Origin of the sequence: Dictyobacter vulcani (assembly GCF_008974265.1) — a bacterium.
GTDB lineage: Bacteria > Chloroflexota > Ktedonobacteria > Ktedonobacterales > Ktedonobacteraceae > Dictyobacter > Dictyobacter vulcani.
This window is the reverse complement of sequence record NZ_BKZW01000004.1, coordinates 403,700-461,370: the sequence shown is the minus strand read 5'-3', so window position 1 is coordinate 461,370 and position 57,671 is coordinate 403,700. Positions and strand designations below refer to the sequence as shown.

The 57,671-nt window shown below is 53.2% G+C and carries 56 protein-coding genes and 2 pseudogenes (1 of these 58 cut by a window edge); 37 read left to right on the top strand and 21 right to left on the bottom strand.

Features of this window, described 5'->3' with window-relative positions; genetic code table 11:
- Positions 1 to 70, bottom strand: partial view of a hypothetical protein gene (locus KDW_RS29380; RefSeq protein ID WP_151759453.1) — the beginning only. It extends 509 nt beyond the left edge of the window; only the first 70 of its 579 coding nucleotides appear in the window; the start codon lies at positions 68 to 70; the stop codon falls past the left edge of the window.
- A 603-nt stretch (positions 71 to 673) separates the two neighbouring features.
- Between KDW_RS29380 and KDW_RS33375 the strand changes: the two genes are divergently transcribed.
- The gene (locus KDW_RS33375) at positions 674 to 1,201 is read left to right on the top strand and encodes a hypothetical protein (RefSeq protein ID WP_198925678.1); all 528 of its coding nucleotides are present in this window, start codon (positions 674 to 676) and stop codon (positions 1,199 to 1,201) included.
- A gap of 271 nt (positions 1,202 to 1,472) precedes the next feature.
- Here KDW_RS33375 and KDW_RS29370 read toward each other — a convergent pair whose 3' ends face one another.
- The 3 genes from KDW_RS29370 to KDW_RS29360 form a co-directional block, all read right to left on the bottom strand.
- Positions 1,473 to 1,721 (bottom strand): DUF2795 domain-containing protein, encoded by a 249-nt coding sequence (locus tag KDW_RS29370; protein ID WP_162005728.1) that lies wholly within the window; start codon positions 1,719 to 1,721, stop codon positions 1,473 to 1,475.
- A 127-nt stretch (positions 1,722 to 1,848) separates the two neighbouring features.
- On the bottom strand, positions 1,849 to 2,397 hold the full coding sequence (locus KDW_RS29365) for a DUF4188 domain-containing protein (protein ID WP_151759451.1): 549 nt from the start codon (positions 2,395 to 2,397) through the stop codon (positions 1,849 to 1,851).
- A gap of 548 nt (positions 2,398 to 2,945) precedes the next feature.
- Entirely contained in the window at positions 2,946 to 4,166 is a 1,221-nt protein-coding gene (locus tag KDW_RS29360; RefSeq protein ID WP_151758169.1) for an IS110 family RNA-guided transposase, read from the bottom strand.
- A 1,107-nt stretch (positions 4,167 to 5,273) separates the two neighbouring features.
- Between KDW_RS29360 and KDW_RS29350 the strand changes: the two genes are divergently transcribed.
- A complete protein-coding gene (locus KDW_RS29350) occupies positions 5,274 to 6,350 on the top strand; it encodes a DUF6585 family protein (protein WP_151759449.1) in 1,077 nt (358 codons plus the stop codon).
- Between the two features lie 160 nt (positions 6,351 to 6,510).
- Here KDW_RS29350 and KDW_RS29345 read toward each other — a convergent pair whose 3' ends face one another.
- The gene (locus tag KDW_RS29345; protein ID WP_151759448.1) at positions 6,511 to 6,987 is read right to left on the bottom strand and encodes a hypothetical protein; all 477 of its coding nucleotides are present in this window, start codon (positions 6,985 to 6,987) and stop codon (positions 6,511 to 6,513) included.
- 346 nt (positions 6,988 to 7,333) lie between these two features.
- Positions 7,334 to 7,747: an IS200/IS605 family transposase gene (gene tnpA / locus KDW_RS29340; RefSeq protein WP_151759447.1), complete on the bottom strand. Its 414-nt coding sequence runs from the start codon at positions 7,745 to 7,747 to the stop codon at positions 7,334 to 7,336.
- Positions 7,748 to 7,761: 14 nt separating this feature from the next.
- Here tnpA and KDW_RS36290 point away from each other — a divergent pair, with 14 nt between their 5' ends.
- Together KDW_RS36290 and KDW_RS29330 are read left to right on the top strand one after the other, a co-directional pair.
- Complete coding sequence (locus KDW_RS36290) at positions 7,762 to 8,919, top strand: RNA-guided endonuclease InsQ/TnpB family protein (protein WP_151759446.1); 1,158 nt, start codon at positions 7,762 to 7,764, stop codon at positions 8,917 to 8,919.
- Positions 8,920 to 9,467: 548 nt separating this feature from the next.
- A complete protein-coding gene (locus KDW_RS29330; protein ID WP_151759445.1) occupies positions 9,468 to 9,917 on the top strand; it encodes a hypothetical protein in 450 nt (149 codons plus the stop codon).
- 137 nt (positions 9,918 to 10,054) lie between these two features.
- On the opposite strand, the gene KDW_RS29325 is transcribed toward KDW_RS29330, so the two are convergent.
- On the bottom strand, positions 10,055 to 10,813 hold the full coding sequence (locus KDW_RS29325) for a response regulator (protein ID WP_151759444.1): 759 nt from the start codon (positions 10,811 to 10,813) through the stop codon (positions 10,055 to 10,057).
- A gap of 2 nt (positions 10,814 to 10,815) precedes the next feature.
- A complete protein-coding gene (locus KDW_RS29320; protein WP_162005726.1) occupies positions 10,816 to 13,569 on the bottom strand; it encodes a PAS domain-containing protein in 2,754 nt (917 codons plus the stop codon).
- A gap of 318 nt (positions 13,570 to 13,887) precedes the next feature.
- Here KDW_RS29320 and KDW_RS29315 point away from each other — a divergent pair, with 318 nt between their 5' ends.
- From KDW_RS29315 to KDW_RS33360, 7 genes are all read left to right on the top strand, one after another.
- Positions 13,888 to 14,217: a hypothetical protein gene (locus tag KDW_RS29315; protein WP_151759442.1), complete on the top strand. Its 330-nt coding sequence runs from the start codon at positions 13,888 to 13,890 to the stop codon at positions 14,215 to 14,217.
- The gene (locus KDW_RS29310) at positions 14,180 to 14,875 is read left to right on the top strand and encodes a Mur ligase family protein (protein ID WP_151759441.1); all 696 of its coding nucleotides are present in this window, start codon (positions 14,180 to 14,182) and stop codon (positions 14,873 to 14,875) included. The genes KDW_RS29315 and KDW_RS29310 overlap by 38 nt, the downstream gene beginning before the upstream one ends.
- Positions 14,779 to 15,243 (top strand): glutamate ligase domain-containing protein, encoded by a 465-nt coding sequence (locus tag KDW_RS29305; RefSeq protein WP_162005725.1) that lies wholly within the window; start codon positions 14,779 to 14,781, stop codon positions 15,241 to 15,243. The genes KDW_RS29310 and KDW_RS29305 overlap by 97 nt, the downstream gene beginning before the upstream one ends.
- A gap of 564 nt (positions 15,244 to 15,807) precedes the next feature.
- On the top strand, positions 15,808 to 17,391 hold the full coding sequence (gene pckA / locus KDW_RS29300) for a phosphoenolpyruvate carboxykinase (ATP) (RefSeq protein WP_151759439.1): 1,584 nt from the start codon (positions 15,808 to 15,810) through the stop codon (positions 17,389 to 17,391).
- A 56-nt stretch (positions 17,392 to 17,447) separates the two neighbouring features.
- Positions 17,448 to 18,092 carry a M20/M25/M40 family metallo-hydrolase gene (locus KDW_RS33370; RefSeq protein ID WP_198925676.1) on the top strand — a complete coding sequence of 215 codons (645 nt, stop codon included), beginning with the start codon at positions 17,448 to 17,450 and terminating at the stop codon, positions 18,090 to 18,092.
- Positions 18,047 to 18,334, top strand: coding sequence for a peptidase dimerization domain-containing protein (locus KDW_RS33365; RefSeq protein ID WP_198925674.1), 288 nt, complete (start codon positions 18,047 to 18,049; stop codon positions 18,332 to 18,334). Before KDW_RS33370 ends, KDW_RS33365 begins: the two co-directional genes overlap by 46 nt.
- Complete coding sequence (locus KDW_RS33360; RefSeq protein WP_198925672.1) at positions 18,286 to 18,912, top strand: peptidase dimerization domain-containing protein; 627 nt, start codon at positions 18,286 to 18,288, stop codon at positions 18,910 to 18,912. Before KDW_RS33365 ends, KDW_RS33360 begins: the two co-directional genes overlap by 49 nt.
- Before the next feature lie 37 nt (positions 18,913 to 18,949).
- Here KDW_RS33360 and KDW_RS29290 read toward each other — a convergent pair whose 3' ends face one another.
- Positions 18,950 to 19,396 (bottom strand): hypothetical protein, encoded by a 447-nt coding sequence (locus KDW_RS29290; protein ID WP_151759438.1) that lies wholly within the window; start codon positions 19,394 to 19,396, stop codon positions 18,950 to 18,952.
- Positions 19,397 to 19,767: 371 nt separating this feature from the next.
- On the opposite strand from KDW_RS29290, the gene fxsT reads away from it, so the two are divergent.
- Positions 19,768 to 22,323 carry an FxSxx-COOH system tetratricopeptide repeat protein gene (gene fxsT, locus KDW_RS29285; protein WP_151759437.1) on the top strand — a complete coding sequence of 852 codons (2,556 nt, stop codon included), beginning with the start codon at positions 19,768 to 19,770 and terminating at the stop codon, positions 22,321 to 22,323.
- A 72-nt stretch (positions 22,324 to 22,395) separates the two neighbouring features.
- Here the strand turns inward: fxsT and KDW_RS29280 are convergent, their stop codons facing one another.
- Complete coding sequence (locus KDW_RS29280) at positions 22,396 to 22,743, bottom strand: cupin domain-containing protein (RefSeq protein WP_151759436.1); 348 nt, start codon at positions 22,741 to 22,743, stop codon at positions 22,396 to 22,398.
- A gap of 153 nt (positions 22,744 to 22,896) precedes the next feature.
- Positions 22,897 to 23,130 carry a hypothetical protein gene (locus KDW_RS29275; RefSeq protein ID WP_151759435.1) on the bottom strand — a complete coding sequence of 78 codons (234 nt, stop codon included), beginning with the start codon at positions 23,128 to 23,130 and terminating at the stop codon, positions 22,897 to 22,899.
- A 446-nt stretch (positions 23,131 to 23,576) separates the two neighbouring features.
- Here KDW_RS29275 and KDW_RS29270 point away from each other — a divergent pair, with 446 nt between their 5' ends.
- A complete protein-coding gene (locus KDW_RS29270; RefSeq protein ID WP_151759434.1) occupies positions 23,577 to 24,374 on the top strand; it encodes a nucleotidyltransferase domain-containing protein in 798 nt (265 codons plus the stop codon).
- 153 nt (positions 24,375 to 24,527) lie between these two features.
- On the opposite strand, the gene KDW_RS29265 is transcribed toward KDW_RS29270, so the two are convergent.
- Positions 24,528 to 25,430, bottom strand: coding sequence for a LysR substrate-binding domain-containing protein (locus tag KDW_RS29265; RefSeq protein ID WP_151759433.1), 903 nt, complete (start codon positions 25,428 to 25,430; stop codon positions 24,528 to 24,530).
- 275 nt (positions 25,431 to 25,705) lie between these two features.
- On the opposite strand from KDW_RS29265, the pseudogene aceA reads away from it, so the two are divergent.
- From aceA to KDW_RS29240, 5 genes and pseudogenes are all read left to right on the top strand, one after another.
- Positions 25,706 to 26,979, top strand: a pseudogene (aceA, locus tag KDW_RS35490) (isocitrate lyase).
- A gap of 116 nt (positions 26,980 to 27,095) precedes the next feature.
- Complete coding sequence (gene aceB / locus KDW_RS29255; protein ID WP_151759432.1) at positions 27,096 to 28,685, top strand: malate synthase A; 1,590 nt, start codon at positions 27,096 to 27,098, stop codon at positions 28,683 to 28,685.
- A gap of 270 nt (positions 28,686 to 28,955) precedes the next feature.
- Positions 28,956 to 29,309 (top strand): hypothetical protein, encoded by a 354-nt coding sequence (locus KDW_RS29250; protein WP_151759431.1) that lies wholly within the window; start codon positions 28,956 to 28,958, stop codon positions 29,307 to 29,309.
- A 158-nt stretch (positions 29,310 to 29,467) separates the two neighbouring features.
- Complete coding sequence (locus tag KDW_RS29245) at positions 29,468 to 30,322, top strand: alpha/beta fold hydrolase (RefSeq protein ID WP_151759430.1); 855 nt, start codon at positions 29,468 to 29,470, stop codon at positions 30,320 to 30,322.
- A 226-nt stretch (positions 30,323 to 30,548) separates the two neighbouring features.
- Entirely contained in the window at positions 30,549 to 31,682 is a 1,134-nt protein-coding gene (locus KDW_RS29240) for a 1-aminocyclopropane-1-carboxylate deaminase/D-cysteine desulfhydrase (RefSeq protein ID WP_151759429.1), read from the top strand.
- Here KDW_RS29240 and KDW_RS29235 read toward each other — a convergent pair.
- Both KDW_RS29235 and KDW_RS29230 read right to left on the bottom strand, forming a co-directional pair.
- Positions 31,651 to 31,938: an antibiotic biosynthesis monooxygenase family protein gene (locus KDW_RS29235; RefSeq protein WP_151759428.1), complete on the bottom strand. Its 288-nt coding sequence runs from the start codon at positions 31,936 to 31,938 to the stop codon at positions 31,651 to 31,653. The genes KDW_RS29240 and KDW_RS29235 overlap by 32 nt on opposite strands.
- Positions 31,939 to 32,054: 116 nt before the next feature.
- On the bottom strand, positions 32,055 to 32,777 hold the full coding sequence (locus KDW_RS29230) for a helix-turn-helix domain-containing protein (protein ID WP_151759427.1): 723 nt from the start codon (positions 32,775 to 32,777) through the stop codon (positions 32,055 to 32,057).
- Positions 32,778 to 33,397: 620 nt separating this feature from the next.
- Here KDW_RS29230 and KDW_RS29225 point away from each other — a divergent pair.
- The 4 genes from KDW_RS29225 (at position 33,398) to KDW_RS29210 (ending at position 36,802) form a co-directional block, all read left to right on the top strand.
- On the top strand, positions 33,398 to 34,348 hold the full coding sequence (locus KDW_RS29225; RefSeq protein ID WP_198925670.1) for an ice-binding family protein: 951 nt from the start codon (positions 33,398 to 33,400) through the stop codon (positions 34,346 to 34,348).
- The gene (locus tag KDW_RS33355) at positions 34,324 to 35,013 is read left to right on the top strand and encodes a hypothetical protein (protein WP_198925668.1); all 690 of its coding nucleotides are present in this window, start codon (positions 34,324 to 34,326) and stop codon (positions 35,011 to 35,013) included. Before KDW_RS29225 ends, KDW_RS33355 begins: the two co-directional genes overlap by 25 nt.
- A gap of 36 nt (positions 35,014 to 35,049) precedes the next feature.
- Positions 35,050 to 36,414 carry a S53 family peptidase gene (locus KDW_RS29215; protein ID WP_151759426.1) on the top strand — a complete coding sequence of 455 codons (1,365 nt, stop codon included), beginning with the start codon at positions 35,050 to 35,052 and terminating at the stop codon, positions 36,412 to 36,414.
- A gap of 67 nt (positions 36,415 to 36,481) precedes the next feature.
- Positions 36,482 to 36,802, top strand: coding sequence for a hypothetical protein (locus KDW_RS29210; protein WP_151759425.1), 321 nt, complete (start codon positions 36,482 to 36,484; stop codon positions 36,800 to 36,802).
- A gap of 151 nt (positions 36,803 to 36,953) precedes the next feature.
- On the opposite strand, the gene KDW_RS29205 is transcribed toward KDW_RS29210, so the two are convergent.
- Entirely contained in the window at positions 36,954 to 37,286 is a 333-nt protein-coding gene (locus KDW_RS29205; RefSeq protein WP_151759424.1) for a YtxH domain-containing protein, read from the bottom strand.
- 416 nt (positions 37,287 to 37,702) lie between these two features.
- Here KDW_RS29205 and KDW_RS29200 point away from each other — a divergent pair, with 416 nt between their 5' ends.
- Together KDW_RS29200 and KDW_RS29195 are read left to right on the top strand one after the other, a co-directional pair.
- The gene (locus KDW_RS29200) at positions 37,703 to 38,188 is read left to right on the top strand and encodes a response regulator transcription factor (RefSeq protein ID WP_162005724.1); all 486 of its coding nucleotides are present in this window, start codon (positions 37,703 to 37,705) and stop codon (positions 38,186 to 38,188) included.
- 159 nt (positions 38,189 to 38,347) lie between these two features.
- Entirely contained in the window at positions 38,348 to 38,536 is a 189-nt protein-coding gene (locus tag KDW_RS29195; protein WP_151759422.1) for a hypothetical protein, read from the top strand.
- 77 nt (positions 38,537 to 38,613) lie between these two features.
- On the opposite strand, the gene KDW_RS29190 is transcribed toward KDW_RS29195, so the two are convergent.
- The gene (locus KDW_RS29190; protein WP_151759421.1) at positions 38,614 to 38,853 is read right to left on the bottom strand and encodes a hypothetical protein; all 240 of its coding nucleotides are present in this window, start codon (positions 38,851 to 38,853) and stop codon (positions 38,614 to 38,616) included.
- 521 nt (positions 38,854 to 39,374) lie between these two features.
- On the opposite strand from KDW_RS29190, the gene KDW_RS29185 reads away from it, so the two are divergent.
- Both KDW_RS29185 and KDW_RS32080 read left to right on the top strand, forming a co-directional pair.
- The gene (locus KDW_RS29185; RefSeq protein WP_198925666.1) at positions 39,375 to 40,412 is read left to right on the top strand and encodes an FTR1 family iron permease; all 1,038 of its coding nucleotides are present in this window, start codon (positions 39,375 to 39,377) and stop codon (positions 40,410 to 40,412) included.
- A gap of 207 nt (positions 40,413 to 40,619) precedes the next feature.
- The gene (locus tag KDW_RS32080) at positions 40,620 to 40,847 is read left to right on the top strand and encodes a hypothetical protein (RefSeq protein ID WP_162005723.1); all 228 of its coding nucleotides are present in this window, start codon (positions 40,620 to 40,622) and stop codon (positions 40,845 to 40,847) included.
- 39 nt (positions 40,848 to 40,886) lie between these two features.
- Here the strand turns inward: KDW_RS32080 and KDW_RS29175 are convergent, their stop codons facing one another.
- Positions 40,887 to 41,408 carry a DinB family protein gene (locus KDW_RS29175; protein ID WP_151759419.1) on the bottom strand — a complete coding sequence of 174 codons (522 nt, stop codon included), beginning with the start codon at positions 41,406 to 41,408 and terminating at the stop codon, positions 40,887 to 40,889.
- A 267-nt stretch (positions 41,409 to 41,675) separates the two neighbouring features.
- On the opposite strand from KDW_RS29175, the gene KDW_RS29170 reads away from it, so the two are divergent.
- The 4 genes from KDW_RS29170 to KDW_RS29155 all read left to right on the top strand — a co-directional run bounded on the left by KDW_RS29170 (position 41,676) and on the right by KDW_RS29155 (position 44,652).
- Complete coding sequence (locus KDW_RS29170; protein WP_151759418.1) at positions 41,676 to 42,644, top strand: MBL fold metallo-hydrolase; 969 nt, start codon at positions 41,676 to 41,678, stop codon at positions 42,642 to 42,644.
- An 81-nt stretch (positions 42,645 to 42,725) separates the two neighbouring features.
- Positions 42,726 to 43,454: a hypothetical protein gene (locus tag KDW_RS29165; protein WP_151759417.1), complete on the top strand. Its 729-nt coding sequence runs from the start codon at positions 42,726 to 42,728 to the stop codon at positions 43,452 to 43,454.
- Positions 43,455 to 43,831: 377 nt separating this feature from the next.
- A complete protein-coding gene (locus tag KDW_RS29160; protein WP_151759416.1) occupies positions 43,832 to 44,086 on the top strand; it encodes a hypothetical protein in 255 nt (84 codons plus the stop codon).
- 155 nt (positions 44,087 to 44,241) lie between these two features.
- Entirely contained in the window at positions 44,242 to 44,652 is a 411-nt protein-coding gene (locus tag KDW_RS29155) for a VOC family protein (RefSeq protein ID WP_151759415.1), read from the top strand.
- Positions 44,653 to 44,735: 83 nt separating this feature from the next.
- Here KDW_RS29155 and KDW_RS29150 read toward each other — a convergent pair whose 3' ends face one another.
- The 3 genes from KDW_RS29150 to KDW_RS29140 all read right to left on the bottom strand — a co-directional run bounded on the left by KDW_RS29150 (position 44,736) and on the right by KDW_RS29140 (position 48,127).
- Positions 44,736 to 46,739, bottom strand: coding sequence for an acetoin utilization protein AcuC (locus KDW_RS29150; protein ID WP_151759414.1), 2,004 nt, complete (start codon positions 46,737 to 46,739; stop codon positions 44,736 to 44,738).
- 21 nt (positions 46,740 to 46,760) lie between these two features.
- Positions 46,761 to 47,468, bottom strand: a complete 708-nt coding sequence (locus tag KDW_RS29145) for a CBS domain-containing protein (protein WP_151759532.1) — start codon at positions 47,466 to 47,468, stop codon at positions 46,761 to 46,763.
- A 119-nt stretch (positions 47,469 to 47,587) separates the two neighbouring features.
- On the bottom strand, positions 47,588 to 48,127 hold the full coding sequence (locus KDW_RS29140) for a nucleotidyltransferase domain-containing protein (protein ID WP_151759413.1): 540 nt from the start codon (positions 48,125 to 48,127) through the stop codon (positions 47,588 to 47,590).
- 233 nt (positions 48,128 to 48,360) lie between these two features.
- On the opposite strand from KDW_RS29140, the pseudogene KDW_RS35485 reads away from it, so the two are divergent.
- The 6 genes and pseudogenes from KDW_RS35485 to KDW_RS29110 all read left to right on the top strand — a co-directional run bounded on the left by KDW_RS35485 (position 48,361) and on the right by KDW_RS29110 (position 55,760).
- Positions 48,361 to 49,492 (top strand): annotated as a pseudogene (locus KDW_RS35485) (IS630 family transposase).
- A gap of 235 nt (positions 49,493 to 49,727) precedes the next feature.
- The gene (locus KDW_RS29130; protein WP_151759412.1) at positions 49,728 to 50,927 is read left to right on the top strand and encodes an RNA-guided endonuclease InsQ/TnpB family protein; all 1,200 of its coding nucleotides are present in this window, start codon (positions 49,728 to 49,730) and stop codon (positions 50,925 to 50,927) included.
- Between the two features lie 67 nt (positions 50,928 to 50,994).
- The gene (locus KDW_RS29125) at positions 50,995 to 53,340 is read left to right on the top strand and encodes a S9 family peptidase (protein ID WP_151759411.1); all 2,346 of its coding nucleotides are present in this window, start codon (positions 50,995 to 50,997) and stop codon (positions 53,338 to 53,340) included.
- 130 nt (positions 53,341 to 53,470) lie between these two features.
- Positions 53,471 to 54,013 (top strand): RNA polymerase sigma factor, encoded by a 543-nt coding sequence (locus KDW_RS29120; protein WP_151759410.1) that lies wholly within the window; start codon positions 53,471 to 53,473, stop codon positions 54,011 to 54,013.
- A gap of 3 nt (positions 54,014 to 54,016) precedes the next feature.
- Complete coding sequence (locus KDW_RS29115) at positions 54,017 to 55,468, top strand: PQQ-binding-like beta-propeller repeat protein (RefSeq protein ID WP_151759409.1); 1,452 nt, start codon at positions 54,017 to 54,019, stop codon at positions 55,466 to 55,468.
- A complete protein-coding gene (locus KDW_RS29110) occupies positions 55,359 to 55,760 on the top strand; it encodes an outer membrane protein assembly factor BamB family protein (protein WP_151759408.1) in 402 nt (133 codons plus the stop codon). Before KDW_RS29115 ends, KDW_RS29110 begins: the two co-directional genes overlap by 110 nt.
- Positions 55,761 to 55,852: 92 nt before the next feature.
- Here the strand turns inward: KDW_RS29110 and KDW_RS29105 are convergent, their stop codons facing one another.
- Complete coding sequence (locus KDW_RS29105) at positions 55,853 to 56,242, bottom strand: hypothetical protein (RefSeq protein WP_151759407.1); 390 nt, start codon at positions 56,240 to 56,242, stop codon at positions 55,853 to 55,855.
- Between the two features lie 365 nt (positions 56,243 to 56,607).
- Between KDW_RS29105 and KDW_RS29100 the strand changes: the two genes are divergently transcribed.
- Positions 56,608 to 57,630 (top strand): DNA-methyltransferase, encoded by a 1,023-nt coding sequence (locus KDW_RS29100; RefSeq protein WP_162005722.1) that lies wholly within the window; start codon positions 56,608 to 56,610, stop codon positions 57,628 to 57,630.
- The last annotated feature ends 41 nt before the right edge of the window (positions 57,631 to 57,671 follow it).

The window sequence follows — 57,671 nt, the reverse complement described above, 5'->3', positions numbered from 1 at the left end:
GAGTCGAGGTTTGTCCATAATAATTGTTTCCAGAATGAACAGGTGATGGGCGCCCTGGTTGATCTGACATATAATGGCTCCTTCCAGAGATACAATAATTATAAGCAAGAGAGAATATTCCTGATTTTTACATCTGCTATATCTTTATTGTAGAGTTGTCAATCAAGGTCTCAAGTGCATCTATATGCTGCCCCGAGGCACAATACGTTTCGGTGAAGAGATAATAAAGTACCGGCAGCGCTCGTCGCTGCGGCCTGTCGGCGTACGAGCATGTCCCTGGGAGCTAGGACCCCTTCTTCTTCTTTTCGTGTTACCTGCTCGGACGTGCACTAATCGCAGCGACGAGCGCTGCCGGTACGCCAGGTTGCTTGCAATCGCACTGTCCTTTCTGACGCTTCACCGAAAGTATTGGTCACCAGGCACGCCCCACCACAATCCAGCACCGTAGGTGCCACATAGCCATGCAGTAAAACGCGGCTAATCGATAAGATAGCGGTATTTTAGTACTATGCTGAATTGTGTGCATCAACATAAACTGCTATACTAATTCGAGCTATTGGGCATAGGGGTGCAAGCAACAGAATGTAGCTTAAAGCGCAGTATTGACATACTTATATTCTTTTATGCGTTTCCTATGATTTTTATTATTCATTTGCGGAGAGGAAAATAGCGCATGTATCGTTTAATTGTCTGGGGCCTTTATCGCATTGTTGGTCCAAAGTGGGGTCGGATTATTATTGGCGCACTCCTTGCATTCATGGGGTTACTGATCTGTTTTACAGAAAATGGTTTAATTCTCGGTATTATCCTGCTGCTCGGCGGACTCGCCCTGCTGGCGTACGGTATCTTTAAAACCAAGGGGCGAGCAACCAATATGAACGCATATGGCCAGGCCCAGACCCTGGGACAGCAGCAGCCTTATGGCCAACAGCCTCAGGCTCCTTATGGTCAGCAACAGCCTTATGGTCAATATGCGCCGCAACAGCCTCAGGCTCCTTATGGTCAACCAACACCATATGGTCAGCAACAGCCTTATGGTCAGCAGCCTCAAGCTCCTTATGGCCAGCAACAGCCTTATGGTCAGCCAGCACCATACGATCAGCCGTCGTCCCCATCAGGAGCGGGCTATGGACAGGCTCCTTATGGAGCACAGGGCAATAATCATTATGGACAATCCGGACCCAACTATCCTCAGCAATAACTAAGCTAACAACACAAATAGGAAAGAGCACGGCGATAAAGAAACAGTGTTTCCATCGTCGTGCTCTTTCCTATTTTCACTAACGCCCTTGTTCAGAAGCCGCATGGTATATGCATCAGACGAGATCATCACACCCCCATCTGACTGCCTCTGAGAATTTCAGGGATATGCTCCTGCACGTAGAAAAGCCAGCAGTAGCACAATTCTCAATGCTCAAGATAAGGTGCAAATCTGCACGCTGCCTTCCGATATCAGGCGCCTGTCAGGAAAACTAGTGCTGGTTACGTGAGCCAGCGCGGTCATTCTGGTTTGAACCCTGATTTGAACCCTGATTGGAGTTCAAAGCGCGAACGATCTCGTTGACCGAATTGAATGACTGCTCTGGAAGTCGGCGCATCTGGCTGACGATCTGATCGTCAGCGCCTTTGCGCTGAGCAAACGCGACAATTTCGTCACGCTGAGCAGGAAATTTCATGTCTTTAAGGTAGCCTTCGATATGTGTTGCTTCTACATTAGCCATGGGGAATCCTCCTTTTAATAAAGCCTGTCGATGCGTCATCACACCAGCAAGCAATCTTCATTTCCTCTTCACTATACGCCGACCCACAATAAGAGGATTTCCACCTAATGATGTGCATGTTGATAATTTAATTGAGCTCATTGACGACCTGGGATGGCGTGGCATTCCCGGATTGCGCTGGCGTAGCGACGGCAGGTTCTCCCTGGCCGCCCAGACGACGGCGAGCGGTCTCGCGTCGACCGATGGCCGGGACGTGGCGGGTAGCCGCCGCCAGTCCAAAGACCGGCATGTTACCATAGACCGCTTCATATTTGCCAGGCTCGATCATATAGGTCTCATGCCAGATCCCCACACTACCATCCGTACCAATCGCCCGATTAAAGCGCTTCCAGGCTGACAGATGTGGCTCATCCTTCGCACGAGCAAACCTCTCCAGATCCTCAAATGAGCGCCAGTACTGGATCATCACTGGTCCACGTAACCCGAAAAACGTTTCCGCACCCAGAAAACCAAGCTCGGGATGCTGATAGAGTGAGCGCAACATTGGACCCATAGCCAGGACCGTGGGAACCCATTTATGGACCGCGAAAAATTTATTGATACGCATACCAATCTGAAAAACAACAAATGGTTGATCAGCCTCAGCTGCAAAACGCCCTGGAACAACAGTAGCCATCGTAAAACCCTCTTCTCCAACGAACTGCTAACCGACAATTAATATATCTGCTAGATATATATCATAAAGATATATAAAAATCAAGGCTTTTGCCTTCGTACCGGCAACGCTGGTTGCTCAATACGTTTCGTTGAAGCGCTTTTGTGGCCATAAAAATAGGTGGAGAAAAGCAGCGGATCGTCCGTGGAGAGGGCGCCACACGCGAGACGCTCTCTGTCAAGGGGGGCCAAAAAAGACCTTTTCAGCTCATATCCCGAAGGCTTTTTGAGCACAGACTGACCCAGTGCCCTGATGCTGGGTGTGCAACCAGCACACCCAGATGATGAGACAGGGTACGGTCGTTCAATGGGTGAGGCTCGTTTCGCTTTTGACTCGCCGTGGTCTCAAGCCCGCTGCTCTTCCCCCTTGACTCCACGGGCGCCAGAGGCCCTCCCATTGAAGCAAAGAGTTGCTGTATCGGTTCCAATCGCGGATCTCTGGGTGCTCCGCTGTCGCGTGCTGCCGTGATCTGCACGGCATGCCGTGCAGATCACGGCAGCACGCACCGCTCAGGCGGCCGCTGGCGCATGGCGAGCCTGGGCTTGTACAAACGTGTCCTCCTGATAGGTCTCTTTCTTGCGCCGCATCGCCCAGATAATCCGAAGCCATGTATTGGCCAGCCCCCGAAAAATGGTCGCACTCTTTTTGCCTTGCTTCTTTTTCTGGTCATGATACGCTCGCGCCCAACTGATGTTCTTGCAACTCTCTGCCGCCAACAGATACACTGTAGCGCGAAGCGTTTTGCTACACGCTTGGCGTTGCACTACATAGCGACTGTTGCCGCTTTGTTTGGTGACTGGAGCGGTGCCTGCGAGTTGTTGCGCGACGGCGACAGTGGCTTCATGAGGGTCAATGACCGCCAACTCCGCCAGCAACCGCGGGCCCAATCGCTTGCCAGAATTGGGGAGGCTCGCGAAGACCTCATATTCATCTTGCTGCTGATAGAGCTCCTCAATGGCCAGATCATAGTCATGGATCTGCGCCATGAGGGTGTGCAGTTGGGCGACCAGCGTTTGCGCCAGTCGGGATTTGGCATGCACCACCGCCGCGCTCGCCTCCAGGTGCGGTTGTTGAAGCAGTGGCCAGACCCGTTGCGCACACGGTAGGGGATGAGGATGGCGTGCCTGTTTGAAGATCTGGGTCAGCTCCTCTACGCTTGCCTGATGTGCCTGCTCAGGAGTCGGATAGGCGACGATGAAAGCGAGCAAACTTTTCTGCAACGTGGTCCCTTTGTCAAAGGCGTCGAGGACCACCGGGTAGTACGCTTTCAAGCACGCGCGGAGTTGATTCGCCAGACGCGTCTGCGCTCCAATCAATCCCTGCTGATCACGCACCAACAGTTGCAGTTCCTGCAACCCCTGCTCTGGCAGATGCAGGGGCCTCAAATCACGCCAATCACTGCGGGCGATTTTGGCCAGGGTGTAGGCATCAAGCAGGTCGGATTTGGCGCCGGAGACGGGACGCCAGCGATCAACCGTTTTAGGATTGATAGGATACGGGACAAAATTGGCCTTCAGCAAAGCGGTCACGAGTAAATTGGTCTTGGTTTCCAGCACACAGATCATCTCATCTTGATGATCGGGGCCAGTAAGTGCGCGTAAGCGCGTAATCAAGGAGGCAACTCCTGCGGCAGTATGGTCAATCCGTAGGCGCAGGCACAGCGCTCCTTCATGGTCGAGGACGACCACATCATGATGGGTGTCAGCCCAATCGATACCAGTAAACCACATAGCAATGCTCCTTTGAAATGAAAGGGAACGCTCCAAGGCGGATCGAGCCTTCTACTGGCGCTCGAAGCGCAACGCTCTCGTGTGATTACGACCTTGGAAAGCACCTGGAAATACAGGTCTCGCGTTGGCAGTCTCTTCGCGAAGAAGAGCCGCGGGCCGGCAGGGTATTTTCCAGGTGGAGTCCCGTTGCTTCACTCTATCGCATCATCCTTTCTGCTGTCCAAGTGAAGCATTCAGTACTCATGCCAAAAGTATAACGTAGAAGGCCGGCATGCGGCGTGATGGTGGAGCGAGGTGCGCAACGAGCAGCGCATGCCTGTGGCGCCTCCACCGAGACGGATCCTGTTTCGTGATCCTCTCCGATAGGTACGGGAGGATCCACGTGCTCTTCTACCACGTTGCTGTGCGAGCAGGCAACGGCACGGCACCACGATCCTGTAGGCGCCACAGCACTGCGCAGTCGTTCTTGCACGCTGGCCTGCGCAAACGCAGCAGGGCGGCCTCCGCGTGTGGCGCCCTCTCCACGTACACCTGGCTTGCTGGTCACGTCGAACCATCTCTCAACATATCCCTAACCAAAAGTATTGACGCTTGCCGCTGCGACCTGTTTCGCGTATGATAGAGGCACCGTATACATATCAGCTAACGGGGCGCATGTAGAGCGCTGCTCACTTGGACGTGGACGGGGCGCAGCCATGAAGGCTAATACTTTTCACGTAAGCCTTTTTCTGGACGAGATTGACGAAAGCATCTAAGCCGATCAGAGGCCCAGTGACTTCAAAGGATCAAGAAAAGCGAACAGGTAGGTTCGACCCTTTGGGTCGATTCGTGCCTGCATGCTATCCTTGCTTGACCATGAGCAAGCCTCTTCACGCCTTGCTTCACCGCTTTTTCACTTGCGTGATCCTGCGGAGGTGAGGGTATCGTAGAGGCACCCGAATCGACCCAAAGGGTCGAACCTACACGTTTTTACCTCCCTTGATCCTTTGAGAAGGTATTCCTTCACCGTCATGCTATCATTTCAGCCATTCAATCCCTTAAGTGAAACGTATTAGCCATGAAGGCTGCCGCTACTATAAGCGCAATAATATATCTGGGAGGGATTCCGTGACCACGCAATTACAGCCCGATGGCAAGCTGCCATTGCATATTTACGAGAGCGCTGCCTATACAAATGTGGGCATACCACTGAAAAAACTAGTAAACTGGCCTGCACAAATAATATGCAGTCTGGGAGCCATAGTCTTTTTATGCCTGTTGGGTTGGCTCTGCTATAACATCTATGGCGCAATCGCCTTTATCTTTCTCTTACAAACCTATCCTACCAGTGACGCCGTGCCTATTGAGCAATTAGGGAATTACTTCTGGCTGCAATATTTGCACGACAATTTCTGGTACAATGCATTCGTTATCGCGAGTCCTTTGTTAGGTAGCCTGGGCTTATTTGGTCAGTTTTATCAGGGAGCACGGGCACAAATCTATCTCTGCAGCGAAGGCATGCTCACAATCTACAAGAAAAATGTAGAGGCCATACGCTGGGATGACGTCAAGGAATTTTATCTCTCAAACAGATCATCGGTAACGCAACTGGCAAGAGAAGATAAAACCAGGTTATTGCTACCTTTTAGCATCCTGGGCGCATCCAACACAGCTAGCGACCAGGCTATTGTAGCAGAACTGATGCAGCGCTTATTACCGGCGGCTCTGGCCAGCTATGAGCGTGGCGAGGTCGTGTCATTCAGAAAACTCCAGATCAGCCAACAAGGTATTTCTGTGCCAGGAGAACAGGTAAGTTGGGATAACCTGGGCGCGATCGCCCTGGACAGAGGGGAACTCTCGGCCTATTATGTCAAAGCAGAGCCGTTTGGCAGCATCCCAAAGCCATATATCAGACAATGGCACATCTGGCAGGAGCGACAAAATAACAGTAGCTATCTGCCATTGTCCTGGCCCAATCTTCCTGTCTTTGTAGAGCTCGTCAACCAGATTCTCGATCGCCTGGACAAACACGAAGAGCCATCAGGCTTGCGTTCACTGAAAGAAACAGCACTCAGCATCCGCACCCGCGATAAACGCTGGCGTAACATAACCTCAATCGGCACCTTTATCATCATTCTTGCCACACTTGCATACCGCATGGGAACATACATTTATCAGCACGTTATACATATAAGCACACCTTGATTATTAGATTCAAATAAAGCACAAGAATTGATAATCGTTAGTATTGAGAGAAATCATAAAAAAACGTAGCGGCAGCCCTGGTGGCTAATACTTTTCACTTAATAAGCACATTCTGGTCTCCGACATCTCAACCAAAAAGTATTAGCCACCAGGGCTGCCGCTACAAGAGAATTGTGCCTCTTTTGCTCTTTTCAGCGAGCAAAAGAGGGTACAAGTTTTTATTGTTTGTTGCTATCGCTGGAACTGGCGCCGCCAGTACTCGATCCCTGTTCACGCTGATCAAATGCAGAACCCTCACGCGTCGGGACACCACCCAGGTCAATCTTGCCACGCTGCTGCTCATCTGGCTGCTGGCGCTCGGCGCCTGTAAATCATCGCCGGCCGTATCCGTCACCGCCGGCGAGGACTGCTCGCTCTCAGCGCGATAGCGATGCTCGGACGCCTCACGATAGGCATCCTGATCCAGGTTAGCTGGCTCAACGATCCGATTATCGTCAAGTTCCTGTTGAGACCGCTCACCTTGTGGGCGCTCACCACGGTTTAAAGGATTACTCATACTCGTATTCTTCTTCAGCTCCTCCTCCACATACTTCCCCGTACGGATCTCCTCGTCCAGGCGTTTATTTAAGTCCGACATTGGCACCACACTTTCTAGCAATAACCTGAATATATCAAGTAGAAACTCGCTAATATTGTCCCTTTGATCACGCATAACAGCTCAAAAAAGTTTCCGCGTCCCTTGATCAGAACATGCCATTACAAGCATCTAGACAAATCATCAAGCATACAGTATAGTTTGGTTGGGGCAGGTCGATCAATACCTGTCCGACAAGACATTCATCTACGCCAGGTACCTGAATGCTTCAAAACGCTCTGGTCTTAAACAATCGGTGCGGGAAGTCCCTCCCCGTTTAGGGGGAGGGATGAAAGCACTGTTCCTTGTTTGGTAGATAGGGTGGTGGGGCACCCAGGAGGAAACGTTCTCACGTGCCCTGACACTCCTGGATGTACCGTTTGATGACTTCTGCCGACACGTTGCCTGCTGTGCCCACATAATAGTTGCTCGTCCAAAGATGTTCCTTTCCACACATCTTTTTGAGTTTGGGGAACTGCTCGCGCAAGGAGCGTGATGAGTACCCTTTGAGCACATTCGCTATCAATGCCGGGCTGAAACGTGGTGGAGCGCTCACAAACACATGAATGTGGTCTTCGTCCGTCTCCAATGCAAGCAACGTGAGTTCTTGCCGCTGGCAGCACTCCTCTATCAACCGTTTTGTCTCTTTTTGTATCTCCCCCGTGAGAATACGGCGTCGGTACTTGGGAAGCCATATCAGATGGTAAGCAATCGAGTAGCGGGCATATCTGGTTTTACCCACTTGTAAACTATTTTCATCCATGCTACAATTTTACCATGAAAACGGTGAAAATATATCAACTGAATCACCTATCGCCCAGACAATTCCAACACTGCAAAGCTGCCCAAATGGAAGCCGCGCAGGTCTGGGATGCGTGTATGGAGGCACACAAAGCGGCCCGTCTCACCCATGCACCATGGCCGGGTCGTGATGCGTTGCAGAAAACCACCAAAGGGCGTTTCGCCTTGCATAGCCAATCGGTTCAGATGATCGTCGCCGCCTTCCTCGCCAACATCGAGACGACCCACAAGCTTCGTCAAAGTCATCCCCATATGCAGATGAAATACCCATGGCGCACCAAACGCTTCTACCCAGTCAAATGGCCTGCGCAAGCTGTCTCCAAAGAGCATGGCCGGGTGGTGCTGCCGATGGGCAAGCATCGCCCTTCCCTCGTTCTGCTCATTGATCTGCCCGAAACCAGTGGTGCGTGTAGCCTCGTGTGGAATAACGGCTTCGAGCTGCATGTCTGCGTAGAGATAGCACAAGCGGAAAAGGCTCCCGGCACTGCTCAGGCCACAGTAGACCTCGGCGAGATCCATCTGGCAGCTGTCACCACCAATACCGGAGCGGCGATGATCGTCACCGGGCGCGGCATTCGTTCGCTCAAACATCTCAGAAGCAAGCAGCTCGGGAAAATCGCGAAGAAGCAATCCCGCTGCAAAAAGTATTCTCGTCGCTGGAAAAAGTTGCAGCGAGCCAAAAACAAACAGTGTCGTCGATCTGAGCGGCGTATTCGCGACGTGCGACACAAAGCGACTCGCCAGGTTATCGACTTCTGTGTTGAGCACCAGGTTGGGACCCTCTTCATCGGCAATCCTCATGGCGTTCGTGACAAAAACAATGGGAGACACCACAATCAGCGGATGGCTTTGTGGGAGTATGGCAAGGACATTGACTATCTCACGCACAAAAGCAAGGCTGCTCACATCATGAGCTTCAGCGGCTCCGAACGAGGAACATCGAGCCGCTGTCCTGTATGTGGGCATAGACACAAGCCCAAGGGAAGAAATTGGGCGTGCCGACACTGCCAGTTTTCCGGGCATCGGGACCTGGTGGGTTCGGTCAATATGCATCAACTCAGCTTTGGTTTTGCACGTGACGTTTCCTCGTTCCTTCACGTATCTACGTCCGCCTGGCTCGTCCAGGCGAAGTAGTAGGAGGGCAGACACGCCCCAACGTAGTCTAAAGCAAGAAACCGGCCCAACCACGTATCGCGGATACGCTCTCCTCGGAGACAGGCCAAACCGGTGACGTGGCTTAGAAGCCCGTCCCGTTTACGGGACGTGGAGTGTCACTTATCCAGCACAAGCTTATTTTTGCATGCCAAAAACGTCATCATATATGGTGAGACCTGAATAGAATTTATGGTAATTCTATAGGGAGAGAAAAAAAATTATGTCTACGCGCAAAACGCAATCTATACGCAACAGCCTATACTTTGGAGCTACCCTGTACGGTATCTTGTTCGTGTTCGCCTTAATCTTTATCGGCTACAGAATCTTTTCAGGCTCGCTAACTCCCAACCCCACGCCCCCCTGCCATAATTACACGGTCGGACAGAAAACACCTGAGCCATCACCATATGTGCTGAATTCCAAAACTAAACAGACCGTCATCTGCCACAACGGACACTAACACGGCGTACCGGCAGCGCTGGTCGCTAATACGTTTCGGTTAGCGAGACATTGAGAGATGGTTCGACGTGACCAGCAAGCACTGTGTACGTGGAGAGGGCGCCACACGCGGAGGCCGCACTGCTCCGTTTGCGCAGGCCAGCGTGCAAGCACGACTTCGCAGTGCTGTGGCGCCTCCAGGGATCGTGGGTGCCGTGGCCTGCTCGCGCAGCCACGTGGTGGGTGAGCGCGTGGATCCTCCCCGTACCTTCTCGAAGAGGATCACGACACAGGATCCGTCTCGGTGGAGGCGCCACAGGCATGCGCTGCTCGTTGAGCCCCTCGCTCCACGATCACGCCGCATGCTGGCCTCCGCGTGTGGCGCCCTCTCGACGTATGATCCGCTGCTTTTCTCCACCATGTTTTTTATGGTCACAAAAGGGCTCTTGCTCATGCGCGAAGAGGTCGCAGCGACCAGCGCTGCCGGTACGCCGGGATCCTTGCTCAGGCGGCCACTGGAGCAGGCATGCTTGCTATGAAAGTGCACGCTCGTGGCGTTTGGATACTACTTGAATAGCACCGTCCTGAATTATTTTTGTAGATACAAACAGAGAGCCAGCTGATAAAACATACTCTAGCTGGCTCTCTGTTTGTGCCTTTTTATAGCTGTTCCGGTTCAGCTCAGGCTTTTTTCGCTGTCGGGCGGGGGCACATAGTAGCCGACGCCGAGCTCGTTGCGCAGGAAGCGCGGCTGCGAGGGATCGGGTTCGAGTTTGCGGCGCAGGTGGCGCATGAAGGTGCGCAGGTAGGTGTTTTCACCACTATAGTCGGGACCCCAGACGCGCTGCAGCAGCTCGCGGTGCGTGAGGACCTTGCCGGCGTTGCGCGTAAGTTCACTGAGCAGGTCGTATTCAGTGGGAGTGAGATGAACCTCGTGGCCGCCGGAACTGACATGGCGGCGCGCGAAGTCCACCACGAGCCCTTTTTCACCACCACAGCGGTAGAGCGCACGCTGACCATCTTTACCGCTGGCACTATTTCTGAGCCGCTCGGTCTCGTCGGCACGGCGCAGGGCGACGCGCACACGGGCTAGCAGTTCGTTGATGCTGAAGGGCTTGGTCAGATAATCATCAGCCCCGACATCCAGAGCCTTGATCTTAACGGGCTCCTCGTCGTGCGCGGAAAGTACGATGACCGGCGCGCTACTCCACTCGCGGAAGCGACGCAGGAAGCTGAGTCCATCCAGGGAGGGCAGGGAGAGATCGAGCAGGACCAGCTGGGGCTGGAAGATGGCGGCCAGATCAACAGCCTGGGCACCATCACGCACGGCCTGGCTGTGGTAGCCACGGGCCTTGAGCTGGGCAAGGAGGAAGGTGCGCATCTGTGGATCATCTTCAACACAGAGGATGCGCGCTTTTTTTTCGCTGGTAGACATGGTTACGACTCCCCTCTACTAGAGGTGGCGGGTGCTGGCGCAATTGGACGCGTGAGCCGGCGCTTACCTTTAAACACTGGTAGCGTAAAGGCAAAGGTTGCGCCATGGCCAGGACGACTGTTGACCTCAAGCTGGCTACCATGGGCCTCGATAATACCACGGCTGATATAGAGTCCGAGCCCGGTAGCGGGACTCCAGCGCGTGGCTTTCTGACGTGGGTCGCGTTCCGGCTGGCCCGGTCGCTTGCTGGAAGGACGACTCAGGGCGGCAAAGGTACTGAAGCGCGTAAAGAGCGTGTGCCGCTGCTCCTGACTGATGCCGGGTCCATGGTCCGTGACAGAGATCCTGATGCTATGAGGCTGCAGGCGAGCCCCATAGGTGATCGCTTCAGCGCTCAGTTGCACGGCATCTCCGGCCGGCGCGTAACGGAAGGCGTTGCTGAGCAGATTGGTGAGGACGCTGACCAGCAGCTCATAATCTCCATAGACAGCCGGCAATGGATCGGGCACCTGGATCCGCAGGGTCGCGTTGGAGGAGCTGATCAGGGCTTCCAGGCGCTCCTGAATATCTTCGAACAGCTCGGGCAGCAGGATCGGCTCACGCGCCAGTCGCAACGCGCCGGCCTCGACACGCGAGGCATCCAGGAAATGATTGATCATCCCGACCAGTCGATCTACCTGCTGGTCGGCCGTCTGCAGGTAATCATATTGTTCCTCACTACTCCAATGCAGATCCGGGGCCAGTAGCGCACTCAGGTGGGCGCGGATATTGGCCAGCGGCGTCTTGAGCTCGTGGGCCATCGTGGTAAAGAAATCCTCACGTGTGCGCTCTAATAACTTGATATGCGTAATGTCCTGGAAGACCAGAATGGCGCTCTCGATACTACCGTCCACACCGCGCAAGGGAGCGGCATTAAAGAGCAGGTAGATAACCTGACCGTCGCTCTTCTGTAAGTGCAGCTCGGCCTCGCTGCTCTCCCCCTGCTTGAGCGCAATCGCCAGCGGCTGCTCTGCATAGGGCACTGGATTGCCGCTATGGTTATACATAGGCAGGAACTCCAGGAGCTGCTCGCAGTCTTGATGAATGGCCCGCAACAGAGCCTCGGCTGGATCATGTTCCGGCGAGAGCTGCACGCCGATATGCTGTAAGACCTCGACGGCCTGCCGATTGATGACCGAGATCGTGTTGTCTGCGGCCGCCACCAGCATGACCCCGATCGGCAGGCGTTCAAGCAGTACTGTCATACGCGTGCTAATAGTGGCCTGGGCCTCCTGAGCCTCTTGCAGCGCCTGGTTACGCTGCTTCAGCTCGGCAGTACGCGCCACCACCTCGGCCTCGACACGTTCACGGTCCGCCACCTGCACGGTCACATCATGATAAACGATAATAAAAGCAAAGATCTCACCCAGCTCATCCCGGATCGGTGTATAAGAGATCTGGATACTATAGGCGGCCCCATCGGCACCAATCAGCTTGACTACATCCTTATGGCCGCTCAGGGCGCGACGCTCCAGATCCTCGATCACGTTGGTCGTAGGCCAGGGCGTCTGCTGCCAGCGAGCCAGGCTCTGCCCGAAGGCCGTCAGCAAGCTCTCCCCAATCATGGACTCATTCCAACCCAGCAGGTCACGAGCCGCCTGGTTGACATCGGCCACCCGCCAGTGGGGATCCACCAGGATCACGCCATCGGGCATGGCCTGCATGATATTTTCCTTCTGCCGTACGTTCCGACTGGCTGTGCGCGCCAGCCGCTCAATGCGCCGGAAGAGCCGAGCATTCTGGATGGCCAGTCCGGCCTGCTGCGCGAACTGCTCCAGCAAGGCCACCTCTTCGGCCGGAAAACCACGGGCACGCAAATGATAGACCTCGATCGTCCCAAAGACCGTGCTCTGCTGACTACCATCCAGGACAAGTGAGACCGGATCATCGCTATGCGGCTCAAAAATCGGCACACACAGCACTGAGCCCGGCCGATGAGGCTCGCCCAGATGATTGAGAAAAGGGAAAGCATACTGCGGTGTCCTGCTGGTATCGGTGATAATGCGCGTCCGATGCTCACGTGCCACGCTCTGCAACAGGATCCGGTCATCGACAAGCGCTTCCCACTGCTGCGAGACCTCATGCAGACCGAGCTGTGCCACCACCCGAGCGCGCCGGGGCACCTCAGGACTCTCCAGGAGCGTCTCCTCCAGGTCTGCCAGGCGCGGCTCAATGGCCGGGACCGAGTTGTCGAGCAGCACGATGGCGCAGCGCTTGGAGCCAAAGGTTTCCTGCAACACATGCAGAATACGTTCCAGCACCAGCGGCAAGGACGCAGGACCAGCCAGGGCCGAGGAGATCGCGTGTACGGCCTGGATGTGCAACCGGGCACGCACGGCCTCGGTGATATCTTCAAGTGAGACCAGCAACTGCGCTGGTCGTTGCGACGACGGGCGGTACTCAATATTGATGCGCCAGTAGGTGCGCCCACGGATCTCCAGGAAACCCTCAAAGGGCACCTCGGCCAGCTCGATACGCTGACGCGTGTCGGCGACCTGTTGCAGGAGTGGCAGAATCGCCGTCTGCACCGACAGTGGCAAGACCTCCTCAGCGGTACGTCCGACAAGCTGCTGCCGTTGCCAGAGCGCCGCCAGCAAGCTCTGTAAATAGGGATTCACATAGCGGATCGCGAAATTCTGCGTATCCAGCAGCGCCATACCGATCGACATCGTACCGAGAAGATATTCAAGTTGTTCACCGTATCCAGAATCCATCATCGTACTATTTTCTAGATACCAGGAGTGGTACCATTTGTTATTATTTAAGACATTGATGTATGCTGGCTGCGCTATCATTTCTGCGTCATACTATAAAGAAAAAGAATACTCCTATAGGATCGTATTGTATTTCTAGAGTAAAATGGTAGAAGCCCCTTTACATTATATATTTTTAGCATGAGCAGTGGGCGTCTGGTTTTACGGCTTCAACATTATTATACCTTGTTTTTAGCGCAGTGTCCTGGCAGAATGTTTGTATCTGCGTAAAGATTCTGTTATGATGCAGGCTGAAATCTTTGGAAACTGAGGACATTTTTGATGGATTTGCGTGGCAAACGAGTTCTGGTGATGGGGTTAGGCTTACAGGGTTCGGGGATGGCGTCGGCGCGCTATGCGGCCCTGCAGGGTGCGCAGGTGCGCGTGACGGATATGAAGTCGCCCGAGGTCCTGGCCCCCAGCGTCGAGGCCCTGGCTGGCCTGCCGATCGAGTTTATTCTGGGACAACATCGCGACGAAGATTTTCGCTGGGCGGAGATCGTGATTCGTAATCCAGGCGTCCCTGGACATCCCCTATATTCGCCTGGCCCAGGAACATGGGGCCCGCATCGAGATGGAGATCGCGCTCTTCTTCCTGGACTGTCCTGGTAAAATCATTGGTATTACCGGCACCCGTGGCAAGACCACGACCGCCAGCCTGATCTACGAGATCCTGCGTGCCAGCGGTGCCCATACCCTGATCGGCGGCAATGTCGCTGGCGTCGAGACGCTTTCCCTGCTATCCCAGATCACCCCCGAGACGCTGGTCGTCTTAGAGCTATCCAGCTGGCAACTCGAAGGCCTGGCCCCGCACAAGATAAGTCCTCAGCTCGCGGTCATGACCAATGTCTATCCCGACCACCTCAACACCTATAACGGGATGGAAGATTATGCCGAAGCCAAAGCCAACATCTTCCGCCATCAGAAAGCTAGCGACCTGGCCGTTTTTAACTATGATAATCCCTGGACGCGCCGCTTTGGCAACGAAGCACCCGGCCAGACCACATTCACCAGCCTGGAACGCGGCGGCAGCTTTGTCCGTGGCTCCGAGCAGGTCGAGCCCTTCACCTTTACCGAGACCCCATGGCCGGTCGGCACAACCTGGAAAACATCCTGCTCGCCACCACCACCGCCCGCTTACTCGGTATCTCAGATCAGGTCATCGCGGACAGCGTGCGCCGCTTCAACGGCGTACCCCACCGCCTCGAACAGGTCCGTGAGCACAACGGCATCCGCTACATCAACGACAGCGCCAGCACCTCACCCGTAGCCGGCCAGGTCGCCCTCGAAGCCTTCAGCGGACCCATCGTGCTCGTCGCGGGAGGCAACACCAAGCACCTGCCCCTGGAACAATGGCCCCAACGCATCATCGAGCGTTGTCGGGACGTCATCCTGCTCGCTGGTAGTGGCACAGACGAACTGCTCCCGGCCATCCAGCAAGAAGCCGAACGTCAGGGCAGCAGCAACCCTGTCCGTGGCACCTACACAGATTACCAGCAAGCCCTCGCCGCCGCTCAGCAGCTCGCCCGACCCGGAGACACCTACCTCTTCTCCCCCAGCTTCACCAGCTTCGGCATGTTCCTCAACGAATTCGACCGCGGCGACAAATTCGTCGCCTACGTCCGCAACCTGCCGTAGGTTCGAGGCTTGCCTCGATTTCTCTCTGGCCAAACACGATTCCGTATCCCGTAGGTTCGAGGCTTGCCTCGATTTCTCTTCCCACCACAAACCCAGGCATTATCGGGGGCGAACATAATCGACCTCAAGGGTCGAACCTACGGCGTCGTTTTTGGCCGGCGGTTATCAAAGGCGTCGTTTTTGGATGGGGTTGATTTGCTTTTATGATTTGATCTGCTATATAATAAAAAGAGCTTTATGCTAATTGATAGGCTTTTTATTAATAATCCACGACGGCAAACATCTTATACACCTGCAGCGACCCGCTTCGTTGTGGGCTACAACCATGTGCGTCCATGTCTTCTTTTCGTGACGTTCAAAGTACTGAACAGAAGGCCTGGGACGATATATTCGAATGATCTACAATCAAATGTATTTTATAGTTTGGGTTGCACATATGGCGTATGTTTGTTAAACTAACGGTTGTTCGGGGTTGACGCGTTGGAAGAAGTTCATCGATAGAGCTTCGCACCATTGGAGTTGAGGACAGCGCGATTATAGAAAAACCCTAGAGGAGTATGTGTTATGACGATGATGATGAGCAGGAAGGCCCTGGAAGAGTACGGGTTGGTCAATTTAGGCACCATTAACTGGAATCTCTCCCCTGCTGTACTGATCGAGCATGCATTGACCCGGCAAGAGGGAAAGCTGGCTAGCAATGGAGCCTTGAGCGCAACAACGGGAGCTCACACAGGCCGCTCACCAAAAGATAAATTTATTGTTTCTAATGAAGAGTCCACGGAACGCATCTGGTGGGGCGAAAACAACCATCCGATGACACCTGAGACTTTTGAGATTATTCGTAGAAGTCTCGCCGATTATTTACAGGGTCGGGATGTGTATGTGCTGGATGCCGCCGCTGGCGCCGATCCACAGTACCGCATGCCGATTCAGGTGATTACTGAACTGGCCTGGCATAATCTGTTTGCTCGCCAGCTCTTCTTACGCGCCACAGAACACGATCAGACCAGTGATACACCCGGTTTCACGATTCTTTGTGTCCCGCATTTCCGCACCAATCCCAAAATCCATGGAACCAGATCCGATGCCGCTATTATAATCGATTTTAAAGAACGCCTGGTTCTGATTGCGGGTACCGAGTATGCGGGCGAGATGAAGAAATCCATCTTCACGGTCCTGAACTTTATCCTGCCAGCTAAGGGCGTTTTGCCTATGCACTGTTCCGCGAATATCGGCGCAGAAGGCGATGTGGCGCTCTTCTTTGGACTCTCTGGCACCGGCAAGACGAGTCTCTCGGCCGATAGTAGTCGCCAGTTGATCGGTGACGACGAGCATGGCTGGGGCGAGAACGGCGTCTTCAACTTCGAGGGTGGCTGCTACGCGAAATGTATCAACCTCTCCGAAAAATATGAGCCACAGATCTGGAATGCGGCCCGCTTCGGCTCCGTCTATGAGAACGTGGTCCTGGATGACAAGACACGTGTCCCGGATTACGCCGATTCCTCATTGACCGAGAATACGCGTGTGGCCTATCCTGTCGATTATATCGATAACGTGGTCATGTCAGGTATGGGCGGACATCCTAACGCCGTGATCTTCCTGTCGGCGGATTCCTTTGGCGTCCTGCCTCCGATCTCACGGCTAACAACCGAGCAGGCCATGTACTATTTCCTTTCCGGCTACACCAGCAAGCTGGCCGGCACCGAATCAGGAGTCACCACACCACAGGCGACCTTCAGCTCCTGCTTTGGCGCAGCCTTCCTGCCGCGCAGACCAGGAGAGTACGCCAACCTGTTGCGCGAGCGCATCGAGAAGCACCAGGTCCGCTGCTACCTGATCAACACCGGCTGGACCGGAGGACCCTATGGCATCGGATCGCGCATCAACATCAACTATACCCGTGCCATGGTCCGAGCAGCCATCAGTGGCGAGATCGACAAGGCAGAAATGGTTGCCGACCCTGTCTTCGGCTTCGAGGTCCCAACCTACTGTCCCGACGTTCCCGCGTCCGTCCTCTCGCCCCGCAACACCTGGGACGATCAGGAAGCCTACGACAAGCAGGCGCACAAACTGGCCAATCTGTTCAAAGAAAACTTCGAACAATTCGACCAGGTCAAAGACGCCCTCAAACACGCCGGCCCTCGTTAGGCCCGTACCGGCAATCATCCGCGGCTACGCCCCATTCACCTGAGGCGAGCCGCCTTTTGTTTTTTAGATTGATATTTTTCGATATCTCTGCTATAAAGAAAAGAAAAACAGCAGAAGGAATCACTATGCTCTCACATGACACAATCCGGCAGGCGGTCGCTCAGGCCATGCCAGCCACGCTCGAAGATCTGGCCAGACTGGTCGCGATTCCCTCGATCGCAACCGATGGCTTCCCGAAAGAACCTGTCGTCGAGGCCGCCCACATGACGATGGATATCTTGCAGCGCGCCGGCTTTCAGGCGCTCCGTCTGCTGGACCAGCCCACCGGCTATCCCGCCGTCTATGGCGAGATCCCTGGTCCGGCGGGAGCTCCAACGGTGCTGCTCTATGCCCACTATGATGTCCAGCCCGCGGGCAATGTCGAGGAGTGGCGGACACCACCGTTTACGCTGACCCCAGGAGAAAATGGACGCCTCTATGGTCGCGGCGCGGCAGATGATAAGTCGGGCATCGCCATCCATGTGGCGGCGATCCGCAGTCTGACGGGCCAGTTGCCGGTCAATATCAAGATTATTGTCGAGGGCGAAGAAGAGTTTGGCAGTAGCCTCGAAGCCTATGTGTCGGCGCACCCGACTTATTTCAAGCCGATGTGGTGGTGGTCGCCGATGGCGGCAACGATCGGGTCGGCGAGCCGATCCTGACCACCAGCCTGCGCGGCATGGCCTCGGTGGTCGTCGAGGTACGCAGCCTGAAAGGACAACTGCATAGCGGCGGCTTTGGCGGACCCACGCCCGACGCGCTGGTCGCCTTGATCCGCATCCTTTCCACCCTGCACGACGACAACGGCAGCATCGCCATCCTGGACTCCAGGGCCAGCCCTGGCATGGTAGTGAGGTGCCGGAAGAAGTGTTCCGCTATGTCGCTGGCGTCCTGCCAGGAGTAGATCTGGTCGGCACCGGCTCTATCGCCAGCCGCCTCTGGTCCAACTACGCCATCAACGTCACCGGACTTGACGCCCCCGCCGTCACCGGAGCCCGCAATATCCTGATCGACGCGGCCCGTGCGCGGATCAGCCTGCGCGTCCCACCCGGACACAGCGCCAAAGACGCCCTGGCCATCCTGACCCGTCATCTGGAGTCCGTCGCGCCATGGCACGTCCAGCTTAGCTTCTCGGAACAAGATACAGGTGAAGGACACGCCATGGCCACCGATGGTCCAGCCTATCAAGCGGCCCGCGCTGCTATGCTCACCGCCTATGGCAAAGAAGTCGGTGAGACCGGTAGCGGCGGCTCCATCCCCGTCATCAACACCTTCGCCCACGTCATGCCCAAAGCCGAAATACTCATCTGGGAGCCGAAGACGCCGCCGCCGACGTACACGCCCCCAACGAAAGCGTCGACCCCCAGGAAATCGAGCGCGCCGCCCTCGCCGAAGCCATCTTCCTGGCCTCGCTGGGTCAATCATAGCCACAGATATCTGCTCTCTTCGATTGTTGAAACACACAAACCGACCCTCTCCTGATAAAAGGAGAGGGTCGGTTTTTTAGACGTTTCCTGGTTTACAACGAGGGAACGAGTTTGACAGAATTGAGTGGAGTAAAGTCAGTCTGCGCTGAAGTACCGGCGGCGACATACCATGGGCAAGTTTTACCATAAGAATCGGTGCACAGCCAGAACGGCGCGCCACCAGTCTGGTTGTTGTAGATGTAATGGTTGCCATACTGATTATAGAGTTTGTAGGTGCCATAGTTGTAGTAGGTATTCGATGGATGATCGCCATTCCAGCCCGCATTCTGTGGATAAATACAGGCATATCCCACCGGACATCCATGAACCGTCCCGGCCGCTGGCCTTACGATATTATGTGTAGTAGCCTGCGAGGCTACCGAGGGAGCATGCGTAGCTGCATAAGCATGGCCGGTTCCACTATTGAACAGAACCATCGCACAGAGCATCAGCATCATAAGCGCGCTGATCGCCAGGTTTTTTCGTGAGAAGAAATGCATGTTTTTCCTCCTGCATAACTCACTAAATGGTACTAGAATGTAGTTAACGCGATGTACAAATGCTTCATATGAGAGACTTATATTTCTTCGTATTGATGCACATTTACTACTTTTCTTCAATCAAGATAGTAGTTTTATTGGCTTCAATTTAAGCATCTTACGATTTAGAACGATTCGTCCATCGCTTTCTTTATTATGCTCTAAAATGAGCTATTTCACCACGACAGAGACACGACAATCTAACGACACTTTAGTGTTTTAAGATATGATATCAGAGATGGTGAGATTTTTATAGCTACAAACGTATTTATACATGTACAGAAACAACAATCGGGAATTATCTGCTGGTTGCGAGCAGCTTTCCCTGGCTAATGGGAGTATTGAATGGAATCAACACCCAGGACAGATGCTATTTCTTTAGGCCAACGTTTGCTGGCGGCACGCTTGTATGCCAATCTTTCGCAGGAGGCACTGGCGGAGGCGATGGGTGTATCGCGAGGAGTATTCAGCGCTGGGAGCGCGATCGAGCCGTTCCACAGGGACAATCACGTGAATTGCTCTGCCAGGCATTGCACATCTCACCTGAAGACCTCTTTGGCAGTAGAAGCAGCATCCGCGTGCCGTCCGCTGAGATACCCTGGTGCGTACCATATCAGCGCAATCCTTTTTTTACCGGACGCGAAACTCTACTCAACCACTTGCATACGATCCTTTCCCGACAGAGAAACGCGACCCTTACCCGATCCTGCGCATTAAGTGGTCCGGGGGGCATCGGAAAAACACAGGTGGCCCTTGAATATGCCTACCGTTATGCGCAGGACTATACGGCGATGCTCTGGGTAGGAGCAGAAGAACAAGAAACGCTTATCTCCAGTTTTATCTCTATCGCGACATGCTTACAACTACCCGCCAGCCAGCAGTCAGATCAAAACAAGGTGGTAGCCGCCATGAAAAACTGGCTCGATACCCACTGCGATTGGCTTCTGGTGCTGGATAATGTTGAAGACCTTGAGATGCTGAAAGAGTTTTTGCCGACAGCCAATCGCGGTACCCTGCTGCTGACCACACGGCGCTACACGGTTGGTACGCTGGCGCTGAGCATAGAAGTACCGCAGATGTCGCTGGAGGAAAGTGTGCACTTCTTGCTGGGGCGCGCAAGACGCATCAATCCTCACGCACCATTCAACGCCCAACTTGATCATAGACCAGATGTAGCGACAGCACATCTGCTCGCGGAAGCTATGGGGGGATTGCCACTGGCACTTGATCAAGCTGGCAGTTATATAGAAGAGACTCAATGCAGCCTGGAAGATTTTCTGCACCTGTTCCAGGACTCACCGCTACAAATGCTCAGAGAACGCAATGTATATGCCGACCATCCCTTCTCTGTTGAGCGCACCATTCATCTCTCTCTTGAGAAAGTGCGTCCAGGCTCGCCCGGAGCTATCGATGTCCTGACAATCTGTAGCTTCCTTGCCCCGGATGCGATTCCAGAACGTTTACTCACCGAAGGATTTTCCTGCCTGGGGCCAACCTCACAAACAGTCTTGACCACACCCAGAAAATTCAATGCGGCGCTCAAAGAATTACTAACCTACTCGCTCATTCGCCGTCACGGTCAGACCAAAACGCTGACGATCCATCGCCTGGTACAAACCACACTCAAGGCAGGACTAGAGGAGAGCGTGCGTCAGCGCTGGGCTATGCACGTATTCGAGATGGTAAATCAGGCATTCCCTACCGATCAGACCTCTATGGAGGTCTGGCCGTGGTGCGAGCAACTGCTGCCGCATGCTCTGTTCCTGATCCGACAGAGTGACGAGGAAACGTGCGCTCCCGCGACACGTTACGCCTTACTCACGAAAACAGCCAGCTATCTTGCACAACGCGAACAGTATGCTAAGGCCGAAACACTCTATCAGCAGGCCCTGCTGCTCCTGGAACAGACACCTGAAGCTCTGGATGTAGATGTAGCTACGCTGTTGAACGATATCGCAGATATTAAACGCAAACAGGGAAATTACGCTGAAGCTGAAATGCATTATCAGCGTGCGTCAGAACTCTATCAACAGATGCCCCCGTCTGATAGCGTACAAGCTACCCGGCCCTTATGCGGTCTGGCCTGCCTCTTGACCGAGTTTGGTCGTTATGAAGAAGCCGAGCAACTCTTTCGACGTATTCTTCACGAACGAGAACAGGCCCTGGGCTCAGAGCATATTGATCTCGCCTTGCCGCTAGAAATGTTCGCAACGTTGTGTTTCAGAGCTGAAAAATATTCAGAGTCCCGCGAGCTTGCGCAGAGATCGCTCAGATTGCAAGAACAGGTAGTTGGACCTGACCATCCCTGCCTGTCTACGGTGTTGTGTACTCTAGCACTTAGTTCTTGCGCGCAAGGTCGACTCAATTCACAAGAAACCCAAGCGTTATTACTCAGAGCGATCGCCCTCCAGGAAAAGGCCCAGGGGGTAGAAACAGCTGAACTTGCAGCGCTCCTTAACAACCTTGCTGCTGCTTATATCGCAACAGGAAGATATAGCGAAGCCGAAACATTACTACAGCGCGCATTGCATATCCAGGAACATACATGTGGTACAGAAACGTTCCGCTTCGCTTTTTTTCTGGACACACTGGCAATGCTGTACTTCAAAATGGGAAAGTATAGCGAAGCTGAAACAAGCTATCTGCGCGTACTCCAACTATTCGAGCAGCTATCAGATGCAACTCATCCTGCCATGCGCTATCCCCTCACCGGACTGGCCAATCTCTATGTCAGACAGGGAAAATATCAGGAGGCGCATGAGCTCCTGCAACGCATTGCATCACTATCTGAGCAAAACAACAAAACAGAAGCCACAGTAGTTCTTTCCCCATTACCCGCTATAGATACGAAAACACTTAACCTCTTCGGCTTCACCTGGTCAGAATAACCAAAAAGAACGCCAGGTATATCCCTAACAACTAAACAATTGGGGATATACCTGGCGTAGAGAGCACGACCCTTAGTCGTTTTCAAGCCCCTCTTGAATGACCTCTTTATTGGGGTGGACCGAGAAGAGCAGCAACGGCTCATCACCGGTATTCTTAAACTTGTGCGGCGTATTGGCTGGCGCTACCACCACATGCCCGGCACTGACTTTTAGAGTCTCATCCCCCACCGTAAACGTCGCCTCACCTCTGTGCAAGACAAACACCTCTGGATATGGATGGACATGCAGACTGGGGCCACCGCCCGGCACCGAAGCTACCTGAAACACCGACACCGGTAGATCATCCCCATATGCCTGCCCCTGAAACAAACTGGCAGTCGCATTAAGCTTCAATGCTTCATTTGAAACAGTATACGCCATAATTGATTCCCTTCATGCAATTACATATCAATAAAGCGAGTATACCATTAGAGTGGAGACGTTAAAAGATCCATTTTCAACCACATTCAGGATACCATTATCCCAAAAAGGAGAGCCACTCCCCGTAGCGACAGCCTTCGCGGCCAATACGTTTCACTTAGCGATACGTTGAGAAATGGTTCGACGTGACCAGCAAGCAAGGTGTACGTGGACTGGGCGCCACACGCGGAGGCCGCACTGCTGCGTTTTGGCAGGCCAGCGTGCTCGAACCACGCGCAGTGCTGTGGCGCCTACACGGGTACGGATCGTGTGGGCCGTGGCCTGCTCGCGCAGCAACGTGGTGGGAGAGCGCGTGGATCCGACCAGTACCTTCTCGGAGAGGATCACGAAACAGGATCCGTCTCGGTGTAGGCGCCACAGGCATGCGATGCTCTTTGAGCACCTCGCTCCACCATCACGCCGCATGCCGGCCTCCGCGTGTGGCGCCTTCTCGACGTACGATCCGCTCCTTTTCTGCACCATGTCTTTTCTTGCCACATCATCGCTAAGTGAAACGTATTAGCCTTGAAGGCCGCAACCAGTTCCCCATCGAGCGTAGCCAGCCCCCCCTCGCTAACACCTCCCTCCACGCCTCGCTCCACCACAACCTCTGGTATTGAACTTGCTAAAGAGTTCATCATCTACCATAATTGAATAATCATGTAGAACAGGTATATATAAAAATCGACGATACCGCAGACGAACTGGCTGGAGGTGCCCACGAACGTATCGTCTGGCAAGGGAGCGCTGAAGGATAGATAAAATCAGCCTGAAAAGTTCGAAGGGAAATAATTATGATCGATCAAGTGGAACAACTCTATACCAGGGCCGTCCAGGCCTTTGCGGCCGAGCCAGAGGTGTCTGAAATTGGTCTGTTTGGCTCGTATGCAAAAGGGACGCATGATCGCTATTCTGATATCGATTTGCATGTTGTCTCACAGGACTTTGATACAACTATGAACCATCTGGCGGCTTGCCTCGCGCATATCGGACAGGTGCTGGTGGCTTTTCCGCTGACCGCTCGCGTAGGCTATGCCGCTTATGTGGTGCTATTTGAGGATTATTCCCCCTATACCAAACTGGACCTCAGCATAGCTGATACAGCCAATAACCTGCCTTTTGCCGATACCACCTGTGTATATCACACAGAAACAATATCACCAGCCACGGCCAGTACCTACCAGCCTGCTCGCTTTGCAGAGCCCCTCAATATATTGTATGACTCCTACCTCGGAGCGCTTCGCTACATAAAGTATCGCCAACGCTGGCAACATTTCAGCGCCTACAAGTTTTATCGAGCACAACTCGATCGCCTGCTGGTCATGTGCTATCACGATATAAGCAACGCTGATACAGTAGAACGTTTAGGTATCCTGGAATACCAACACCTGGATAAACATAGCGCCAGCACAAACATGCAGCGTTACCTGTATCCTGAAAATGCGCAAATGATGGATAGGCTCTACATCGATCTGCTAGAAATGCAGACACGCACACTGCAGCCAGCAGACCATCCAGACCACCAGAACATCTTTACCATGATCCTTGCATTTCTGGCATCGGAATCGCGATCAGGAACGGAAATGATTTAAAATATTGTAGCATGCTCATCAAAGGCAAAAATAGACACGACACGTAGGTTCGGAGCTTGCCTCCGATTTCTGCACCCCCAAGAGATCCTTCATGATATTCGTATTTCGGTTGGCTTTGATGGCGGCCGGACCAATCGGAGGCAAGCTCCACACCTATGTGGGGTCGACGGCGTGTTGTAATAAAAAGTGTTTGAAGACGCGGGCGGTGGCGGATAGGTTTTTGTCTTCGAGGTGGACCAGGAACCAGTGGCGCATGATGGGAAAACCTTCAACGCTGAGCATGACGAGCCGCCGGGTCTCCAGTTCCATGTCGATAGCCACACGGGAAATAAGGCCGATGCCGAGTCCGGCGGCTACGCTTTGTTTGATGGCACTATTGTTACCAACTTGCATGCTTACCTGGAGCGGTAGGCCGGCGGCCTGGAAGGCTCCTTCGAGCGCGGCCCGGGTGCCGGATCCGGTTTCGCGCAGCAGGAAGTGTTCACGGGCCAGGTCGGTCATGGGTACATTGACGCAGCCGGCCAGGCGATGGGTGGTGGGCGCAATCAGCACCAGTTCGTTGGGGGCGAAGGGCGCGGCATAGACGGGTGTCTCGGTAGGAATTTTGCCCATAATCACCAGGTCGACACGGTTGTGGAGCAGGTCGTCAAGCAGATAGCCACGGTTCACGACTTCCAGCGTAATCTCGACATGCGGATAAATCTGCCGAAATTTTCCGAGCAGGGCAGGAATCACATAGGTGCCGACCGTGGTGTCAGCTCCGACACTTAAACGGCCATACTGCGGACTGCGCAGAGACTCCATCGTCTCCATGGTTTCGTCGATTAAAGCTGAAATTTTCTGCGTGTAGCGATACAATTCCTGGCCCGCTTGCGTTAAATGCGTCTTGCGGCCAATCTTATCGAAAAGCTTGAGTCCCAGCGTCTCTTCGAGCTGACGGATCTGGGCCGAGACCGCCGGCTGACTGAAATGTAATTCTTCAGCGGCCCGCACATAGCTACAATGTTTCGCTACTACTTGAAAGGTTGCCAGTTGATGAAGATTCAGATTGCGCATTCCCCTTGCTCCTTTGCAAAGAAACGATAATCGTACAGTATAGCTTATTTACAGACTATTTTGCTAGCGTTTACTAAAATGTTAGCTGGCTACACATATAAGCGTTTACTTATGCTATACCTCAGTACTTGTGAACTCAAATCCTAGTTCTTTTGCTGCTTTTCCAGGTATCCTTTCTAGTAGGTAACACGTAGACACTGTGGTCTACAAAAAATGTACGCACGATCTTTTATGATCTGCGCTGGTTCATTGCCGGGAAAGGAACACACATCATGATGAAACGTCAACATGCCGTCGAATTGTCAAATGCCTGGGAGACAGAGGAGCGCTGGCACGGAGTCAAGCGTCCTTATAGCGCGGAAGATGTTTTGCGATTACAGGGCACACTCCAGATTGAGCATACACTGGCTCGCCGGGGTGCGGAACGGCTCTGGGAGCTCCTCCATAGTGAATCATATGTGGCGGCCCTGGGTGCGCTCACCGGCAATCAGGCGGTACAGCAGGTAAAGGCTGGCCTTAAAGCTATTTATCTTAGTGGCTGGCAGGTTGCCGCAGATGCCAACCTGGCCGGTCAGATGTATCCCGACCAGAGTTTGTATCCCGCTAATAGCGTGCCGCAGGTTGTGCGCAAGATCAATCAGGCCTTCCAGCGCGTCGATCAGATTTATCATTCAGAAGGCAAGGACGATATTGATTGGTTTGCCCCATTATCGCCGATGGCGAGGCCGGCTTTGGTGGTCCTCTGAACGTCTTTGAGATGATGAAGGCGATGATCGAGGCAGGCGCGGCCGGCGTCCATTTTGAGGATCAGCTGGCCTCCGAAAAGAAATGCGGCCACATGGGTGGCAAGGTCCTGATCCCAACGCAGACCGCGATCAAGCATCTGGTGGCCGCTCGCTTTGCCGCCGATGTCCTGAACGTCCCAACCCTCCTGTTTGCTCGCACGGATGCTAACGCCGCCACCCTGATCACCTCCGACATCGATCCAGTCGATCATCAATTTCTGACCGATGAGCGCACCCACGAAGGCTTCTACAAGATCCGCAACGGACTGGAGACCGCGATTGCTCGTGGGCTGGCCTATGCTCCCTACTGCGATTTGATCTGGTGTGAAACCTCTGAACCAAATATCGAAGAGGCCCAGCGCTTCGCCGACGCAATCCATGCACAGTATCCCGACCAGCTCCTCGCCTATAACTGTTCTCCATCCTTCAACTGGCGCAAAAAACTGGAGCCCGACGCCATCGCGGAATTCCAGCAGCGACTCTCAAAGATGGGCTATGTCTTCCAGTTTATTACGCTGGCCGGTTTCCATGCCCTGAACCAGAGTATGTTTAAACTGGCCCTCGACTATAAAGATCGTGGCATGAGCGCCTATTCAGAGTTGCAGCAAGAGGAGTTCGCATTAGAAGCTAAGGGCTATACCGCCACCAAACACCAGCGCGAGGTTGGTACCGGCTATTTCGATGAAGTAGCCAAAGTCATCTCCGGCGGACAATCCTCCACCACTGCCCTGACCGGCTCAACCGAAGAAGGCCAATTCCACTAATATATGTTGAGCGCGACTCGCGTTGCCTGCCAGCTTCTAGCATTGCTGGAGCTGGCAGGCAACGCGCATACACCATAAGCAGAAAGGATGGAGGGCACTATGACCACCCATCAACGATTAATTATGCACCGGGTATTGAGATCAAGGCCGCGATCTCCCCGGCCTTTGCGGAAATCCTGACTCCTGAGGCCATGACCTTTATCGCCAGCCTGGTCCGCGCCTTCGGCACGCGTCGCGAAGAACTCCTGGCGGCCCGCGCCCAACGCCAGCTTGAGCTCGATGCCGGAAAGCTACCTGATTTTCTCCCTGAGACCGAACAGATCAGAAACGGAGACTGGACCGTCGCGCCGATTCCGGCGGATCTCCAGGATCGCCGCGTCGAGATCACGGGTCCGGTTGAACGTAAGATGATTATTAACGCGCTGAACTCGGGCGCATACGGCTTCATGGCTGACTTCGAGGACTCCAATACCCCGACCTGGGAAAACACGATCCAGGGACAGATTAATCTGCGCGATGCTATCCGGCGCACGATCAGCTTTACTAATCCCGATGGTAAAACATATCAACTGAAGGACAAGACCGCGGTCCTGATGGTGCGTCCACGCGGCTGGCACCTGCTAGAAAAGCATGTGCTGATTGACGGCCAACCAATCTCAGCAGGCATCTTCGATTTTGGCCTGTATGTCTTCCATAACGCCCAGCAACTGCTGGACAATGGGAGCGGCCCCTACTTCTATCTCCCCAAAATGGAGAGCCATCTTGAGGCCCGACTCTGGAATGACATTTTCGTACTGGCCCAGCAGCTCCTCAGTATTCCACAGGGCACGATTAAAGCGACCGTGCTCATCGAGACTATTCTAGCAAGCTTCGAGATGCACGAGATCCTCTATGAGTTGCGTGAACACGCAGCCGGACTCAACTGCGGACGCTGGGATTATATCTTTAGTGTGATCAAGAAGTTCCACCATAATCCTGATTTCATCCTACCGGATCGTGCCGAGGTCACCATGACCACACACTTTATGCACTCCTACTCGCTCCTCACAATCCAGACCTGCCATCGGCGTAATGCCCATGCCATTGGTGGTATGGCGGCTCAGATCCCGATCAAAAATGATCCCACCGCCAACGAGACCGCCCTGGCGCGGGTACGAGCCGACAAAAAACGCGAGGCCAGCGACGGGCACGATGGTACCTGGGTCGCCCATCCAGGTCTGGTACCGATTGCACTCGAAGAATTCAATGCCCTGATGCCACAGGCCAACCAGGTACAGCGCAAACGGGAAGATGTCCACGTCAGCGCCGCCGACCTGCTCCAGATGCCCGCTGGTAGCATCACCGAAGCCGGACTGCGCAACAACATCAGCGTCAGCCTGCAATACCTGGAAGCCTGGCTGCGCGGCAACGGCTGTGTCCCCATCAACCACCTGATGGAAGACGCCGCCACCGTCGAAATCTCGCGTGCCCAGATCTGGCAATGGATCAACCATCCCGGCGGTATCCTCAACGATGGTCGCCGCATCACCATCGACATGTTCCGCCAGTTTCTCCAGGAAGAACAAATACGGCTCCAGGACAACATCGGCAGACAAGAATATGCCGCACGCCCATTCACCGCCGCCGGCACCATCCTTGACCAGATCATTAGCGACAAAAACTTCATCGAATTCCTGACCATCCCCGCCTACGCCTACATCGCCTGAACAAACAACCCATCCTAAGCGCTGCCGTAGCGGCAGCGCTTGTCGCTACAACCTGTCGGCGTACCGGCAGGTCTTGCACCCATAGGCACCAGGGCCAATACGTTTCGTTGAAGCACTTTTGTGGTTGCAAAAGCTGTTGTAAAAAAAAGCAGCGGATCGTCCGTCGAGTGGGCGCCACACGCGGAGGCCGGCATGCGGCGTTCTCGTGGAGCGAGGTGCTCAACGAGCAGCGCATGCCTGTGGCGCCTACACCGAGACGGATCCTGTTTCGTGATCCTTTCCGCACCGGTACGGGGAGGATCCACGCGCTCTCCCACCACGTTGCTGCGCGAGCAGGCCACAGCACACACGATCCCTGTAGGCGCCACAGCACTGCGCGTCGTTCTTGCACGCTGGCCTGCGCAAACGCAGCAGTGCGACCTCCGCGTGTGGCGCCCTCTCCACGTACACCTTGCTTGCTGGTCACGTCGAACCCTCTCTCAACGTCTCGCTAACCGAAACGTATTAGCGCTGGTCGCCAATGTCGATCAAGTCTGGCGTAACCTGTTCTTCCATTTATTGATGCCTTTCAAGTATATAAGTTTCACTGTAACAGCATTTACGGACGTGGGCAGCACACTCTAATACGTTCAACTTAAGCAACGGTTAGCGACCGATGCGACGTAGATTTTACGCTGAGGTTCTTCAGTTCCAGCTGCAAGCTAGCTATATAGGGTCGTTCTTAACCGCTTATGCTGTTATCATACTAAGAGTGTGAAAGATAAAGCGAAAGGAATAACACTATGGCAAATACAGAAAATGTGCAGACGGGCTTTGCCGATGTGAACAACACAAAACTATATTATGAAGTGGCCGGTACAGGGCATCCATTCATTCTCATACATGGACATCTGCTGGATAGAAGATCATGGGACGATCAGTTCGCCGTCTTCGCTCAACAATACAGGGTTATCCGCTATGATCAGCGCGGCTTTGGCGATTCTGGGTTGGTTACCGGGGAGAAGCCTTATTCCGCGCGCCAGGATCTCTACGAATTGATGAAATTCCTGGGCATCGAGAGCGCCTATCTGATGGGAGTCTCTGGAGGAGGCGCGCTGGCAATCGATTTTACACTTGAACATCCTGAGCTGGTAGATGCGCTAATCCCTGTCACAGCAGGAGTCAGCGGATTTCAGCCATCCGAAGAAATGATGAAAGATCATCCAGTTGTGGCGCGTATGTATACCAGCCTGAATGACGCATTTGAGCAACACGATATCGCACGAGCAGTTGATATCTCACTAGATTTATGGACGGATGGACCAGGCCGACTTCCGGCGCAAGCGGCTCCCGATGTGCGCGAACGGGTGCGCGCAATGACCACGCGCAACTGGGAACGTCCAGATGAGGAGATCCAGGATCAGATGCACCCAATCCCGTTAGAACCACCTGCCATTGAACGTCTATCAACGATTGCAGTACCAACGCTCATCATTCTAGGAGCGTTGGATGTACCCAATCCGCTTGAGCACCTAGCAGCCGAGATACCCGCTGCCAGAAAGATCATTATGGCAGACACAGCGCACCATCCCTTTATGGAGAAACCAAGCGAGTTCAACCAGATTGTACTGGATTTCCTGGGTTCGCTAAAACCATAGCCAACATCCAAGCCACCGTAGGTTCGGGGCTTGCCCGATTGGTTCCCCCAAATCAACCTCTCCGATCAAGATCACGTAGAACAAGGCATATAGCAGGTTGCTCATGGTTAAGGGAGGATAGAATAAAGGGAGTTAATCGACCGCAAGGGTCGAACCTACATTTTCGACTCCATTGTTATTTTGATGGTTGGCCGGGCTATATTATATATAAGGAGCGAGAAAAGAGATGCAGAAGTCACTTGAAGCTGCGCTGGAGGAGTATCCACGCGTCTCGCTGACTCGTTTGCCGACGCCGCTGCAGGCTTTGCCTACGCTGAGTGCAAGGCTCGGACCACAGCTCTGGATGAAACGCGATGATTTGACGGATCTGACGCTGGGTGGCGATAAGCCGCGTAAGTTGGAATATGAAGTGGCACGCGCACTGGCGCAAGGAGCTGATACGCTGGTGACCTGCGGCAGCGCCCAGAGCAATCACGCACGCCTGACCACAGCCGCTGCGCGCAAGGTTGGTATGGATTGCGTAGTTATTCTGAGCCGCGATCAATACCAGGCCATCCAGGGAAACCTGCTGACCGTGTACTTGATGGGGGCGCAGGTCCATCTCGTCGAGGCCGCCAGCCACTGGGATCTACAACCTGCCGTTGATGATGTCTGCCAGTCACTGCTGGCACAGGGAAAAAAGCCCTATGTGATTCCTGTTAGTGGCACCACTCCACACAGTTGTCTGGGCTATATTCGCTGCGGGCTGGAGATCGCACAGCAAGTTGAGGAACAGGGTATCCAGCTGGATGCGATCTATACACCGTTTGGTACGGGTGGCATCTTCACAGCATTGCTGCTGGCACTACGCGAAAAGGGCATCACCTGTCCTTTGATCGGTATCAGCGTCAATCAAAAAAAGGCCGCCTGCTATCAAAAGATGGAAATATGGTGGACCGAGCTCTGCCGTCTGCTTGAGCGCGATCCGCAGCGGGCGCGAGGCGTATTTGAGATACATGACGAGTTTGTTGGCCGTGAATATGGCGATCCAACTGAAGCATGCTTAGATGCCATTATGCTGATGGGGCAGACCGAAGGTATTCTGCTGGATCCTGTCTATTCGGGAAAAATGCTGTCGGGCTTCCTGGCCCACCAGGCCGCTGGACGCTGGTCACAGCAGCAGACGATCCTGCTACTCCACTCGGGTGGCGTACCGCCCTCTTTGCTTATACCGACGCCATCGCGGCTCATCTCAAGAAACGGGGCCTGGATATCCCCCGCTAATCATCAAAGACAGATCCGGGACAATGAGAATTGGCTCCGCTACAAACATAGCGGAGCCAATCTGCTCAGGAAAGCACCTGGCCGTTATAGTAGGTGACTGATCCGGGCTGGGAATCTTCGCGGCTGGCACCACCATGATGCTGCTTGAACAGATCATTTTTGGTGTACTCGTCAAGATCCTCTTTGCTTTCCCAGCGTGAGATCGCCAGGAGGCTGTTGTCGTCGGCAGTCCAGAGCTCAAGGCCCAGGAAGCCTTTGAATTGCTTCATGCCTGGCGCGGCATGCTCAAAACCTTTGATCACCATTGGCTGTTTGTCGGCAGGTACGTTAACTTTATTGACAGCAATAAACATGAATATATTTCTCCTTGATTTTTTTAGTCACAATTGACTACTCTTATTTAAGCATACCTGACAACATTTAGTCAACTTCGATTAAACGAAAATAATTAATCCTGCCGGCTCCCCCTTTAGAGCAATGGAAGCCCCATCACCAATGGTGGATCAGTGAGGCGCGGGGGCCGCAACGTGAGATCCGGGATACCAGAAATGTGGCCTTTGTGGATCATCAGTGGACTTGAGTTTTTGGCCACCAGCATTTTTTCGCCCGGAGAGAGATATTTCTGGGGATCATTGGCGAAGGGAAACGCGGCCGACAATAAATAATAGGCACCGTCTGGCACATTGGGGATCTGATAGAAACCGGGGGCATAGAGCTTGGTACACCTGATCGGTGCGCCCTGCGGCAGAGAACGGTGAAAGAGACCAATATAGATTTCGCCCTGAAAGCTGGCAGGTGCGGTGACATAGCCCTGCAAGGTCGATGGCGTACTGATCACATTCTGTTGTCGGTCAACCGGTGGTCTGGACACACGCATTTCTTTATCCAGCGGCTCCAAATCAAATTCATGGGCACGCTGGCGCAACTGGCGTGGAGACGCACCGACCGCCTGGGCGAAACGGGACGTAAACGAGCTGGTACTGGTATAGCCAACCTCAAAACAAATATCGGTAACGCTGAGCGGGGTCGTCAAAAGCAAGCGGCGAGCCGTCTGGAGGCGGAGCGCGGACAAAAATTCGCCGGGGGGAATACCAATCATCCGCCGAAAGACGCGGTTAAAATGATAAGGGCTCAAGCAGGCGACCGAGGCAAGATCTGCCAGCGTCAGTAGCTCGTGAAGATGGGTATGCATGACCTGGATAGCACCTGAACCGCCTGTGTATGTGCGGCAAAGGTCACATGGCTCTCTATGTCCTCAATGACAACAGGTGACATTGTTTGCATGATGGTCCTCTCCTCTACAATTAAGCTTCTACCCTCCTTATTCTTTTTGACCCCCACCATAAACGGTAATCCAGGACCACCAAATTGCTAGCTTTGTTTTCCAGTTGATAATCGACACAGCACGTTCCAGTGAATACCTGTTGAAGTGTTTGATAAACATATGTAGATCAATTAGCACGAATTATATTAATACATTTTCATTTGATAAATATACGTTACAAGTATACTTTATATAGAAAATGGAATTCAATACTCTATTTTCTCTTTACTGCGAGATACTCTTTTGATCTATTTCGTTCAATTAGCTAATATTACCTTAATTACTTGTTCTAAAGAAGTGTCACTTTCTTTAGCAGGAGAACTGTACTGATGAAAAGATTTTTCAGGTCAAAAATGGGCATCATTCTAACGAGTGTGATACTATTTTCACTAGGTTGTGCGCTTGTTTTCTCATCAGCTGCACGATTACAGGTTCATGCACATCCTTCTGCGACCCAACCTCCTCTTGGAACGGCTAGCAGTTTCGCTGTGCTTGGCGGAAGTACGGTCACCAATACTGGTCCGACCGTGGTAAATGGTGATCTTGGCGTGAGTCCAGGGAGTGCAGTGACGGGTTTTCCACCTGGAATCGTGAACGGGGCGGTACACGTTGCCGATGCGGTGGCAGGACAAGCGCAGAGTGATGCGACGATCGCATATGTGAATGGAGCTGGACAACACTGCGATGCGGATTTGACCGGCCAGGATCTCGGAGGCTTAACCCTCACGTCAGGAGTGTACTGTTTCTCATCCTCTGCTCAATTGACCGGCCAACTCACCCTCAACGGTCAAGGAAACCTTTCGAGTGTCTTTATCTTTCAGATAGGGAGTACCCTCAACACGGCGAGTAATGCGAGTGTGTTGCTGATCAATGGTGCTCAAGCATGTAATGTCTTCTGGCAAGTTGGTAGTTCTGCGACGATTGGAACGACCACGAGTTTTTCAGGAAACATTCTGGCACTCACCTCCATCTCCTTCGCGACACGTGCCGTAGAGCACGGCAGCCTCTATGCGCGCAATGGCGCTGTAACATTAGATACCAATGTAATCACTCGATCTTCATGTGCCACTCCAACTCCAACTCCAACTCCAACCTCAACTCCAACTCCAACCTCAACTCCAACTCCAACTCCAACTCCAACCTCAACTCCAACTCCGACACCAACGCCAACTCCGACACCAACTCCAACGCCGACACCAAAGCCGACACCAACTCCAACCTCAACCTCAACTCCAACTCCAACTCCAACTCCAACCTCAACTCCAACTCCAACTCCGACACCAACGCCAACTCCGACACCAACTCCAACGCGACACCAAAGCCGACACCAACTCCAACCTCAACGCCGACACCAACTCCAACTCCAACCTCAACTCCAACTCCAACTCCAACGTCAATGCCAACTCCAACGTCAATGCCAACTCCAACGCCGACTCTAACCAGCGTATCCGATCTGGTACTTACCAAGACGCACCAGAACAGTGAAAACGATAAAAATGGCGGTGACGATCATCTGTTTATGGTTGGTGACAAAGTCACGTATACACTGACAGCCACCAACGCTAAGACTGCTGGCCCTGTTGTTTCGCCAAACGCAATCATCGTTTCGGATATCATTCCGATTGGAGAAAAGAATCTGCAAGCCTTTGGATCTGGCTGGAGCTTTACCATCAGCTCGACGACGAGCCCGGCGGTAATCACGGCGACCTTTGTGGGACCATTTCCTGTGAAGGCAGGCGAGTCATTACCTCCAATAACCATTACAGCCATCCTGACCGAAGATGCCGTCCCCAGTATTACTGATACGGCAACCGTCGACACGCCGCGAAATATTGGGACGTATAGCACTGCAACCGATACTGTTTTCGTTGAGGAGCAGCAAAATCCCCAACATCATGATAGAGATAACGGCAACGATATTCACAACAACAATGGCAATACTAACAACAACAATGGCAATACTAATACTAACAACAGCAACAGCAACAGCAACAACATTCACCGCAGGACAAATTCCCATAGAAATTGGCTTCCAGGCTTGCCACTCACTGGGAGTGATCCAACACCACCAAAAACCGCCGCATCACATTATGAAGCCTCGTAACCAAAGGTGCAGTGTTTAATTCTCTTTGGAGGTAGCATGAAAAAAAAGACCGGGCAGCAAAAAGGATATCGCCCCCTCGCTGGTAAGTTCCTTGCCATTCTTCTTGTGTTTAGCACATCTCAAATTTTTTTTAGCGTCCCACCACTCTTTGCTGCAGCACGTACCGCAGGCAACCAGAGACATATACTGCCTGGTCACCTCATACCGCTGCTGCAACAGTATCCTTCCATTGGAGCGACGCCCAAAGAGACACCGCTTCATCTCTCTATTGGCCTGGCACTCCGTAATCAGCCAGCATTGAATAGGTTGCTTGCGGCACAGGCGAATCCAGCATCAGTGCTCTATCGTCACTATCTGACTCCTCAAGCATTCAAAGCTCAATTTGGCCCGACGCAAGCCGCCATCGATCATATCGTTGCTTACTTACACCAGCAAGGACTGCATGTCGAGTCGGTCGCGAGTAACAACTTGTTTATCTATGCTTCCGGCTCAGCGGGTCTCGTCGAAAAAGCCTTCAGCACCAAACTGAACAGTTATGACCTCAACGGGCGCCTGGTGTATGCTCCAGCGGTTGATCCAGCGGTTCCTGATACGATCGCTCCAGCGATACAAACGATTGCCGGGCTAGATAATGTCGCACATTACCATCCGCTCGTTCTGAAGAAAAAGATGTTCCAGCATGCAGATTCGGCTAGTGGATACACTCCAAGCCAGCTCCGTAGCGCTTATCATGTCAATCCCCTGCTCAAGGAAGGTGCAGACGGCACCGGACAAACAGTTGCACTATTTGAATTGGATGGCTATAATCCGTCCGATATCAATACGTATCGCAGTACCTACAATCTTGGTACAGTGAAGGCTGTCCCAGTCCTGGTCAATGGGGCGACAAATACGCCAGGAGTAAATGCGCTGGAAGTTGCCCTGGACATGGAAATTGTCTCGGGATTCGCTCCTGGCGCCACACAGAAGATCTATATTGGCCCCAATACGACGGCGGGTATCAATGCTACCTACAACCAGATCATCGCTGATAATGCCGCACCCATTGTCAGCACCAGTTGGGGTGAATGCGAAAAGGCATCTGGAAATGCAGAACTCCTTGCTCTTCGTAACATTTTTACTCAAGGGGCAGTGCAAGGACAGTCCTTCTTTGCTGCTAGTGGGGACACTGGTGCCTATGATTGCAATGATGCCGATCTCGCCGTTGACTCACCAGCAGATGATCCCTATGTGATTAGTGTTGGTGGGACTCACCTCAACCTCAAAGCTGATAACGCCTATCTTAGCGAATCAGCCTGGTCAAATCCCGCGTACTCCCCCTGTATCCTCGTGGCTTTGGTAGTGGTGGTGGGATCAGCGCCTACTTCGATCGCCCTGATTATCAATATGGTCCCAATGTGACCAATCCTCACCGTATGGTGCCTGACGTTTCGGCAAATGCTGATCCTGCTTCAGGCAACGCTGTCTATTGCACCATTTCCATCGCTGGTTGTTCAGGCTGGTTTGTTGCTGGTGGGACAAGTATTGCTGCACCGCTCTGGCTGGTATCGCGGTTGATATCAATCACTATCTGATCACACACAAGCAGACGACCCTGGGACATGCCAATCCGGCTCTTTATAGGCTCTACAATACTCCACAGCCCACTCTTGCCTATCACGATATCATCAGTGGAAATAATCTATATTATCCAGCAACAGAAGGCTATGATCTGGCTACGGGCCTTGGCTCCCCGGATGCCTGGAACATCGCACAGGATCTCGCAGGCATAGTTGGTCCACCCCACTAGCAAGCCTGTTGATCGTCGCGACGATACATTATGTGTGCTGGAACGCCTCCATGAAGCTCTGCGTCGCCGTGGATGAGAGTATTCGTTGGGGTAGTCACAACTATAAGAAAAGCAGTCAGGGATAACCCTGACTGCTTGACTGCCATAAAAACTAGCGGTTTGGTTGATTGAAGGGATCCGAGCGTGTCGTGTCGTCGGTCACGATCGGCCGGGGCGGCGCTTCTGGCCGGCTGGGACTTATGGGATTGCCGGCATGATCACGAGCGCGGGTCTCGGTAGTACGGCCACTCCAGCTCTGCGATCCTTGCTGAACACTCTCAGTCACTTTTTGCTTGATTTGCTTCAAGGTATCACTCTTCTCTGCAGACGCGCGCAAGGCATCGATGCGCTCACTGAGCATGGCGCGCATCTCCTCACCCTTCTTAGGTGCCACCAGTAAAGCAATACCCACGCCTAATAAAACGCCTTTGATAAAATTACCCATTGTCAAAATTCCTTTCTACCCATGAATAGGACAGAGGTTACTTTTTGCACATATCTCTATACATATCGGCTAAAAATTTTCTGGAATGGACAATATAGGAATATTAACACATACCTGGGTGCAGAAAAAAAAAGAGACACATCCAGGTTTGAATATACTTAGTCTGTCAACCTCAGCATGAGCAAAGGCGTACATCTGACCCCCCACGAGAGACTGGGAAAAGTGCACAATATTAACGATTTTCACACAGATTTCACACAATTGCCCAATCTTCACGTGTTCCTCACGCATTATCGGGTAAGCTGTGCTTAGAGGAAACGAGCAGAACAAGATAGACGTTGGCTCATTCTTCAGTCGCACCGGCGACGATCTACAGGCCGTCTGTTTGGTAAGCTAGCGGAAGCAGGATGCCCGTCATGCAAGATCCGAACACAGAGCAGGAACCGTCGGATAGCGACACGACATCGCACCTGGAAGTTGTAGAGCCTCTCCAGGAGGCAGATGGAGGACGCAAATCTGGCTATTACATCCTGGTGGTTGAAGACGATCCGACGCTTGCCACGCTGGAAGCTGATACATTAACAACCCTTGGCTATACCGTCGTCTCTGTACATAGTGGTGAGCAAGCCATCACTTCTCTCCATTCCGTCATTCCTGATCTCGTAGTGCTTGACCTTGAACTTACCGGTGATATCCATGGCTGGAATGTATTGCAAGCATTGCGCTCCGTTGCACCCATACCAGTTCTCATCACCTCAAGTTCAGTCACCAGCGCCCGCCAATATATGCGCGAACGAGGAGAGACGCGCCTGACATTGGACCATTTACCGAAACCGTATCCTGTCCAGGCACTTCTAAAGCGCATCCAACGCATGTTGCCAATCTCACCTACCTGCTATTAAAAACAATCGTGAACGCCGCTCTCTCGCGGCTAGCGAAGTCGCCACAACTCAAGCGTGGAAACCTGATCACTTCTATCGAAGCAACCCAGCCTGTCAGGCGGCTTCACTCACACGATTGAACGGCATGCTAGTTTTTCTTGATCCCAAAGGAGGCAAGATATGGACCACTACGAAGATCGTGATATTCTACGTAAAGGTGGATTTGCCGAAAAAGAGGTTGTTCAACTAAGTAAGCTTCGTAAAGATTATACAGATAAAGAGAAGAATCAGGCCCAGATCGTGAATCGCCGCATGGAATTTATCCGCTGGCTGGTTTCAACCGGTAAACTCACAGACCAGATTGCCTGATAGCCTGTGATCCATCTATCGCCAAAAATATGTGGGCGACCATCACGATGATAGTCGCCCTTTTTGTGTGCATAAACTTACGATGGCTCTTTGCCATTGTGGAGCACGATCAGGCCCTCCTGAGCATATGTAGGAGCACTGTCCTGCATCTTTTGCAACTCCTGGGGTGAGGGAAGGTTGACAACGGCACCCATAATACGCGCAACCATATCCGCAGGTGGAGTGAATTTCTCTAATTTGCTAAATAAGCGCTCAACATCCTCAAAACCCTCGACATCATCATCACTGGCAAAATTGAAAGGTGAAACGTTCTGCATCTCCATTCCCTCATTTATCATTCGTATCGGCTCTATTGTATATACGGGTAACACACTCAGGTAGTTTCATTTTTTTCCAAGTTTTCTTATCTTATTCTTAACTAAAAGCAGATTTTCTCAGCAAATGATCAGATATATGCGGTCAAATTAGCTGCATATGACAAAACGCAACGGATTACATAGAGCATACGATAGCTTCAACAATCAGGTTACCTATTTTTTATACTGAATATTTTCACTGCTGACAAGAGACGTTTGACCTCTTACGCCCCGTGTGTCCTACCGCCAGTCCTGATTCGCTCCAGGCAAAAGTACCAGCCCACCAGGATATGGCTGGGATTACAATCCATTCATACACACAAGTTCATTTCTCTTCCTCTTGACAAAAGCATTAGGGTGCCCTAATATCTTAGTAGTTAAGTCGGATATTAGCCGATCCTAATATTTCATGTATCGCAAGCAATTTTATGAGGGAGGCAAAAAATGCGCTCTCTCTGGCAATATTAGAAAGGATTTGATCCGTGAGGATAGCGCGGCCCACCCTCCTTGCAGGACGTATTTTGCTCATCATCGGAGCCGTTATTGTAGCAGTGATCCTGGTCTGGCAGGGTATTACCGCCTCTGGTAATCCCAATCCCGTTGCGGCCCATATTAGTCCAGAGGCGGCAATCGTGAATACAGGTATTCTGGTTTTCCGTGAGGGACTGGAATGTATTCTGGTGTTGATGGCGATTACGGCCAGTATGATGGGAAAGAACCAGGGCTACCGCCGGCCGATCGCGATCGGCTCGGGCATTGGCTTTGGGGCTGTCGTGCTGACCTGGTTCGCAGTCGTAGGACTGCTGAGTGCCCTCTCCAACAATGTATCCGCACTCAATATCCAGGCCGCGACAGGACTGCTGGCGATCATTGTGCTGCTGGTGATCATGAACTGGTTCTTCCATAAGATCTACTGGACCGGTTGGATCTCGATGCAGAATAAGCAGAAGAAAAAGTTACTAAGCCAGAAGAAAGAAGATGGTGCCTCACAGTCACGCCTGATGTCCGGCCTGATCCTGCTGGGATTCGCCTCGGTATATCGCGAAGGCTTTGAGGTTGTACTCTTCCTGCAAACGCTACGTCTGCAGGTCGGCTCATTGATCATACTCTATGGTGTACTGATCGGCCTGGTCCTGACCGGTATCGTGGGCGCACTGACCTTTGTACTGCATCATCGCCTACCCTACAAGAAAATGCTGATCCTGACCGGCGTCATGCTCGGCGCGGTCCTGCTGGTAATGGTTGGCGAGCAGGCCCAGGAAATGCAACTGGCGCACTGGATCTCGACCACACCCGTCAACCTGCCCATTCCTGCCTGGATGGGACTATGGTTCGCAATCTTCCCAACCGTCGAGACCCTGATCGCCCAGGCCCTGGCTGGCCTGCTGGTCATTGGCTCCTACTTCCTGGCCCGCTACCAGACCGTCTGGCAGCCCCGTAAACGCGGCGAGGCCCCGGCCCAGCGTCCCGAGCAGCCACCCGTTCCTACCACTGGGGAACCCTCAAAAATTACTGCTTGAGCGACTTAACAACGTAACGGCAGCCGTGAAGGCTAATACTTTTCACGTAAGCGCTTTTGTGACCATAAAAATATGGTGAAAAAAAGCAGCGGATCGTCCGTCGAGTGGGCGCCACACGCGGAGGCCGACATGCGGCGTTCTCGTGAAGCGAGGGGCTCAACGAGCAGCGCATGCCTGTGGCGCCTACACCGAGACGGATCCTGTGTCGTGATCCTCTTCGAGAAGGTACGGGGAGGATCCACGCGCTCTCCCATCACGTTGCTGCGCGAGCAGGCCACGGCACCCACGATCCCTGGAGGCGCCACAGCACTGCGCGTCGTGCTTGCACGCTGGCCTGCGCAAACGCAGCAGGGCGGCCTCCGCGTGTGGCGCCCTCTCCACGTACACCTTGCTTGCTGGTCACGTCGAACCTTCTCTCAACATAGCGCTACGTGAAAAGTATTAGCGACCAGCGCTGCCGGTACGAGGCTGCCGCTACATGTCGCCGTAAATTCCATTGAGGCCATAATTGCCGAGGGCTACGGAAAGCTCGCCGCCATGGTGGATCTCGTGTTCAAGCACATGCCAGATAATCCATTGCCGTGAGAATGGCGGAAAGTGTTCCCGCTCTTCTTCTTTCAAGGCGGCAGGTGGCTGGAAGATCTGCTCCAGATCGGCGGCAGTCCAGCGGGTCAGAGCGTCGTAAATCATCTGCCACGTGGACTCAAGTCCAGCCACCAGTTCAGTGGCATTTAGCGGAGCCTGCTCTACGTCATCCGCAGGATCCCAGTGCGCCAGGGGCGCAAGTTCAGGGCTACCCTCACCCATCCACACCTGGAACCACCAGACCCGGTTGCCCACGAGATGCTGGGCCAGCATCCCAATGGTCCATTGATGTCCCGGGACAGGCAATGCCAGTTGTTCGGGGGTAAGAGGTCTGATGATTTCGACAAGATTCTTCTGATAGGTTCCCCAACCTTTATAGAAGGTGATCAGTGAGGGTGTAGTATCCATCATATATATACCGGCTCCTTATGTATTGCTAGTGGCAGTGCTCCTATGTGTGGAGCATATTCATCATAACATGCACATGGGATAAAACTTCTTCAATCTTGCTCTTCTTCTGCTAGAAGCACTGATAGAGTGCTTGCTTCAAGCCAGCACAACAAGCATGCAAGCGCCAAAAAAGTAGACATGGCTCAAGAAAAGCTGTTAAGATACAGGCACTATTGCTCATGATTGCCGCTTTTGAAGTAGAAAAGCAAACTGTTCGAGGAGGGATTAATGCCAACGCCAGATGTTACATTTGTACCCGCGATGAGCCAGGATCGCCGTGTGCGCGTCTATCGCGGCAACCGCGTGCGTGTCAGGCCAGATCATTTTTCGGGCCCGGAAACATTTAACGGCATGGAGGTTGATTGCTATCTGCTAACCACAGAGCGTTTTCTGCTGCTCTGCGATACGATGATCTGTCCGGAAGATATGGCGATTGTCACGCAAGATATCCAGGGTGAGCAGGGCAAGCGACCGCTGCTAGTGATGAATAGCCACGCCGACTGGGATCATGCCTGGGGCAATAGCTACTTTACCGGTGAGCACATCGCGCCGATTATCGCCCAGCAACACTGCCACAAACGTATGGAATCCGAGAAAGACCAGACCTTCCTGGCCGGCTTCCAGCGCGAATATCCCAATCACTTCAATAGCGTCACCATCACGCCTCCCACCATCACCTTCCAGGACAACATGACCCTCTATGGTGGCGACCTGACCATAGAACTCTTTAGCGCACCCGGACATTGCCAGGACCATATCGCCGCCTGGATACCCGAGTTGCGCCTGCTGCTCGGCTTTGATGCCCTGGAGACCCCTTTCCCTTTGATCAAAGACGTCTCTGGTGTCCAGGATATGTTCGACACCCTCGAACACTTTGTCCGCCTGCAACCCCGGCACGTCCTCTGCTCGCATGGCGGCACCACCAGTCCTGCTATCATCCAGGCCAACCTCGACTATTTCCGCGAAATAGAACGGCGCTGCCGCACACTCCTGACCCAACGCCTTCCCACAGACACAGAACTCGTAGGGGCCGCCAGCCTGCTCGGCTACTCCCTCGAAGAGGCCGTCGCCCCATCGCCCGCGCCATCGACGTCCCCCAACCCCTCGACCACACCTTTTATGGCTGGGCCCACAACAACAACATCCGCTACATCATCCAATGGCTCACAAGCTAAACAACAAAAGATTTCATCGTAGCGGCGGTTGCCGCTACGATGAAAGGAAATATGCTATAATTATGGCCGATATCGCAGAAAGGATCAAAATCGACACGACCATATGTATGAGAATTATCTACAATTAGCCGTCTTTAATAACGCAGTCTGGTGTGATACTGTTTGTCAATCACATGCTGCGCCAGGAGAATTTCAGGAAACATACTGGCTCCATCCCCGGCAGACACCTACCTATTATCCTAATCTGGTGACGCTGGCACCTGCCGACAGGCTGGATCTTCAGCAGCCAGCACTGGCAACCTTTCTCAAGGAGAAGCAGCCTCATACTATCTCCGTGAAGGATAGTTTTGCCGATCTGGATCTTGCTCCGTTCGGCTTCCAGCAGCTCTTTGAGGCACAGTGGATTTTCCGACCTGCCACGACAGGAGCCGCACATGTGCAAAAAGCTGGCATCCAGTGGAAAAAAATCGAGTCGGAGGCAGAACTGCTGGCATGGGAGTCGGCGTGGGCACACACCGACCTGGAACAGAATGATACCTTTCGCCGGGCGCTGTTAGCAAATACAGATATCTGCATCGTGGCCGCTTATAAAGAAGATCAAATCATGGCGGGCGCGATTGGCAATAGGACAACCGGGGTCATTGGCCTCTCCAATATCTTTACCCCTGAGCAGGATACCCAGATGTACTGGGCTGGCATCCTCGATCTGCTGACCAGCTACTATCCAGCCATGCCCATAGTCGGATATGAACAAAATGAGAGCCTCGAACAGGCCTTACAGGCAGGTTTTACCACCCTCGGACCACTACGCGTATGGCTCAAAGCAGAGTGATCCAGCATCTCCACTCTTATGCGAAGACAGAAAATGTTACCTGTTTGCCGCTGTGACTGTGAGGAGATTCACAGTCACAGCGGTCTGCCCCTGCTATGATGCAACTATCCACAAAAGCACGCTTTGGCGTTAAGTATTCGTTCATGTCAATTAAGCGTGATGGTTACAGGTATAGCGCTTGTCTGCCCCAAAGCGGTACCGCGTAAATTATGGTACCGCTTTGGAGCAGGCTCAAGACCTAATACGTTTCGGTGAAGCACTTTTGTGGTTGCAAAAGCTGTTGTAAAAAAAAGCAGCGGATCGTCCGTGGAGAGGGCGCCACACGCGGAGGCAGGCAGGCGGCGTGATCATGGAGCGAGGGGCTCAAAGAGCATCGCATGCCTGTGGCGCCTACACCGCGACGGATCCTGTTTCGTGATCCTTTCCGCACCGGTACGGGGAGGATCCACGCGCTCTCCCACCACGTTGCTAGCGAGCTGGCGACGGCACCCACGATCCCTGGAGGCGCCACAGCACTGCGAAGTCGTGCTTGCACGCTGGCCTGCGCAAACGCAGCAGGGCGGCCTCCGCGTGTGGCGCCCTCTCCACGTACACATGGCTTGCTCGTCACGTCGAACCATCTCTCAACATAGCGCTAAGTGAAAAGTATCAGGCTCAAGACCTGCCGTTACAAGCTAGAAGAGCAAGATTGAAGAAGTTTTTTCTGTGCTACTCATGGTATGCTAATCTACAAACACAGCTTTTTTGATCAGTCGTATCATTAGCACAAAGAGAAGGAAGGATTTCAATGGAGTATACGCAGCAAAAAATCAAGCCATTCTTGATGTTTGAGGGCAAGGCCGAGGAAGCCATGAATTACTATCTTTCGGTCTTTGAGCAGGGCGAAATCATTGCGATCAATCGCTATGGACCCAACGAGCCCGGTACCGAAGGCACGATATCGCATGCGATCTTTTCATTATATGGACAGGTATTTATGTGCATGGATAGTCACATTAAGCATGGTTTTACCTTTACCGCCTCGTTATCGATGTACATATCCTGTCGGACCGAACAAGAAATTGAGCGCATCTACGAGAAATTAGCGCAAGGCGGCCAGGTAATGATGCCCTTAGAAACCTATCCATTCAGTCCAAAGTTTGGCTGGGTCGCAGACAAATACGGTGTCTCCTGGCAATTGAATCTCGAAAAAATGTAGCTTCGACACCAGCTTATGCATAGGATGCCGTTCAATCGTGTGAGCGCAGCTAGCCGCGAGTGAGCGGCGTTCACGATTGCTTTTTAAAAGGTGGTAAATGAGCTGGAGCGGATCAGGCGGTTGAGAAATTGCCGCGAGACGCGCTGGTCCACGCGATCACCGATACGGGCCACCAGGACATTGGCGGGCTCCATGCTGACGTTGGGTTCGGTGGTAGAATATTCAACAAAGCCCTGGGTCCCGAAGAGATGCTTGATCAGTTCGCGATAACGGAACGTGGAGATGCCGAGTCCTTCGGCGTCCCAGTGCCAGGAGAGACCAATGGCGAAGAAGATCATGTCTTCTTTAGCTTCGAGCTCCAGGGCAAAGGCCAGCATCTCGCGGGCAATGCTGACCCCACGCCAGTCGGCACTGACCTCGATGGCAACCTCATACAGATTTTCGACGCCATCCCACCATTCGTCGGCCGGGGCAATCGTGACCTGACCGACGATGACTCCCGATGGCGTATGGGCCACCGTCAGGGCACAATCTTGACTGCGTGCAATGTCGAGCATGAGTTGATGCTCGCGCTCCGGCACACGCGCAAACGAGCAGAGACCTTTGTCCGGCCGCAGGCGCTCCAGCAGCGAAGGTGGGCAGAAGTCGCGCAGGATCACGGGTCCGCGCGCGGTTTGCAGGGTACGAATCCGCGAGGGACTAGATGTGCGGTTAAGGTGCAGCAGGTCAAAGAGGTCCGAGAGCGGCGAGTGGCTGCGCACCACGGGAAAGGCCTGGCGGATCGAGGATGGAATCAGGAAGTGGCGCACCAGACCCACGGTCTGCCGATTGGTATAGTTGATCTCCCAGCGCCGTGGCTGCGGCGGAAAGAGTTCCGGTCGATCCTTGAAGGTGGTCGGAAACTCGGGCAGATTAAGCTCTTTGCCCATAATCTGCTGCCCCAGTTGCTCACGCGCCATCCCGGCCTCCCAGAGTGGTCGCCAGCGCTCCAGCCATTCCTGTGGCAGCTTTTCAGGCAGGGTCTGCTCCGACATCTCGGCCCAGAGCGTGCTCCAGGCACGCGGCACCACGCTGTAGAGGGCATAGCCACCACCGCCAAGCGCGACCCAGCGTCCACCACAATAGGTATGGGCCAGCTGGTGCGCCAGCTTGATCTGCGCCGTAATGCCACGCATGGTCAGGTTCAAGTGCGTCAGGGGATCCCAGGCGTGGGTATCACAACCATGTTCGGTCACAATGACATCCGGCGCAAAGGCCGTCACCAGCTGGGACAGCAGGGCATCCATGGTCTCGATATAGCTATCGTCCTCGGTAAAGGGTTCCAGCGGCACATTGACCGAATAGCCACGGCCACTACCATTACCCATCTCCAGCACATCGCCGCTACCGGGAAACAAATGGCGGCCCGTCTCGTGGATCGAGATGGTCATGACGCGTGGATCATCATAGAAGGCGCGCTGGACACCATCGCCGTGGTGGGCGTCAAAGTCGATGTACAGGATCTTGGCTTCGCTGGCCTGCAAGACGTGGGCAATCGCCACGGCGGCATCATTATAGACACAGAAGCCGGAGGCACGGTCCGACCAGGCATGGTGCAGGCCACCCTGTGGATGAAATACATGCAGGGGACGCTCCTCTTCCGAGGCGAACGTACCACCCTCGGGCAGACCCATCACGGCACTGAGCGCCACCAGCGAGCCGCCCGCGATCACAGCCGACACCTCATGCATCTGCGGCAGCGTCGGCGTATCACTATCCCCAAAGCCATAGCGCTGCTCCAGATCGCGGCGCTGCTCCAACTCCTCAGCACTCATCGTCGGCGCGTCCGGCACACTCAGCTGCTGGACAGCCGCCAGATAGGCAGGCTCATGGATCAGACTGAGTTCATCCAGCGTCGCGGGCCGCAGATCGAGCCGTGTCCGGGGATCGTTCGCATCCCAGAGCTCACTGGTGCCCAGAAGATCGACCAGAGCACGCAACCGACCAGGATCCATAGGATGCTGGCCGCCAAAATTATATTGTAGTTTCTGCGGATCAAAGATGAGCCGCGCCCGATGTGTGGAAGCCGGTTGGGATTGCTCAGTCATCACAGTTTGCCTTTTCTCTGATCATTTGGACCCGGCCAGCGGGCTACCAAACGAGTACTGAATACCTTCTTCTTTGAGCCGGATCAAGAGGGGCATAGGATTAATCGTGCCGAGGCGCAGGGTGGCGGTATCGAGGGTGCCATCGCTGAGCGGAGCGGCCTGGACGCTGCGGATATGCACGCGTAGCTCGGAGGCCAGCGCGAGGGTACGGGCCAGCGGAACCATATTGCCATGCGGGAGCGCCACATCCAGCTGCATCCCCGGCTCAAAGGCTCCCATTGAACGCGAGAGCGCCAGCAGCAGATCGCTGCGCGTCAGCAGGCCAACCAGGATCGAGCGCACCTCATTCTCTACCTGCTTATATTCCACCACCGGCAGGCAGCTCAAGCCACGCTCAACCAGCATCTGGGCCGCCGCAGCCACACTGGCCGCAGGCGTCACCCGGATCGCCGCACTATGCATCAACTCCACCACGCGCCGCTCCTGCCAGGGCCGCCGCTCATCCTCACGCTGCGAAACCGCCGCCGCCAGATCAATATCCTGTGCATAGAGCAAGCCCTCACACGTCGACAACGTCGTCCGCACGCCCCCCTCCAAAGAAGTATGCACGCGGCGCGTCACTGGCAAATTGTGAAAGCCATACTGCCGAAACAGATTCGCCGCATGGGCCAGCGTATCATCAGGCTCAACCGTCGTCAGCTTCGTAGACATAACATCGCGTACAATCATGACATAGACCCCCCAGACAAGCAGAAGCACAACAAACCAGACCTTTTATATCATAGCACATCATCCCGTACCGGCAGCGCTCGTCGCTGCTACCTCTTCCCGTACGAGCCACCAACGTCCTACGTAAATCTGGCGAATTCAGCTGGTAGGGCAAGACCAAAGCGCTGACACAGGACAGACACATCATGATAATCATCCTCATCCAGCTCATAGCCAGCATGAAACTTGATCAGCCACTCCACGGAAATACATTTCACCGGATAGCCCTGGATAGATCCTCGACCCGTCAACGCATCCAGCGGATAATCTACTCCAAAGATTAACTTACCCTGCTCATCAAAGGTATAGGAATGGAAATCCACCTCATGGCCGTGCTGATCGCCCAGCACAAAATTGCAGTCCCGCGTATCATCACGCGGCACATCCCGATAGCCGCGTGCCTCTAGCAATGCTCGTAACATGGGAACATCCTGATGCGGCAAGGCAATATCCAGATCCCCATGGGGCCGCGTCTGCTCGCCCAGCAATGCATCGACAGCCCAGCCTCCATCCACAAATACTTCAATGCCATGCAGCTCACACAACTGCGTAAGCTGCACAACCACCTCACCAGGCATCTCTCTGCGGCTCGTCTGCTCAAAACCTTCTGGCGATTGCATAATGTATGCTCCTATCTCAACTAATAATCCTTCAAGTATACCATTGTGGTGTGGCAGCTATCCCCAGGCTATTTTTTAACCTTCCTTTTGGCCGATACGTATATGTTAAACTTCTACGAAATGATATCAAATGTCGTCAAACGCTAGTACTCTGTCATCCTTGATTTGATAAATGGGAACAAAAGGAGTATCCTTGAGTCACGAATCAAAAAACCGATCTCAAGGAGGCATCCATGAAGAAGTATAGCATCCAGTTAGACGCAGAACAACGCAAGCTGTTAGAGAGTATGCTCACCGGAGGCAAAGCTTCAGCGCGCAGCCAGACCCATGCGAGGATTTTACTGAAAGCCGATCAAGGAGAGCATGGAGCGGGTTGGGAAGATCAGCAGATTGCTGAAACCCTAGGCGTGGAACGGCAACCGTAGGACGGGTCCGTCAACGCTTTGTGGAGGGAGGGCTGCTGGATGCACTCGTGCGGCGTCCCCAGCCGGAACGACCGGAGAAACGGAAAATGAATGGGGAACTGGAAGCGCAGTTGGTCACGCTCGCGTGTAGTCAGACGGAAGGAGGGCAAAAGCGCTGGACGATGCGCATGCTCGCGGACAAATTGGTGCAGTTGGGGTACGTCGATCAGATCAGCCACCAAACGGTGTGGGTGACGTTAAAAAAAATGAACTCAAACCGTGGCTAAAGAACCAGTATTGTATTCCCCGGAGGCTAATGCAGATTTTGTGTATCATATGGAAGATGTGCTGGAGGTGTACCAGCGTCCGTATGATCCAAAGCGTCCAAAGATCTGCATGGATGAGGGAAGTAAACAGGTGTTGGCCCATACCCGCGAGCCGATTCCGATGGAAGCGGGTGAACCCGAACGCATCGATTATGAGTACGAACGGAAAGGAGTGTGCAGCGTGTTTGTGGCGATGGAACCCGAAACCGGACCTGTCAGGTGCGTGTGAGTAAGCGGCGCACGAAAAAGGATTGGGCACTCTTTTTGCGCGAGATCATTGACGTCCAGTATCCCCATGCGGACAAGATTGTGTTGGTGATGGACAATCTCAATACCCATACCCCTCTTCGTTTTACGAGACGTTTGAACCAGCCGAGGCCCGCCGATTGACCGAGAAACTAGAAATCCACTACACGCCCAAGCATGGGAGTTGGCTGAATATGGCCGAGATCGAACTGTCCATTTTAGCGCGTCAATGCTTGTCCGATCGCTTTCCAAGCAGAGAGGCGCTTGCCGCTCAGGTGGATGCCTGGCAACGTGAGCGCAACCAGGCAAAAGTAACGATCAACTGGCGTTTTACCACCGCGGATGCGCGCATCAAACTCAAACGCCTTTATCCATCAATTGAACAATGACAAACTACTAGTAACTATGCCATCATCATTTGATGAAGTGAAGCAAATATGCCAAACAAGAAGACATAGTTATACAACCACGTTACGCTGATTTCACAATAGTTCCATACAAGGAGCGAACGAAAGTTCTTGAAAAACGATGAAAAAATGCTAAAATATATCTCAGATTACGTAGGACATGAATTATTTGAAAGAACCATTCATAGTACCATTTTTAAAATGAAGGAAGGCAACGATGCAATTAGTTGAACAGACGGTTATTGGCAAAAACGACCCTCGCTACCAGACGATTGATGCTGCTGCCTTTGCTTCGAAAAATCTGTATAATGCGGCCCTCTATGAAGTGCGGCAATCTTTTATCCGCACAGGTATCTATTTTTCCTACAATGAGATGGACCGGCGCATGAAGACACATGAAGCCTACAAAGCGTTGCCCGCGAAAGTAGCGCAACAGGTCTTACGTGGGCTGGATAAGAACTGGAAAAGTTTTTTCGCTGCGACCAAAGAATGGTCTCTGCATCCTGACAAGTTTCAAAAACGACCTGGCTTGCCACGCTATAAAGACAAGGCGAACGGAAGAAATGTCCTTGTGTATACCGACCAGGCCATCAGCAAAAAAGCATTACGGAAGCGAAGGATGATTGTTCCTTCAGGGCTCCCCATCGAAGTCCCTACCCAGCAGACAACTATTGATCAGGTTCGCATTGTCCCGCGCATTGGTTATTATGTGCTGGAAACCGTCTATGAGCAAGAGAGTATCCAGGCAGATGTTCACCCTGACCTAATAGCGGGCATTGATATTGGTTTGAATAACTTGGCGACACTAACAGCAAACAAGGATGGCTTCGTGCCACGTATTGTTAACGGGCGTCCGATCAAGAGCATCAACCAATGGTATAATAAAGAACGCGCACGTATTCAGAGCCAGCTCGCAGGCAATCGCTATACCACGAACCGACTCGAGCGGTTGACGAACAAGCGCACCCGTAAGATTGATCACTACTTGCATACATCGGCACGCCGGATCATTGATCTGCTGGTGGCCGAAGGCATTGGCACGCTCATCATTGGAAAAAACGACCAGTGGAAACAGCAGGCGAATATGGGTCGTCGTACTAATCAAAACTTTGTGAGCATTCCTCATGCTCGTTTTATTGCGATGTTAACGTACAAGGCACAGCTCGTAGGCATTACGGTTCAGGTCACAGAAGAGTCTTATACGTCAAAGTGTAGCTTCCTGGATAATGAACCCGTCAAAAAGCATGATATCTATCTGGGCAAGCGCGTCAAACGAGGATTATTTCGTGCAGCCGATGGCCGCGTGATCAATGCCGATGTCAACGGCGCGTCCAACATCATACGAAAAGTAGCTCCTGCCGCCTTCGGGCAAGGGAGTAGAGGGCCTGTAGTTGGTCCAGTGCGGCTTGCCGTATAAAGGTAAAATGAAGCATTTGCTAGTATTTTATGAACTATAATTATGCATTGAAGGGGTTTTTGTTTGTATGAGTACGCTAGAGAACGAAGAACCAACTGAGCAGCGCCCACCGGCTGAAGCTCCACACGAGGAGGCTCCTGCTCAGCAGCCAGCACAGCCATCCCAGGAGTCAGAAGCGGAGGCGGGCACGCAAGCAGAGCCACACGAGCCGCTACCTACTACCGGCGAGCACGAAAAGATCCAGCCGGCTGCTGCTGAAGCGGCTCCCACTGTTGCGGTGGAAGAGGAGCCAGCAGAGGGCCACGCTCGCGATATCTATCTCGATCAGGCGGCTCAGCAAGAAGAACAACCACTACACACGTTTCCTGAGGAGCAGCCCGCGACGATCCAGGTGCCGATCGAGGACCTGCCACCTCAAGCTGGCCAATCCGCCCCGTTGGTCGCTGAAATGTCGGTCATTCCTCCAATGGAGATCGAGGATCTGCTCTCCATCAAAGTGGCCTCCGATCCCCAGATTTCTCCGGATGGCCGCTTGATCGCCTATGTGGTGTTGGAATGCGATGCGCAAGATGATGCGACCCGGAGCGCGATCTGGCTGGTAGAGAGCAATGGCGGCAAGCTGACGGCTCCACGCAAACTGAGCAGTGGTGCTTACCATGACACCATGCCGCGCTGGTCGTCCGATGGACAGTCCCTGGCCTTTTTGAGCAATCGCTCGGGCATGACGCAGATCTATCTCCTGGCTCTCAATGGTGGCGAGGCCGAGCAGGTCAGCGAGCTCAAGCAGGGCGTCAGCGAATATAGCTGGCATCCAAATGGACAGATCTTGCTGGCCCATAGTGCCTGGAAGCCTCAGGATGAGCAGCCTGGCAGTATCGTCACCGAGCGCCTGCAAACAATCTATACGCGCCTGGGAAGCCAGACGGACGGTGCTGGACACAATCATGGACGTCATCAGCAGCTCTGGCTGGTCCCGCTCAGTGGCAACGCGATGCGCCTCACCTCCGAGCCGGTCGACCTCGTACAATCCTGCTGGTCGCCCGATGGACAGGAGGTGGTCTTCTGCGCCAACCGCCGCAGCGATCCTGATCTGAGTGTGAGTATGGCCCTCTGGATCCTGACGCTCTCGACCGGCCTGATGCGCCGCCTGACCCCGGAAGAGGGTCTGGCCCAGAAGCCAGCCTGGTCGCCCGATGGGAAGCAGATCGCCTATCTCTATTCCCCGGACCAGACCGAGGCCAGTAATATCTCGCCCTGGATCGTGGATCCCCAGACGGGCATGAAGCAGCCGGCGGTCCCGGATGCCAGCAACTTTACCTGTCAGGCCTGGATCATCGACGAACTGCGCGATGAATATGTGGCTGCGCCGCAGTGGTATCCCGATAGCCAGGCCCTGCTGGTACCGGTGCAGGAGCACGGTCAGCTCCATCTCTATCGCCTGGATCTCGGCCAGAAGAGCAGCGAGCGCCTCACGAATGGCAATGGACGCTATATCAGTCCACAACTGAGCCGCAACGGCCAGACCATCGCCATGGTGCGCGCCGACTGGTTTACGCCGGGCGATATCTGGTGTATGGATAGTAGTGGGAGGCAGCCACGCAAACTCACGCGTGTCAACGACGCCATCCTGCAAAGCCACCGCCTGACCCGACCCAAACGCATCAGCTGGAAAAGCTTCGATGGACAGGAGATCGAGGGCTGGCTCTATCTGCCGCAACTGCCAGAGAATACAAAAGCACCACTGATCCTGGCACCCCATGGTGGACCCACACTCGCCTGGGGCGATAGCTATGTCCATGAGTTTCAGGTGCTGGCGGGACGTGGCTACGCCGTGCTGGCTCCCAATCCACGCGGTAGCTCCGGCTATGGGGAAAGCTTCTGCCGTCGCGTCCTCAACGACTGGGGCGGCGATGACTTCAAGGATCTGATGGCCGGCATCGAGCATGTCATTGCCACTGAAGCCATCAACGGCGAGCGCCTCGCCATCAGTGGACTCAGCTATGGCGGCTACATGACCAACTACGCGCTTACGCAGACCACGCGCTTCAAGGCCGCCGTCAGCCGTAACGGCATCAGTTCGCTGGTCAGCGCCGCACTGCTCTCGGACCAGGCCCTCTGGTTCGACATGTCCATCACAGACAAAAAAGCTGGCCGCCGAGCGTTCGGCCCTCAGCCACCTGGACGCCATCCAGACCCCGCTCCTGCTGCTGCACAGCGCCGACGACCTGCGCTGTCCCTTCAGCGAATCCCAGCAACTCTTCATCGCCCTGCGCAAACGCAAGCAACCCGTCGAGCTCGTCGCCTATCACAACACCAGCCACCTGATGGACTGGCCCGGCATCGGCACGCCCGCTCAACGCACCGACCGCCTGCGCCGCACCCTCCAATGGTACGAACGCTTCCTCTAGCATAGAGAAGAGAGAGGATCCTTTTTGTTAAGGGAATCCTCTCTCTTTTTTATTCTGCCCCCTATGTCACACTTTTGAGCACTCAAACGATGTGTTTAGCGAGATCTCAAACAGGCAGAGGGGAAAATATATATTATGCACCAGCAACGTGACCAGAAAACAACAGGTGCATCCACAGATGCGCTCTTTGAGTGCTATGGGACACCACTCTTTACCTATCTACGCCAGCACACGCGCACACGCGAAGATGCCGAAGATATCCTGCTCGATGTCTTTATTGCCGCCATGGAGGATGCTCATTTCGCGTCGCTTGCTGAACCAGTCCAGGTCGCCTGGCTCTGGCGGGTCACGCGCAACAAAAGCATTGATGCTTTTCGCAAAATTGGTGGACGCCACAATATCCCTTTAGAGCATATTACCAACACGCTATACGCCAATGAGGTGCATGATCCTGAGCAAGCAGCCCTACAACTGGACAAGATAGCACAGCTCAAAGATATATTAGACACTCTGCCAGCACAGCAACAGGAAATACTCTGGCTACGCTTCGGTTATAACTTGCGTAGCCCCGAAATCGCCAGCATTCTTGGCAAGACTGACCTGGCAGTACGCGCTATGCTCTCACGTACCATGAACTTTTTACGCAAATCGCAATTTATCGGTGAGAGGGAGGAATAAATCATGAACCATCACGACGAGTACTTTCAGCCAGACACAATCGACGAACAAACCAGTCAGTCCTCGCCTTCACAGATACAGGATCCTGTCGCCAGCGAACTCACTGAGATGCTGCGCCATATTTACCATCCCACGGTAACAAGGGAAGATCAAGACTCTCTCGCACAAATCAAACAACGCCTGCATGCTACCAAAACTCATGACGCAACGTCTGCACAAACCACAATACCCACTGGCTCTGATCAACCCATCACTTCGTGGACAAAAAATTTCAAGACACACCAGCACAACCCCAAACCACCAGCCTCAAAACGCAAAAGAATTCCTATACTGAATACCCTTGCCGCTACGCTGCTCGTAGGATTACTCATCGGTAGCTGGTTCGCCGCCACTCATTTGCTCCATCCAATAGTCAGCATTTCTACCTCAGGGCACACTATCCCCACATCCACAGTAGCCTCGGAACCTGGCAATATCTATGAGGTATTTAACAATACACTCACCAAACTGGATGGGCAAACCGGCACGACCATCTGGTCACATAAACTTACCAGTCGCCAGTCAACCGATGCACGCAATACCCACTTTATCGTCCAGCAGGATACTGTGTATGCCATGCTTGAACACGACCTGTACGCCTTTGCGGCCAATACTGGTCAGCAACTCTGGCATACCGAAACACAATATAGTGCTAACTTCATTCCAGGCATTAATAACAACGCCTTCTATATTTATCAGGTCGATGGCACCTCCTCAGCCTATACACTCAGCGACGGCCAGCTATTATGGCATAATACGACAAAAATCAACAGCACAGGCTTTAATGTCTCCAACGCGATGCTCTACATCAAGGAAAGTTCCAACCATCTACAGGGAGGTCTCCCGGCCATAATCTTACATGCACTTGATGCCAGAACCGGGAAACAGCGCTGGCAATTCACGGCCTGGGGCTCAACTGGAGATACCCAGTTGGCAGCCACTGTTTTTGACGGCATTGCCTACTTCACCCCCTATCAATACCTTTACGCACTCGATGAGCAGACAGGCAAGAAGCTTTGGGAACAAAAAACCATGGACCAATGGGATTTCTTTACCCATGTTGAGACCAAAGATGGCGTAACCGCTACAGACACCAATTCTGTCCAAACACTAGTTGGTTGCCCGATGAACAATCCCGAATGCAACGGAAAAGACACCGCACGCATCGCTGCCTTCGATAGTCGAACCGGCCATCAGTTATGGCAAAGCGATACGCGCTTCCGTCGCTTGCCAGATAGCAGTAATGTTGATCAGTTAGATAGCTTTGGTAACCACCAGGCCATACCAATCACTAACAATATTTTGATTGGCTACTATCGACCTGCCCCACAAAAAAACACGGACACAAAATCCAATCAATACCATCCATGCCTTCGATGCACGCAGCGGAAAATCAATCTGGCAGTTTTCGATTGAACACCCTGCCAACAATTTTTACGGCACAATTAGTGGAGACAAACTCTATCTGACCAATGGCCCACGGCTAATCACGCTGGACCTTAAGAGCGGCAAAAAACTGCAGGAACAAACGCTGGGAAACATGGTCCCGACAATCCTGGGCATCCGCCACAACCTGCTGTATATTCAGGCATTCAACTCCGATAATAGCATCTTCATCATCCAGGTCCGACGCGCCAACGATCTCTCGCTGGTCTGGACAACTGCGGCTTCAACGCAGGTTCCTCAAGAGTCCGTAGTAGAGCCATAAAGACATTGATCACACCTATTCGTGGTAGGACAAAAAGAGGAGGTCGCTGCACTGCAACGACCTCCTCTTTTTGTCTCGGTAATGGGTCAGGATCACGACTGGAAAATCACGACCATATAATAGATCGAGGACACAACAAGACAAATACAATAGATGCCGGCCACGATCTGCGAGATTTTGTTGGTTCCGGCCACATAGCGTGGGCGCAGACTAAACATGGCCAGACGACCCGTGATCAACAGGATACCAATCAGTAAAAGAAAATCGATAATTTTAATCACGATATTCCCATTGAAGATCGCAAACATCACCACGATACCCCCAAACGAGAGGATCGCGCCCAGGATATCAGCCGCAGCAATGGCCATAAACAATCCCTCGTCATAGGATCGCGCGAGCAGCATTGGCGTCGTCTTCAACATGATGTACAGTCCAGCGACATATGCAACTATACTGAATAAAACCCATAAAACATTTGACATCTAATTTATCCCCAAAAATTTTTGTGCGGGCACCATTTTATTCCTGCTGCCCATGCAAGAATACAGAATTCGTATCAAGACAAATCTATTGCAGCGCTTGCGTCACCTGCATGGCCATTATACCATGCTCACCCATGTTGTACAGTAGATTTGGGCCTTGTGCCCAATTGTCGCTCTACACAAAACACGTACGCGAACAGGATGTGTTGCGCGAGACGTAGTCCTGAGCCGAGACAATCGAGGGCAAGCCTCGAACCTACGGGATGCGTTGCGCCATGGGGATATGAGAGCATGGTGGCTATTCTGGTGGGCATATGTTACAGTGTCGGCAGATGAAAACTCAGAGAGGGAGATTTTGCGCGTATATGGCTGAATTGGTCTGGCGGGGAAAGGCAATTCCACATACCTCGGGGGGTTCATTGCTGACTACGGGGTTTTATCAGCCACAGACTGAGCAGTTGTCAGCAGATCTATGTGCAGATGGCTGGTACAACAGGTTGGTGCATGGGGAGCGGGGCAGCACGTTAGCGGCGCTCCTGGACGAGTTTGCCGGTAAGGTTGATCTGATCTATATCGATCCACCCTTTATGACGGGCCGGACCTTTAAGAATGGCGCGCAGATCCTGACGGGGGATGGTATTTCGTATCGCGATATCTGGAATAATGATCTGGATAGCTATCTGCAATGGCTCTATGAGACGTTCTATTATCTCTATGAGTTGCTGGCCGAGGATGGGAGCCTCTATGTGCATCTGGACTGGCGCGCCACCCATTATGCGCGGGTGATACTGGATGAGTTGTTTACCACGCGTTCGCGCAAGAAAGGTGCCGGACTCAAGAACGAGATTATCTGGCACTATCAATCTGGTGGCCGCGCCCGCAAAGCGTTTGCGCGCAAGCACGACACGGTCCTGCTGTATACCAAATCTTCACAGTATTGCTTCCATAGTGAGCGCATCGGCCAGCCCAGGGGCGACAAGAAGCGCAACCATATGCGCAAAGAGATTGGTCCCGATGGTCATCCAATCTGGACGATCCGTTCGGCGGGCAAACTGTATAGCTATCGAGCAGATAGCACGATGTCGGTTGACGATGTCTGGAGCGATATCAGCCACCTGCACCAGAAGGATCCTGAGCGCACCGGCTATGCGACCCAGAAACCGGTCGCACTACTCGAACGACTGCTGCTCGCCTCCTCCGAAGAGAACGATCTGGTCCTGGATTGCTTTTGCGGTAGCGGCGTCACGCCCGTAGTAGCCGAGCGGCTGGGAAGGCGCTGGCTGGCCTGTGATCAAAATGAAGGAGCGCTTGCGGTGACGCGCACCCGCCTGCTTCAGGAAACCCGTCGCAACATTTTTGCATTACAAAGCGTTAAGAGGATAGAATAGTAAGGAGTATTGCAAAGGATGCAATACCTGAAATGTGGCAC

Coding starts and splice junctions, on each gene's coding strand:
- KDW_RS33375 (WP_198925678.1), top strand. CDS start 674: ATGTATCGTTTAATTGTCTGGGGCCTTTATCGCATTGTTGGTCCAAAG.
- KDW_RS29370 (WP_162005728.1), bottom strand. CDS start 1,721: ATGGCTAATGTAGAAGCAACACATATCGAAGGCTACCTTAAAGACATG.
- KDW_RS29365 (WP_151759451.1), bottom strand. CDS start 2,397: ATGGCTACTGTTGTTCCAGGGCGTTTTGCAGCTGAGGCTGATCAACCA.
- KDW_RS29360 (WP_151758169.1), bottom strand. CDS start 4,166: ATGTGGTTTACTGGTATCGATTGGGCTGACACCCATCATGATGTGGTC.
- KDW_RS29345 (WP_151759448.1), bottom strand. CDS start 6,987: ATGTCGGACTTAAATAAACGCCTGGACGAGGAGATCCGTACGGGGAAG.
- tnpA (WP_151759447.1), bottom strand. CDS start 7,747: ATGGATGAAAATAGTTTACAAGTGGGTAAAACCAGATATGCCCGCTAC.
- KDW_RS36290 (WP_151759446.1), top strand. CDS start 7,762: ATGAAAACGGTGAAAATATATCAACTGAATCACCTATCGCCCAGACAA.
- KDW_RS29325 (WP_151759444.1), bottom strand. CDS start 10,813: ATGTCTACCAGCGAAAAAAAAGCGCGCATCCTCTGTGTTGAAGATGAT.
- KDW_RS29320 (WP_162005726.1), bottom strand. CDS start 13,569: ATGATGGATTCTGGATACGGTGAACAACTTGAATATCTTCTCGGTACG.
- KDW_RS29315 (WP_151759442.1), top strand. CDS start 13,888: ATGGATTTGCGTGGCAAACGAGTTCTGGTGATGGGGTTAGGCTTACAG.
- KDW_RS29310 (WP_151759441.1), top strand. CDS start 14,180: ATGGAGATCGCGCTCTTCTTCCTGGACTGTCCTGGTAAAATCATTGGT.
- pckA (WP_151759439.1), top strand. CDS start 15,808: ATGACGATGATGATGAGCAGGAAGGCCCTGGAAGAGTACGGGTTGGTC.
- KDW_RS29290 (WP_151759438.1), bottom strand. CDS start 19,396: ATGCATTTCTTCTCACGAAAAAACCTGGCGATCAGCGCGCTTATGATG.
- fxsT (WP_151759437.1), top strand. CDS start 19,768: ATGGGAGTATTGAATGGAATCAACACCCAGGACAGATGCTATTTCTTT.
- KDW_RS29280 (WP_151759436.1), bottom strand. CDS start 22,743: ATGGCGTATACTGTTTCAAATGAAGCATTGAAGCTTAATGCGACTGCC.
- KDW_RS29270 (WP_151759434.1), top strand. CDS start 23,577: ATGATCGATCAAGTGGAACAACTCTATACCAGGGCCGTCCAGGCCTTT.
- KDW_RS29265 (WP_151759433.1), bottom strand. CDS start 25,430: ATGCGCAATCTGAATCTTCATCAACTGGCAACCTTTCAAGTAGTAGCG.
- KDW_RS29245 (WP_151759430.1), top strand. CDS start 29,468: ATGGCAAATACAGAAAATGTGCAGACGGGCTTTGCCGATGTGAACAAC.
- KDW_RS29240 (WP_151759429.1), top strand. CDS start 30,549: ATGCAGAAGTCACTTGAAGCTGCGCTGGAGGAGTATCCACGCGTCTCG.
- KDW_RS29235 (WP_151759428.1), bottom strand. CDS start 31,938: ATGTTTATTGCTGTCAATAAAGTTAACGTACCTGCCGACAAACAGCCA.
- KDW_RS29230 (WP_151759427.1), bottom strand. CDS start 32,777: ATGCATACCCATCTTCACGAGCTACTGACGCTGGCAGATCTTGCCTCG.
- KDW_RS33355 (WP_198925668.1), top strand. CDS start 34,324: ATGCCAACTCCAACGCCGACTCTAACCAGCGTATCCGATCTGGTACTT.
- KDW_RS29215 (WP_151759426.1), top strand. CDS start 35,050: ATGAAAAAAAAGACCGGGCAGCAAAAAGGATATCGCCCCCTCGCTGGT.
- KDW_RS29205 (WP_151759424.1), bottom strand. CDS start 37,286: ATGGGTAATTTTATCAAAGGCGTTTTATTAGGCGTGGGTATTGCTTTA.
- KDW_RS29200 (WP_162005724.1), top strand. CDS start 37,703: ATGCAAGATCCGAACACAGAGCAGGAACCGTCGGATAGCGACACGACA.
- KDW_RS29195 (WP_151759422.1), top strand. CDS start 38,348: ATGGACCACTACGAAGATCGTGATATTCTACGTAAAGGTGGATTTGCC.
- KDW_RS29190 (WP_151759421.1), bottom strand. CDS start 38,853: ATGCAGAACGTTTCACCTTTCAATTTTGCCAGTGATGATGATGTCGAG.
- KDW_RS29175 (WP_151759419.1), bottom strand. CDS start 41,408: ATGATGGATACTACACCCTCACTGATCACCTTCTATAAAGGTTGGGGA.
- KDW_RS29170 (WP_151759418.1), top strand. CDS start 41,676: ATGCCAACGCCAGATGTTACATTTGTACCCGCGATGAGCCAGGATCGC.
- KDW_RS29165 (WP_151759417.1), top strand. CDS start 42,726: ATGTATGAGAATTATCTACAATTAGCCGTCTTTAATAACGCAGTCTGG.
- KDW_RS29160 (WP_151759416.1), top strand. CDS start 43,832: ATGCCTGTGGCGCCTACACCGCGACGGATCCTGTTTCGTGATCCTTTC.
- KDW_RS29155 (WP_151759415.1), top strand. CDS start 44,242: ATGGAGTATACGCAGCAAAAAATCAAGCCATTCTTGATGTTTGAGGGC.
- KDW_RS29150 (WP_151759414.1), bottom strand. CDS start 46,739: ATGACTGAGCAATCCCAACCGGCTTCCACACATCGGGCGCGGCTCATC.
- KDW_RS29145 (WP_151759532.1), bottom strand. CDS start 47,468: ATGATTGTACGCGATGTTATGTCTACGAAGCTGACGACGGTTGAGCCT.
- KDW_RS29140 (WP_151759413.1), bottom strand. CDS start 48,127: ATGCAATCGCCAGAAGGTTTTGAGCAGACGAGCCGCAGAGAGATGCCT.
- KDW_RS29130 (WP_151759412.1), top strand. CDS start 49,728: ATGCAATTAGTTGAACAGACGGTTATTGGCAAAAACGACCCTCGCTAC.
- KDW_RS29125 (WP_151759411.1), top strand. CDS start 50,995: ATGAGTACGCTAGAGAACGAAGAACCAACTGAGCAGCGCCCACCGGCT.
- KDW_RS29120 (WP_151759410.1), top strand. CDS start 53,471: ATGCACCAGCAACGTGACCAGAAAACAACAGGTGCATCCACAGATGCG.
- KDW_RS29115 (WP_151759409.1), top strand. CDS start 54,017: ATGAACCATCACGACGAGTACTTTCAGCCAGACACAATCGACGAACAA.
- KDW_RS29105 (WP_151759407.1), bottom strand. CDS start 56,242: ATGTCAAATGTTTTATGGGTTTTATTCAGTATAGTTGCATATGTCGCT.
- KDW_RS29100 (WP_162005722.1), top strand. CDS start 56,608: ATGGCTGAATTGGTCTGGCGGGGAAAGGCAATTCCACATACCTCGGGG.